Origin of the sequence: Marinobacterium iners DSM 11526 (assembly GCF_900107855.1) — a bacterium.
Classification (GTDB): Bacteria; Pseudomonadota; Gammaproteobacteria; order Pseudomonadales; family Balneatricaceae; genus Marinobacterium; species Marinobacterium iners.
The window spans coordinates 171,666-226,765 of sequence record NZ_FNRJ01000001.1; the positions used below are offsets into that span (position 1 = coordinate 171,666).

At 56.4% G+C, this 55,100-nt stretch carries 62 protein-coding genes (2 of these 62 cut by a window edge); 24 read left to right on the plus strand and 38 right to left on the minus strand.

What is annotated here, in order from left to right; translation table 11 throughout:
• The 15 genes from BLV48_RS00880 to BLV48_RS00950 form a co-directional block, all read right to left on the minus strand.
• A protein-coding gene (locus BLV48_RS00880; RefSeq protein ID WP_091821627.1) for a tetratricopeptide repeat protein crosses the window boundary here: on the minus strand, positions 1-553 show its 5' end (the start). The gene continues 665 nt to the left of window position 1, outside the view; the window shows 553 of its 1,218 coding nt (coding positions 1-553); it begins with the start codon at positions 551-553; the stop codon falls past the left edge of the window.
• Positions 554-557: 4 nt separating this feature from the next.
• The gene (locus BLV48_RS00885; protein WP_091821630.1) at positions 558-1,214 is read right to left on the minus strand and encodes an energy transducer TonB; all 657 of its coding nucleotides are present in this window, start codon (positions 1,212-1,214) and stop codon (positions 558-560) included.
• Positions 1,214-1,627, minus strand: a complete 414-nt coding sequence (locus BLV48_RS00890; protein WP_091821634.1) for an ExbD/TolR family protein — start codon at positions 1,625-1,627, stop codon at positions 1,214-1,216. Before BLV48_RS00890 ends, BLV48_RS00885 begins: the two co-directional genes overlap by 1 nt.
• Positions 1,624-2,121, minus strand: a complete 498-nt coding sequence (locus tag BLV48_RS00895) for a MotA/TolQ/ExbB proton channel family protein (protein ID WP_091821637.1) — start codon at positions 2,119-2,121, stop codon at positions 1,624-1,626. The genes BLV48_RS00890 and BLV48_RS00895 overlap by 4 nt, the downstream gene beginning before the upstream one ends.
• The gene (locus BLV48_RS00900; RefSeq protein WP_254774940.1) at positions 2,111-3,460 is read right to left on the minus strand and encodes a MotA/TolQ/ExbB proton channel family protein; all 1,350 of its coding nucleotides are present in this window, start codon (positions 3,458-3,460) and stop codon (positions 2,111-2,113) included. Before BLV48_RS00900 ends, BLV48_RS00895 begins: the two co-directional genes overlap by 11 nt.
• Entirely contained in the window at positions 3,457-4,224 is a 768-nt protein-coding gene (locus BLV48_RS00905) for a DUF3450 domain-containing protein (RefSeq protein WP_091821641.1), read from the minus strand. The genes BLV48_RS00900 and BLV48_RS00905 overlap by 4 nt, the downstream gene beginning before the upstream one ends.
• A 180-nt stretch (positions 4,225-4,404) precedes the next feature.
• Positions 4,405-5,913 carry a fumarate hydratase gene (locus tag BLV48_RS00910; protein WP_091821644.1) on the minus strand — a complete coding sequence of 503 codons (1,509 nt, stop codon included), beginning with the start codon at positions 5,911-5,913 and terminating at the stop codon, positions 4,405-4,407.
• A gap of 118 nt (positions 5,914-6,031) precedes the next feature.
• Entirely contained in the window at positions 6,032-6,904 is an 873-nt protein-coding gene (locus tag BLV48_RS00915; RefSeq protein ID WP_091821647.1) for a prenyltransferase, read from the minus strand.
• An 82-nt stretch (positions 6,905-6,986) separates the two neighbouring features.
• Positions 6,987-8,348, minus strand: coding sequence for a prephenate-dependent tRNA uridine(34) hydroxylase TrhP (trhP, locus tag BLV48_RS00920; RefSeq protein ID WP_091821649.1), 1,362 nt, complete (start codon positions 8,346-8,348; stop codon positions 6,987-6,989).
• A 22-nt stretch (positions 8,349-8,370) separates the two neighbouring features.
• Positions 8,371-8,940, minus strand: coding sequence for an RNA 2',3'-cyclic phosphodiesterase (gene thpR, locus BLV48_RS00925; protein WP_091822825.1), 570 nt, complete (start codon positions 8,938-8,940; stop codon positions 8,371-8,373).
• Positions 8,941-8,994: 54 nt separating this feature from the next.
• Positions 8,995-9,609 carry a glutathione S-transferase family protein gene (locus BLV48_RS00930; RefSeq protein WP_091821652.1) on the minus strand — a complete coding sequence of 205 codons (615 nt, stop codon included), beginning with the start codon at positions 9,607-9,609 and terminating at the stop codon, positions 8,995-8,997.
• 1 nt (position 9,610) lies between these two features.
• Positions 9,611-10,486, minus strand: a complete 876-nt coding sequence (locus BLV48_RS00935) for a hypothetical protein (RefSeq protein ID WP_091821655.1) — start codon at positions 10,484-10,486, stop codon at positions 9,611-9,613.
• 116 nt (positions 10,487-10,602) lie between these two features.
• On the minus strand, positions 10,603-12,249 hold the full coding sequence (groL, locus tag BLV48_RS00940; RefSeq protein ID WP_091821658.1) for a chaperonin GroEL: 1,647 nt from the start codon (positions 12,247-12,249) through the stop codon (positions 10,603-10,605).
• Between the two features lie 68 nt (positions 12,250-12,317).
• Positions 12,318-12,611 (minus strand): co-chaperone GroES, encoded by a 294-nt coding sequence (locus tag BLV48_RS00945; RefSeq protein WP_091821661.1) that lies wholly within the window; start codon positions 12,609-12,611, stop codon positions 12,318-12,320.
• Positions 12,612-12,825: 214 nt separating this feature from the next.
• Positions 12,826-13,299, minus strand: coding sequence for an FxsA family protein (locus BLV48_RS00950; protein WP_091821664.1), 474 nt, complete (start codon positions 13,297-13,299; stop codon positions 12,826-12,828).
• Positions 13,300-13,596: 297 nt separating this feature from the next.
• On the opposite strand from BLV48_RS00950, the gene BLV48_RS00955 reads away from it, so the two are divergent.
• From BLV48_RS00955 to BLV48_RS00965, 3 genes are all read left to right on the plus strand, one after another.
• Positions 13,597-14,358: an SDR family oxidoreductase gene (locus BLV48_RS00955; RefSeq protein WP_091821667.1), complete on the plus strand. Its 762-nt coding sequence runs from the start codon at positions 13,597-13,599 to the stop codon at positions 14,356-14,358.
• A 115-nt stretch (positions 14,359-14,473) separates the two neighbouring features.
• The gene (locus tag BLV48_RS00960; protein ID WP_091821670.1) at positions 14,474-15,811 is read left to right on the plus strand and encodes an AmpG family muropeptide MFS transporter; all 1,338 of its coding nucleotides are present in this window, start codon (positions 14,474-14,476) and stop codon (positions 15,809-15,811) included.
• 74 nt (positions 15,812-15,885) lie between these two features.
• A complete protein-coding gene (locus tag BLV48_RS00965) occupies positions 15,886-16,101 on the plus strand; it encodes a hypothetical protein (protein ID WP_091821675.1) in 216 nt (71 codons plus the stop codon).
• 36 nt (positions 16,102-16,137) lie between these two features.
• Here BLV48_RS00965 and BLV48_RS00970 read toward each other — a convergent pair whose 3' ends face one another.
• The gene (locus BLV48_RS00970) at positions 16,138-16,620 is read right to left on the minus strand and encodes a YajQ family cyclic di-GMP-binding protein (protein ID WP_091821678.1); all 483 of its coding nucleotides are present in this window, start codon (positions 16,618-16,620) and stop codon (positions 16,138-16,140) included.
• A gap of 80 nt (positions 16,621-16,700) precedes the next feature.
• Between BLV48_RS00970 and BLV48_RS00975 the strand changes: the two genes are divergently transcribed.
• From BLV48_RS00975 to BLV48_RS00985, 3 genes are read left to right on the plus strand one after another with little or no spacing between them, the layout of a single operon-like run.
• A complete protein-coding gene (locus BLV48_RS00975) occupies positions 16,701-17,618 on the plus strand; it encodes a ketopantoate reductase family protein (RefSeq protein WP_091821681.1) in 918 nt (305 codons plus the stop codon).
• Positions 17,611-18,420 carry a polyphosphate kinase 2 gene (ppk2, locus tag BLV48_RS00980; RefSeq protein WP_091821683.1) on the plus strand — a complete coding sequence of 270 codons (810 nt, stop codon included), beginning with the start codon at positions 17,611-17,613 and terminating at the stop codon, positions 18,418-18,420. Before BLV48_RS00975 ends, ppk2 begins: the two co-directional genes overlap by 8 nt.
• Before the next feature lie 9 nt (positions 18,421-18,429).
• The gene (locus BLV48_RS00985) at positions 18,430-18,990 is read left to right on the plus strand and encodes a cob(I)yrinic acid a,c-diamide adenosyltransferase (RefSeq protein WP_091821686.1); all 561 of its coding nucleotides are present in this window, start codon (positions 18,430-18,432) and stop codon (positions 18,988-18,990) included.
• Positions 18,991-18,999: 9 nt separating this feature from the next.
• Here BLV48_RS00985 and BLV48_RS00990 read toward each other — a convergent pair whose 3' ends face one another.
• Positions 19,000-20,544: an HDOD domain-containing protein gene (locus tag BLV48_RS00990; protein ID WP_091821689.1), complete on the minus strand. Its 1,545-nt coding sequence runs from the start codon at positions 20,542-20,544 to the stop codon at positions 19,000-19,002.
• Between the two features lie 296 nt (positions 20,545-20,840).
• Here BLV48_RS00990 and BLV48_RS00995 point away from each other — a divergent pair, with 296 nt between their 5' ends.
• The gene (locus BLV48_RS00995; protein WP_091821692.1) at positions 20,841-21,416 is read left to right on the plus strand and encodes a Z-ring associated ZapG family protein; all 576 of its coding nucleotides are present in this window, start codon (positions 20,841-20,843) and stop codon (positions 21,414-21,416) included.
• 34 nt (positions 21,417-21,450) lie between these two features.
• On the opposite strand, the gene BLV48_RS01000 is transcribed toward BLV48_RS00995, so the two are convergent.
• Entirely contained in the window at positions 21,451-22,212 is a 762-nt protein-coding gene (locus BLV48_RS01000) for a Nif3-like dinuclear metal center hexameric protein (RefSeq protein WP_091821695.1), read from the minus strand.
• An 85-nt stretch (positions 22,213-22,297) separates the two neighbouring features.
• Between BLV48_RS01000 and BLV48_RS01005 the strand changes: the two genes are divergently transcribed.
• A complete protein-coding gene (locus BLV48_RS01005; protein ID WP_091821698.1) occupies positions 22,298-23,446 on the plus strand; it encodes a Do family serine endopeptidase in 1,149 nt (382 codons plus the stop codon).
• 72 nt (positions 23,447-23,518) lie between these two features.
• Here BLV48_RS01005 and hisD read toward each other — a convergent pair whose 3' ends face one another.
• The 9 genes from hisD to BLV48_RS01050 all read right to left on the minus strand — a co-directional run bounded on the left by hisD (position 23,519) and on the right by BLV48_RS01050 (position 30,099).
• The gene (hisD, locus tag BLV48_RS01010; protein WP_091821701.1) at positions 23,519-24,823 is read right to left on the minus strand and encodes a histidinol dehydrogenase; all 1,305 of its coding nucleotides are present in this window, start codon (positions 24,821-24,823) and stop codon (positions 23,519-23,521) included.
• Positions 24,820-25,470 carry an ATP phosphoribosyltransferase gene (gene hisG, locus BLV48_RS01015; RefSeq protein ID WP_091821704.1) on the minus strand — a complete coding sequence of 217 codons (651 nt, stop codon included), beginning with the start codon at positions 25,468-25,470 and terminating at the stop codon, positions 24,820-24,822. The genes hisD and hisG overlap by 4 nt, the downstream gene beginning before the upstream one ends.
• Positions 25,471-25,486: 16 nt before the next feature.
• Positions 25,487-26,749, minus strand: a complete 1,263-nt coding sequence (murA, locus tag BLV48_RS01020) for a UDP-N-acetylglucosamine 1-carboxyvinyltransferase (RefSeq protein ID WP_091821708.1) — start codon at positions 26,747-26,749, stop codon at positions 25,487-25,489.
• A gap of 19 nt (positions 26,750-26,768) precedes the next feature.
• Positions 26,769-27,008 (minus strand): BolA family protein, encoded by a 240-nt coding sequence (locus tag BLV48_RS01025; protein WP_091821712.1) that lies wholly within the window; start codon positions 27,006-27,008, stop codon positions 26,769-26,771.
• Between the two features lie 85 nt (positions 27,009-27,093).
• Positions 27,094-27,396 (minus strand): STAS domain-containing protein, encoded by a 303-nt coding sequence (locus BLV48_RS01030; protein WP_091821715.1) that lies wholly within the window; start codon positions 27,394-27,396, stop codon positions 27,094-27,096.
• Entirely contained in the window at positions 27,371-28,045 is a 675-nt protein-coding gene (locus BLV48_RS01035) for an MlaC/ttg2D family ABC transporter substrate-binding protein (RefSeq protein ID WP_254774941.1), read from the minus strand. The genes BLV48_RS01030 and BLV48_RS01035 overlap by 26 nt, the downstream gene beginning before the upstream one ends.
• Positions 28,042-28,500 carry an outer membrane lipid asymmetry maintenance protein MlaD gene (gene mlaD / locus BLV48_RS01040; RefSeq protein WP_091821718.1) on the minus strand — a complete coding sequence of 153 codons (459 nt, stop codon included), beginning with the start codon at positions 28,498-28,500 and terminating at the stop codon, positions 28,042-28,044. Before mlaD ends, BLV48_RS01035 begins: the two co-directional genes overlap by 4 nt.
• 1 nt (position 28,501) lies before the next feature.
• The gene (mlaE, locus tag BLV48_RS01045; protein WP_091822830.1) at positions 28,502-29,284 is read right to left on the minus strand and encodes a lipid asymmetry maintenance ABC transporter permease subunit MlaE; all 783 of its coding nucleotides are present in this window, start codon (positions 29,282-29,284) and stop codon (positions 28,502-28,504) included.
• A 2-nt stretch (positions 29,285-29,286) separates the two neighbouring features.
• Positions 29,287-30,099, minus strand: coding sequence for an ATP-binding cassette domain-containing protein (locus BLV48_RS01050; RefSeq protein ID WP_091821722.1), 813 nt, complete (start codon positions 30,097-30,099; stop codon positions 29,287-29,289).
• Between the two features lie 203 nt (positions 30,100-30,302).
• Here BLV48_RS01050 and BLV48_RS01055 point away from each other — a divergent pair, with 203 nt between their 5' ends.
• The 12 genes from BLV48_RS01055 to yjgA are packed head-to-tail and all read left to right on the plus strand — an operon-like array spanning position 30,303 to position 39,067.
• On the plus strand, positions 30,303-31,274 hold the full coding sequence (locus tag BLV48_RS01055; protein WP_091822833.1) for a KpsF/GutQ family sugar-phosphate isomerase: 972 nt from the start codon (positions 30,303-30,305) through the stop codon (positions 31,272-31,274).
• Positions 31,274-31,813, plus strand: a complete 540-nt coding sequence (locus BLV48_RS01060; RefSeq protein ID WP_091821725.1) for a KdsC family phosphatase — start codon at positions 31,274-31,276, stop codon at positions 31,811-31,813. Before BLV48_RS01055 ends, BLV48_RS01060 begins: the two co-directional genes overlap by 1 nt.
• The gene (gene lptC / locus BLV48_RS01065) at positions 31,814-32,377 is read left to right on the plus strand and encodes an LPS export ABC transporter periplasmic protein LptC (RefSeq protein ID WP_091821728.1); all 564 of its coding nucleotides are present in this window, start codon (positions 31,814-31,816) and stop codon (positions 32,375-32,377) included. It begins immediately after the preceding gene.
• On the plus strand, positions 32,367-32,879 hold the full coding sequence (gene lptA / locus BLV48_RS01070; RefSeq protein ID WP_091821731.1) for a lipopolysaccharide transport periplasmic protein LptA: 513 nt from the start codon (positions 32,367-32,369) through the stop codon (positions 32,877-32,879). Before lptC ends, lptA begins: the two co-directional genes overlap by 11 nt.
• Positions 32,879-33,604: an LPS export ABC transporter ATP-binding protein gene (gene lptB / locus BLV48_RS01075; RefSeq protein WP_091821734.1), complete on the plus strand. Its 726-nt coding sequence runs from the start codon at positions 32,879-32,881 to the stop codon at positions 33,602-33,604. Before lptA ends, lptB begins: the two co-directional genes overlap by 1 nt.
• 51 nt (positions 33,605-33,655) lie before the next feature.
• Entirely contained in the window at positions 33,656-35,161 is a 1,506-nt protein-coding gene (locus BLV48_RS01080; protein WP_091821737.1) for an RNA polymerase factor sigma-54, read from the plus strand.
• A 51-nt stretch (positions 35,162-35,212) separates the two neighbouring features.
• On the plus strand, positions 35,213-35,503 hold the full coding sequence (gene hpf / locus BLV48_RS01085; protein ID WP_091821741.1) for a ribosome hibernation promoting factor: 291 nt from the start codon (positions 35,213-35,215) through the stop codon (positions 35,501-35,503).
• 21 nt (positions 35,504-35,524) lie between these two features.
• Positions 35,525-35,986 (plus strand): PTS sugar transporter subunit IIA, encoded by a 462-nt coding sequence (locus BLV48_RS01090; protein WP_091821745.1) that lies wholly within the window; start codon positions 35,525-35,527, stop codon positions 35,984-35,986.
• A gap of 1 nt (position 35,987) precedes the next feature.
• A complete protein-coding gene (gene rapZ / locus BLV48_RS01095; RefSeq protein ID WP_091821748.1) occupies positions 35,988-36,872 on the plus strand; it encodes an RNase adapter RapZ in 885 nt (294 codons plus the stop codon).
• Entirely contained in the window at positions 36,865-37,134 is a 270-nt protein-coding gene (locus tag BLV48_RS01100) for an HPr family phosphocarrier protein (RefSeq protein ID WP_091821750.1), read from the plus strand. The genes rapZ and BLV48_RS01100 overlap by 8 nt, the downstream gene beginning before the upstream one ends.
• Positions 37,135-37,187: 53 nt before the next feature.
• Positions 37,188-38,537 (plus strand): magnesium transporter, encoded by a 1,350-nt coding sequence (gene mgtE, locus BLV48_RS01105; protein ID WP_091821753.1) that lies wholly within the window; start codon positions 37,188-37,190, stop codon positions 38,535-38,537.
• An 11-nt stretch (positions 38,538-38,548) separates the two neighbouring features.
• Positions 38,549-39,067 carry a ribosome biogenesis factor YjgA gene (yjgA, locus tag BLV48_RS01110; protein WP_091821756.1) on the plus strand — a complete coding sequence of 173 codons (519 nt, stop codon included), beginning with the start codon at positions 38,549-38,551 and terminating at the stop codon, positions 39,065-39,067.
• 5 nt (positions 39,068-39,072) lie between these two features.
• On the opposite strand, the gene BLV48_RS01115 is transcribed toward yjgA, so the two are convergent.
• The 6 genes from BLV48_RS01115 to BLV48_RS01140 form a co-directional block, all read right to left on the minus strand.
• The gene (locus BLV48_RS01115; RefSeq protein ID WP_091821759.1) at positions 39,073-42,648 is read right to left on the minus strand and encodes a YhdP family phospholipid transporter; all 3,576 of its coding nucleotides are present in this window, start codon (positions 42,646-42,648) and stop codon (positions 39,073-39,075) included.
• Between the two features lie 12 nt (positions 42,649-42,660).
• Positions 42,661-44,133 carry a ribonuclease G gene (gene rng, locus BLV48_RS01120; protein WP_091821762.1) on the minus strand — a complete coding sequence of 491 codons (1,473 nt, stop codon included), beginning with the start codon at positions 44,131-44,133 and terminating at the stop codon, positions 42,661-42,663.
• Positions 44,134-44,167: 34 nt separating this feature from the next.
• On the minus strand, positions 44,168-44,749 hold the full coding sequence (locus BLV48_RS01125; RefSeq protein ID WP_091821765.1) for a Maf family protein: 582 nt from the start codon (positions 44,747-44,749) through the stop codon (positions 44,168-44,170).
• 7 nt (positions 44,750-44,756) lie between these two features.
• Entirely contained in the window at positions 44,757-45,242 is a 486-nt protein-coding gene (gene mreD, locus BLV48_RS01130) for a rod shape-determining protein MreD (protein WP_091821768.1), read from the minus strand.
• Positions 45,235-46,038 (minus strand): rod shape-determining protein MreC, encoded by an 804-nt coding sequence (mreC, locus tag BLV48_RS01135; protein WP_302847855.1) that lies wholly within the window; start codon positions 46,036-46,038, stop codon positions 45,235-45,237. Before mreC ends, mreD begins: the two co-directional genes overlap by 8 nt.
• Positions 46,039-46,156: 118 nt before the next feature.
• Positions 46,157-47,194, minus strand: coding sequence for a rod shape-determining protein (locus BLV48_RS01140; protein WP_091821774.1), 1,038 nt, complete (start codon positions 47,192-47,194; stop codon positions 46,157-46,159).
• A 213-nt stretch (positions 47,195-47,407) separates the two neighbouring features.
• Here BLV48_RS01140 and gatC point away from each other — a divergent pair, with 213 nt between their 5' ends.
• Genes gatC through gatB form a run of 3 tightly spaced genes read left to right on the plus strand, consistent with a single transcriptional unit; the run spans position 47,408 to position 50,637 of the window.
• On the plus strand, positions 47,408-47,695 hold the full coding sequence (gatC, locus tag BLV48_RS01145; RefSeq protein ID WP_091821777.1) for an Asp-tRNA(Asn)/Glu-tRNA(Gln) amidotransferase subunit GatC: 288 nt from the start codon (positions 47,408-47,410) through the stop codon (positions 47,693-47,695).
• Between the two features lie 27 nt (positions 47,696-47,722).
• The gene (gatA, locus tag BLV48_RS01150; protein ID WP_091821780.1) at positions 47,723-49,180 is read left to right on the plus strand and encodes an Asp-tRNA(Asn)/Glu-tRNA(Gln) amidotransferase subunit GatA; all 1,458 of its coding nucleotides are present in this window, start codon (positions 47,723-47,725) and stop codon (positions 49,178-49,180) included.
• A 2-nt stretch (positions 49,181-49,182) separates the two neighbouring features.
• Positions 49,183-50,637, plus strand: a complete 1,455-nt coding sequence (gatB, locus tag BLV48_RS01155; RefSeq protein ID WP_091821783.1) for an Asp-tRNA(Asn)/Glu-tRNA(Gln) amidotransferase subunit GatB — start codon at positions 49,183-49,185, stop codon at positions 50,635-50,637.
• A 90-nt stretch (positions 50,638-50,727) separates the two neighbouring features.
• On the opposite strand, the gene BLV48_RS01160 is transcribed toward gatB, so the two are convergent.
• The 3 genes from BLV48_RS01160 to rpe form a co-directional block, all read right to left on the minus strand.
• Entirely contained in the window at positions 50,728-51,315 is a 588-nt protein-coding gene (locus tag BLV48_RS01160; protein ID WP_091821786.1) for a hypothetical protein, read from the minus strand.
• 113 nt (positions 51,316-51,428) lie between these two features.
• Positions 51,429-52,109, minus strand: coding sequence for a phosphoglycolate phosphatase (locus tag BLV48_RS01165; RefSeq protein ID WP_091821789.1), 681 nt, complete (start codon positions 52,107-52,109; stop codon positions 51,429-51,431).
• The gene (gene rpe / locus BLV48_RS01170; RefSeq protein WP_091821792.1) at positions 52,109-52,783 is read right to left on the minus strand and encodes a ribulose-phosphate 3-epimerase; all 675 of its coding nucleotides are present in this window, start codon (positions 52,781-52,783) and stop codon (positions 52,109-52,111) included. Before rpe ends, BLV48_RS01165 begins: the two co-directional genes overlap by 1 nt.
• A gap of 113 nt (positions 52,784-52,896) precedes the next feature.
• Between rpe and BLV48_RS01175 the strand changes: the two genes are divergently transcribed.
• Positions 52,897-53,946: a DUF3530 family protein gene (locus BLV48_RS01175; RefSeq protein WP_175527529.1), complete on the plus strand. Its 1,050-nt coding sequence runs from the start codon at positions 52,897-52,899 to the stop codon at positions 53,944-53,946.
• 1 nt (position 53,947) lies between these two features.
• On the opposite strand, the gene djlA is transcribed toward BLV48_RS01175, so the two are convergent.
• Entirely contained in the window at positions 53,948-54,766 is an 819-nt protein-coding gene (djlA, locus tag BLV48_RS01180) for a co-chaperone DjlA (protein ID WP_091821798.1), read from the minus strand.
• Positions 54,767-54,777: 11 nt separating this feature from the next.
• Positions 54,778-55,100: the final stretch of an N-acetylmuramate alpha-1-phosphate uridylyltransferase MurU gene (gene murU, locus BLV48_RS01185; RefSeq protein WP_091821800.1), read on the minus strand. It continues 364 nt past the right edge of the window; the window shows 323 of its 687 coding nt (coding positions 365-687); its start codon lies beyond the right edge, outside the window; it ends in the stop codon at positions 54,778-54,780.

Here is a 55,100-nt window from a genome sequence, read left to right on the forward strand (position 1 = left end):
AGTCTTCGGGGGCACGGCCTTTAATTCTGATTGCAGTCTTGATGGGATCAACGACTTTTTGCCATTGCTCCTGTTGCGAATAGCCCTGTGCAAGCAATAGATAGTCATCGGCACGAATTTCACTGTCTGCCATCCCGGCCGCACGCACCAGTTGCATCCAGTGCTCCAGAGACGCGGTACCCTTCTTCCATTGATCCAGTGTTAACTGCAATTGAGCCACCGTGTGCAGCAACCGGCGCTGATCCTGTTCGGTCAGTGCCTTCAGCGCCCAGGCGGCCTTAAACTGCTTCAGCGCTTCGGCCTCACGTTTCTGCTGAAGTGCCAGGTTACCGCGAAACTGGTGCATATAGGCTTTGCCTGGTGGGCTTAGATCCTGCTGCGCAAGCTTGTCCAGCACCTCGGTCGCCTTGGCGAACTGCTCTTGTGCCATCGCCTGTTGCGCTGCATTCAGCTGCTGCAGCACAAAAGGAGATATATTCACCGTTTCGGCCCGGACAGCACCGGTCAAACTCAGCAATAACAGTAACGGCAACAGAATGATCGTGCGCTTCATGCGATTACTCCAACTTGAATTCCAGACGCTGACGGGTTCGGAACGGCACGGCCTGCCCCCCTTCAGTCAGCGGATTGAAGCGCCAACGCAATAGCGCGCGCTCAACGGCACTGTCAAACATGCCCGGCGGTGAAGACTCGACTATTTCAAACGAGTCAGCGACGACATGCCCGGAGCGGTCCACCGTAAATTCGGCGACAACGAACCCTTCTATGCGACGCGTCAAGGCACGCCGAGGGTATTGCGGATTCATTCGTGATACCGGCGTAGCATTGAGGTTCATGCTGATACTCGGCGAAGGCGCCGGTGCCGCAACAGCCTGGGCAGCCGACAGATTCGCTGCAGCATTGATGCGAATGTTCATATCAAGGTTGGGCGCTGGCATATCCAGCGCAACCGTTGGCATATTGATCGCCGCCGTCTGCTGTATGGCGGGCGGTTGTGGTGTGTCCGGCTGCTGTATCACGGGCTCAGGTGGCGGCAGCGATTCCCGCTGGCGCAGTTGTACCTCGGAATCCAGCTTTAGCCGGTGAAGGTTGATGTTTGTATGATCCGTCATTACCGGTGGTTCACTGCGACCGATACCGGCAAGATGCGCCATCAACATAAACAGCAGCAGGCTGACCAGCACAGCCCCTGGCAGGAACAACAGCGCTCGCATCAACCCTTACCCTCGCGGGTGGCGACTGCAACCTGCTCAATACCCGACAGTTTCACCTGATCCATGACCTGTACCAGCAAACCGGTTTTAGCGTCCTTGTCCGCCTGAATCATCACACCCAGATCGGGCTGCTCCACCTTGAGCCGCTCCAGTGTGGGTCGAATCATACGGATATCCACCGGCTGACGATCCAGCCAGACTTCATCCTGCGCCGTAATTGCCAGCATCACGCCCTGGCTTTCCTGCACTTCAGACGTATCCGACACCGGACGTTCAATCTCGACTCCGGCCTCTCGTACAAAACTGGTCGAAACAATAAAGAAAATCAGCATGATGAACACGATATCCAGCATCGGCGTCATGTCGATTTCGGCATCATTTTCCAGCATTTCCAGATTGAGTCGTTGCCTCATCCTCTGGCTCCTGTGATATCAAGACGGGTACGTTGCAGCTGGCTCCAGCGGGCAAGACGGTTCCACAGCAGCAGTCCACTGACGGCCATTACCATGCCTGCCAGCGTTGGCAGGGTCGCACGGGCCACACCAGCGGCCATAAGACGCGGATTACCGGTACCGTTCAAGGCCAGGGTGTCAAACAGGTGGATCATGCCGGTCACGGTACCGAGGAGCCCGATCAGCGGACACAGCGCTATCAAGGTTCGTATCAACGGCAATGCCCCCTGAAGATCCAGCAGCAGATCCGCTCGTTCAAGGCCTCGCAGTGCGCCGGGCTGTTGCTTACGGTAGGCACGGATGCGACGCGGAAAATCGATCCAGCGAAACCAGAGCCGCTCCAGTAAAAGCGTCCACAGCAGCAGGCTGACCAGCAGCAGCGCCCAAAGCACAGGACCACCCGCCTTGAAAAAGCCCTCCAGTGCCGCCTGATACTGGGACAGATCAGGCAGCATGGCGCGCCTCGTCCGCATCACTGAGATTTGCACGCTGCGTGGCCAGCAAGGCCAGCCCCTTCTGCTGCAGCAGCTGCAGCAGGCGACGGCTGCGTGAAGCCAGCAGGCTGTGGCAGAACAGCAGCGGTATCGCCACACACAGCCCCAGCACTGTGGTCATCAGCGCCTGGGAAATGCCGCCAGCCATCAGTTTGGGGTCACCGGTTCCGAACAAAGTGATGCTCTGGAAGGTGCCGATCATACCGGTTACGGTGCCCAGCAGGCCCAGCAGTGGTGCAACGGCCGCGACCAGTTTCAGCAGTGTCAGGCCACGCTCAAGAATGGGGGCTTCCTTGAGAAGCGCCTCATCAACTCTCAATTCGGTTTCATCAGTCGTACGGCCCGCTTCTCCCGCCTGCATCACTCGGCCCAATGGATTATTGCTATGCGCCTGCTGCGGCTGGCGCAGCTGCTTGCGTACACTCAACTCGACTGTGATCGTGGTCATCAGTTTCCAAAGCGCAACCAGCAGACCAATGCCACCCAGCGACAGAATGATGTAACCCACCAGCCCACCCTGTGCGATGCGCGCCTTCAGATCGGGGGTTTGTGCCAGCAACGCCAACAGATTGCCTCGACTGGGGTCGACTACCACCACATTGCCCTGCCCGGCCATAAAATCACGGGCCTGCGTGATCACGCCACTGTCTGGCTGCACCGGCAACTGCTGCAACACACCGTTTTCATAGTTCAGATAGCGGCCTTCAGATGTCAGGGCCGTGAACGGACCAATCCTCAACACATTTGTTTCGGAGCGACTGCCATCAGGCTGCACCACCGAAGCGGTAAAGGGGGCAACCTCTCCCGTAGCAGTCATTTCCTGCTGCAGCAGGAACCAGAGTCCCTCCAGCTCGGCCAGTGAAGGAATACGCTTGAGCTCGGCGAAGGCCAATAGCTCATCACGCTGGGGATATTCTGCCGTGATCAAGGAGTCAGACAGCTGTCCCTGAAGTTCCTGTGCCTGCTGCTTGACCACACCAAACACCTCACCCAGCTGTCCGCTGCGCATGCGCAGGGCTTCGCCCTGCTCAGTTAACGCATCCTCATTGGCCTGAAATTCGGCCTTCAATCTTTCCTGCTCGGCTTCGGCCGCCGCCAGTCGCTTCCTTGCATCATTCAGCAGGGCCAACTGGCGATTATGATCACCCTGAAATGCCTGCAAGCGCTCGGCATCCTGACTGCGATCCCGAGATACATCTGAACGAATCTGCTGCAGCAATTTCTGCAATTCATCGGCCTGAGCCGGCACACTTAATATGATGGCACATGCCACGAGCGCGATCTTCATGACCTGTTTCACAGTGAACCTCCTGTCAGCTCAAGCGGCAGTTCCAACAACTCAGGTACAGACTGCTGACGCGCAACGCTGATCGCCTTGCGAATCGACCAGTTGTGCGATGCATCCATGACTTCCCAGCCATCTTCGGCTTTGCTCCAGCGACCACTCTCTTCACCATTCAACGTCTGGTAGTACAGCCCCACACGCCCCAGTCGAAGGAAGGTTACCTCTCGCTCCGACCCATTCTGGCTCAGCGACCCGGTCCAGGCTTCCAGCGTACGGCCATACTCGGCTTCGATTTGATAGGCTTCAAGAATCTGGCGATATTTCTCCGCCAAACTGACATCGGCCCGATCCATCAAACGTGCCAGCCTCTCCGTCCGTTGCTGGCGCTCTTCAAGCAGGAACGGCAGGTCAGCCGCGACGAACTGTTCCAGCATGGCCTGCATGCGAACCAGAAGAGGCAGCGTAGCCTGCTCGGTTTCAGCCAGTGACACCAGCTGCTCTTCAATATCGACAAGTTCACGGGACTGATCGTCAATCATGCGTGACAACTGCCGGTTGTAGGCTTCCACCAGATCGGCCTGACGCAGGATCGCACTGTACTCTTCGTAGTTTTCCCGAGTCTGGCGATCCAGCTGATCGATGTTACGCTGTACCTGTGCGCCTTCACGATGACTCTGTTGCAGTGTCTGCTGCGCCTGATCGAGTGGTCCTGCCTGGACCAGCAGCGACACTGAGCAGCCTAGTGCAAGCAAAGCGGCCTTACTGTGTATGGACTGCATGATTAACCCAATATGTAATTTTAATGAAAACGATTCGCATTATTTAATCTATTGTTTTGAAATGCAACCCTGAATTGGTATTGAAGCTCAGATACCTTGGTGTCGAATCGTCAGACCCAACAACAAAAAACCCGCCGAAGCGGGTTTTTTGTTACAGCGTATTCTTGCTATACCACAGCATCACACCGCCTTGTGGGCGATGATGTCCTTCCACTTGGCCGGACCGGTGGTGTGTACGGATTCGCCTGAAGTATCCACGGCCACAGTGACCGGCATATCCTTCACTTCAAACTCGTAGATCGCTTCCATACCCAGTTCCGGGAAGGCAATCACATCGGCATGGGTAATCGCCTTGGATACCAGGTAAGCTGCACCACCAACTGCCATAAGGTAGACGGCCTGGTTGTCCTTGATCGCGTCGATGGCGATCGGGCCGCGCTCGGACTTGCCGATCATGCCCAACAGGCCTGTGCTTTCCAGGATCTGACGGGTGAACTTGTCCATACGGGTAGAGGTAGTCGGGCCAGCCGGGCCGACCACTTCATCACGCACCGGATCAACCGGGCCCACGTAGTAGATGAAGCGACCTTTCAGATCCACCGGCAGCTCTTCGCCGTTGTTCAACATTTCAACCATGCGTTTGTGCGCGGCGTCACGACCGGTCAGCATCTTGCCGTTCAGCAGGATGGTCTCACCGACTTTCCACTCTTTCACCGCTTCCGGGGTGATCTCGTCCAGATTGACACGACGGGTATTGGCGCCGACTTCGAAGGTCACTTCCGGCCAGTCATCCAGGCTAGGCGGCGTCAGTACGGCCGGGCCGTTGCCGTTCAGGGTGAAGTGGGTGTGGCGGGTAGCGGCACAGTTCGGGATCATGCACACTGGCAAAGACGCCGCGTGAGTCGGGTAATCCATGATCTTGACGTCGAGAATGGTGGTCAGACCGCCCAATCCCTGAGCGCCAATGCCCAGGGCGTTGACCGCGTCCATGATTTCCAGGCGCAGCTCTTCGATACGGTTCTGCGGGCCACGCTCGCGCAGTTCGTGAATATCGATCGGGTCCATCAGCGACTCTTTCGCCATCACAGCCGCCTTCTCGGCGGTACCGCCAATACCGATGCCCAGCATACCCGGCGGACACCAGCCGGCACCCATGGTCGGTACGGTCTTGACGATCCAGTCCACGATGCTGTCGGATGGGTTGAGCATCGCCATCTTGGACTTGTTCTCGGAACCACCGCCCTTGGCCGCCACGTGTACTTCCACTTCGTCGCCTTCAACGATTTCGTAGTGGATTACCGCCGGGGTGTTGTCCTTGGTGTTCTGACGCTTGCCAGCCGGATCAGCCAGGATAGAGGCGCGCAGCACGTTATCCGGGTGCATGTAGGCGCGACGTACGCCTTCGTTGACCATGTCGGTCACGGACATTTTGGCGTCCCACTGAACGTTCATGCCCACTTTCAGGAATACGGTAACGATACCTGTGTCCTGACACAGCGGACGGTGGCCCTCGGCACACATGCGTGAGTTGATCAGGATCTGCGCCATGGCGTCTTTTGCCGCCGGGTTTTCCTCTTTCAGATAGGCTTCGTGCACACCCTGCACAAAATCGATCGGGTGGTAGTAGGAAATGAACTGCAGCGCATCGGCGATGCTGCTGATGAAATCATCCTGGCGAATAACGCTCATTGACGACTCTCCAATCTGGCTGGTTTGGGTTCACTGAGGTCGGGCCAGTCCAAAGACCGGCAGAATCTGGGGCCGCATTATACACCAAATTGGCCCCTTAACTTCTCGGGTATTGGTATTAGAACAGGGGCGGCAGCGGGTTGATCAGCGCTACACAAAACAACAGACCAAAGCCCAACAACAGTCGTGCCGTGGCAGGCGTCAGCGGAGCCCGCCGTTCAGCGGGTGCATTGAGCAGGCAAACCGGCTTAAGTGTCAGAAGCAGACTCGGCAGCAGCCAGAAGGCACCGGGCAGCAGCCCCAGTGCCAACAGCAATGCCAGCAGCAGGTAGGCCAGCGCCAGCAGTACGCAGTAAAGCCGCACCGAGAAATGATAGCCGACTCTGACTGTCAACGTATTGTGACCATCGCGCTGATCGGTTTCGTAATCTCTCAGCTCATTACTCAACAACAGCAGAGAGACCAGCAAACTCACCGGCAGCGATTGCAACACCAGCCCAGCCGTCACTGATGCACCCAACGCAACGGCACTGCCGCTGATCATCAGCACACCCATCAACCAGAACACCAGCACCACACCAAGCCCTCGACTCTTGTAGTTGACCGGTTTCAGGGTATAGCCCAAAGCACCTGCCAGCCCCAGCACACAGAGCAACAGGAAGCTTAGACCTCTGAGACTGACAAAATAGAGCGCGATGACACTGGCCAGCAGGAAGCAGACCATGCCCAATCGAAAATGCCGCTGTACTGCCTGTTCCTGCCACTCACTGCCCGGCTTTCGTCGTAACAGCGGCAAATCACTGTAGTCATTGATCAGGTTTACGCCAGCCTGCAGCAGCACGCCACCGATCAGTACCAGCACTGCCTGCAGCGAGTTGAATTGCCCCTGCTGCCAGGCCAGCAGCAGGCCGATCGAACAGGTGACAAGCGCGACCGGGAAGCTGAACGGGCGCACCGCACCGATGAAGGTATATTTGTCAGGAGTTTTCATTCAGGCCAGCTGCCCAACAAGGGTTATTCAAAAAAATGGGGAGCAAGGGCTCCCCACTGGATTGCGTGCGAGTCAGTGTGTATCAGCCACGCGCTGGCGCGTTGGGCAGGTCACGCATTAGCAGCGCATAGGTCATATCGGTATCGAAATCAACCGGAATACGCATGCGATGGCCGGAACCCGGTGCCACCTCTGCCGCCTGACCTTTCTTGTCCAGCATCTCCTGCAACACAAAGCGCTTGTTGCCGGCCGGGGTCATCAGCTCCAGAGTGTCGCCCTTCTTGAAGTGGTTTTTTACATCCACTTCAATGAAGCCGGTTTGGGCATCATGGCCGATGATCTCGCCCACAAACTGCTGATGTACGCCAACGGAGTTGCCGGTTTCATAGTTCTGGTACTCGTCATGCACATGACGACGATAGAAGCCTTCGGTATAGCCACGGTTAGCCAGGTTTTCCAGCGTATCCATCAGGCTCATGTCGAACGGCTTGCCTGCTACAGCATCATCGATCGCCTTGCGGTAGGCTTGGGCCGTACGCGCCACATAGTAATGCGACTTGGTCCGACCTTCGATCTTGAGCGAGTCCACGCCCATCTCGGCCAGCTTGTGTACATGCTGGATGGCACGCAGATCCTTGGAGTTCATGATGTAGGTACCGTGCTCATCCTCGAACGCCGGCATGTATTCGCCGGGTCGGGTCTCTTCCTGCAGCAGGAAGATGCGATCGGTCGGTTTACCCTCACCCAGTGCTGGTTGTGTTTCGTCAGCCCGTGCGTTGGGATCAAAGGACTGTACCGGCACCACATCACCGGATTCGTCTTCCTTCGCTTCGTGCGCGTCGTACTTCCAACGACAGGTGTTGGTACAGGTACCCTGGTTGGGGTCACGGTGATTGATGTAGCCGGACAGCAGACAGCGACCGGAGTAGGCGATGCAGAGCGAGCCGTGCACGAACACTTCCAGCTCCATCTCGGGACACTGCTGACGGATCTCGGCAACCTCGTCCAGTGACAGCTCACGCGACAGAATGATGCGCTCGATGCCGGCCCGATGCCAGAACTTCACCGAAGCCCAGTTCATTGTATTGGACTGAACTGACAGATGGATCGGCAGATCCGGGTACTTGTCCTTCACCATCATGATCAGACCGGGGTCGGACATGATCAGGGCATCCGGCCCCATCGCAATGACCGGGTCCAGGTCCTTCATGTAGGTCTTGAGCTTGGAGTTGTGCGGCATGATGTTGCTGGCAACAAAGAATTTCTTGCCCATTTCATGCGCAATACGAATCCCTTCGGCCAGATTGTCGTGCGTAAAATCGTTGTTACGCACCCGCAGGCTGTAGCGGGGCTGGCCCGCATAAACCGCATCGGCCCCGTAGGCAAATGCATACTTCATGTTTTTCAGTGTCCCGGCTGGGGACAGCAGTTCAGGTGTTCGCATAGAGTCTGTGTAATCTGAGTAGTTATAGGGCCTGGTTGCAGGCAGACAGGTGAACCTCAAACAAGGGTGTGTAAATGGAGCCACGCTCACCCGGGCGGCTCTGAAACAGCACCACTGAATCCGCCGGCGTGGTCAGTCCCGGTTGTGGCCAGCAGTCGGGCACTTCGAACCGGTTACTGGCCGGCAAACGAGCCAGCGTAATATGAGGTTTGAAATCGCGTTCATCATACCGAATTCCAGCTTCCTTGGCGATCTCGACCATCTGCCGGTGCAGCGCCATCAATGGCTCGCTTTCGCTCGTCAACGCTGCCAGCACGGCCAGACGCGGATTGGCCTTGTAATAAGCCAGCCGATCCAATTGCACCATAAAGCTGCCCTGCTGCTTAAGCCGCTCACGGCACAGCTGCTCCAACTCGGTAACCTGATCCAGTGTCACTTCACCTGTGAAACAGAGTGTCAGATGATAGTTGGCCGAGTCGACCCAGTGGGCATCCAGGCCCCGATCATAGGCACAGAGCGTATCAGCACAGTCGGACAACGGCCGTGCAATTCGCTCGGGTACCGGCAACGCAAAAAATGTTCTCAGATTCATGTCGTATGGCTGCACACGCTGCCAACAACAGCGCGAGCAGCCCTCACCTTCCTGTTATTTGGCAGCTTTTGCCATCAGTGTCTTTTGCGCCGGATGCGACAGTATCGACTTGATCCAGCGATGCACCTCGGGATAGGCACTGTAGTCAAATCCGCCCAGTTTGGGCCAGCTCAGCACCGTCGCACCGTGAATATCCGCAATGGTAAGATGATCACCACTAATCCATTCACGTCCCTGTAACTGCTGCTCCAGCGTCGGCAAAAACCGATTCAGCTCTTCACTAGCGCGCTCAATCACAGCCTGATCGGGATTATCCTTGTTGAACTTGAACTGGATCAATATATCCAGTGCCGGCACTTCCATCTGGTTACTGACAAAAAGTGACCAACGCAGGATATCAGCTTCCTCTTCCGGAGTAGTACCCCAAAGACGACCGTTGCCGTACTTGCGCGCCAGATAGAACAGAATCGCCTGCGTTTCGAACAGCACCAGATCACCATCGACCAGCGTGGGAATTTTTCCGGTGGGGTTAAGCGCCCGATACTCGCTGGATTGAGTCTGCTCACTGCGCGGCAGCATATCCACCGCTTCGTACTCCAGCCCCAGCTCTTCAAGTGCCAGCATCACCATGCCGGCACGGGAAAACACACTGCCATATACTTTGATCATGCTACTGCTGCTCCACTTTGAGTTGCAGATTGTTCAACTGCTGCCGAATACGCAACAGGTCCTGATTGATTTGACGTCGGGTTCCATCAATGGCGCTGATCGCCTGCTCATTCTGGCGGATCCGCTGCGCCAGCTCGGCACTGCCACCCTGCCCGTCTTGCAGGCCGGTCAATTGCTGAGTCAGCTGCTGTTGTACCTTGAGCCGACCTTCACTTTCCACTTTCAGGCCCTGCTCCAGAGTGGCCAGCTGCTGTGCCAGCCCCTTAAGCCGAGCATCCAGCCGTTGCTGCGAGCTGCTGACAGCAGATTTGGCAGCACTGGCCTCTTCAAGCGCCTTGCCTGCCTGAGCTGCCTGCTGGCGAACCGATTTCAGACTGCTGCCCAAGTCAGCCAGAGAACCTTCAAGTGTTTTCAACTGTTCGGCATGCGCATCCAGCTGAGGCTTGTTACGCTGATAGGCAATGGTCCACAGCTTGGCAATTTCAGAATCAACATGGGTCACTCGCTCGTTCACACGCCCACTCAGGTCTTCCAGCCGCTGCTGCAGCGTCTGACCGGATTGAGCTGCGCTGTCAGACGTAACCTCCAGCATCTCCTCCAGCACCTCTACCCGCTGCTGTGCCTGAGTCAAATCCTGTTCCAGCTGCTGCAAACGCCCCTGCTGTTCCGTAAGTGTGAAACCCAGGTAACCAACCCCGGCCACCAACAGCAGCAGGATCAACGTTATCAGAAGGCTGCCGCCCCGCCCCGCTCCCGCAGGAGCTGGTGTAACCGCCGCTCGTTCAGTGGGGGCGCTGGAAGAAGTGCGGGACACCGGCTCGACGACGATTGATTCCAGCCCGGCCGTGTCCAGACCTGGCTCCTTGCGTTCACTCATGATGTTTCAATTTCTCTGTCGGCGTTAAGCGCTCAACCCTAGCAGGTTTGCCGGGAACGAAAAAGCCCCGCGTATGCGGGGCTTTCAGGGCCATTAAAGGCGAGAGGGAGGCTGAATCACATCATGCCGCCCATACCACCCATTCCGCCCATGCCGCCCATATCCGGCATGCCACCGGTATTCTCTTCCGGGTGGTCGGCAACCATTGCTTCAGTGGTGATCATCAGGCCAGCGATGGAGGCAGCCGCCTGCAGTGCAGAACGAGTCACCTTGGCCGGGTCGATAATACCCATTTCCATCATATCGCCGTACTCTTCGGTACCCGCGTTAAAGCCGAAGGCTCCTTCACCAGCACGAACCTTGTCGACTACGACAGAGCCTTCGCCACCTGCGTTGCCCACGATCTGACGCAGCGGTGCTTCCATGGCACGCAGTGCCAGCTGGATACCGATGGTCTGATCATGGTTGTCGCCTTGCAGGCCTTCCACCTTGCTCAGCGCACGGATCAGGGCAACACCACCACCCGGTACCACGCCTTCTTCAACGGCAGCACGGGTTGCGTGCAGAGCATCGTCAACGCGGGCTTTCTTCTCTTTCATTTCCACTTCGGTGGCAGCACCCACCTTGATTACGGCCACACCACCTGCCAGCTTGGCAACGCGCTCCTGCAGCTTTTCACGATCGTAGTCAGAAGTGGTTTCTTCGATCTGGGTACGGATCTGCTGTACACGTGTCTCAATATCAGCCTTGGTACCGGAGCCATCGACAATCACCGTGTTTTCCTTGGTGATGTTGATGCGCTTGGCAGTACCCAACTGTTCAAGAGTCACCGTTTCCAGGCTCAGGCCGATCTCTTCAGAGATTACCTGACCACCGCTGATCACGGCGATATCCTGCAGCATCGCCTTGCGACGATCACCAAATCCAGGCGCCTTGACGGCACATACCTTGACGATGCCACGCATAGTGTTAACTACCAGCGTCGCCAGTGCTTCACCCTCAACATCTTCAGCTACGATCAGCAGCGGACGGGAAGACTTTGCAACCTGCTCAAGTGTTGGCAGCAGTTCACGAATATTAGAGATTTTCTTGTCTACCAGCAGGATGAACGGGTCTTCCAGCTCAGCTGACATGTTCTCTTGGTTGTTGATGAAATACGGAGACAGGTAGCCACGATCGAACTGCATACCTTCAACCACATCCAGTTCGTTATCGAAGCCGGATCCTTCTTCAACAGTGATGACACCGTCCTTGCCTACACGCTCCATCGCTTCAGCGATAATGCGACCGATTTCCGGATCAGAGTTGGCGGAGATGGTGCCCACCTGCGCAATCGCCTTGGAGTCTTCGCAAGGTACAGACATGGCTGCCAGCTGTTCTACAACCGCCTTAGCTGCCTTGTCGATACCGCGCTTCAGGTCCATCGGGTTCATGCCAGCGGCAACGGACTTCAGGCCTTCGTTCACGATCGCCTGAGCCAGAACGGTTGCAGTGGTAGTACCGTCACCGGCCACGTCGTTGGCCTTGGAAGCGACTTCCTTGACCATCTGTGCACCCATGTTCTCGAACTTGTCTTTCAGTTCGATCTCTTTGGCAACGGATACGCCATCCTTGGTCACGGTCGGTGCACCGAAGGACTTGTCCAGTACCACGTTACGGCCTTTCGGGCCCAGAGTTGCCTTTACTGCATCAGCCAGGATGTTCACGCCCTTGAGCATGCGCTGACGGGCATCATCACCAAAACGTACGTCTTTAGCAGCCATTGTTCACTAGTCCTGTATTCAGTATCGAGTTAATAAGTTGACGATTTGAGCGACGCGAAGCTGAGCTTTCAGTCTTCCAGGACGCCGTAGATCTCACCTTCCTGCATGATCAGCAGTTCATCACCATCGACTTTGACGGTGTTGGAGCCGGCATACTGACCGAAGAGGATCTTGTCACCCACTTTTACGGAAGGCGCCTGAATCTCACCGTTATTGAGAGTCCGGCCCGGACCTACTGCCACGACTTCGCCACGGTTGGGCTTCTCGGCTGCAGAGCCCGGCAGCACAATACCGCCAGCCGTAGTGGTCTCTTCTTCGCTGCGGCGAACTACAACACGGTCGTGAAGTGGACGAATTTTCATCTGGTTGTTCTCCTGGTATCTAGGATCCAATGCGATGTTGTTGTTAATGCGGACGCGATGCGCGATCCGAATTCAGGTTGCAACGTTAATGGGGGGAGCCTTCCGGCTTTTCAATGCCTGAACTGCAACTTTTTTTTGCAGCTGCAGAGCTCTCCATCCTGCAGCAGGAAATGGGGGGGACAGGGGGTGTTTTCAAGGGGCCGAACAGGATTTTTTATCGATCTCGATGGGTGATTTCACCTTCAATCGGGTCACGCTCTTCTACCGTTCTGTAGTCATCCGGATCTGCCGTGTACACGTGCATTTCTTCGGTCTGATTCCGGTGAGTGGCTGCCACTACGGTAAAGCGCCCGATCAGGGGTTTGATCAAGGCACGTCGTGCCGCCGGGATCAGGCAGCTGAAACCGATCACATCCGTCACAAAGCCCGGAGTGACCAGCAACGCACCACCCACCGCAAGCAGGATCCCCTCGGCCATCTCCTGCCCCGGCACCTCACCCTGATCCATGCGCTGCTGAGCGCGCGCCAGCGTCGACAGGCCCTGATGGCGCAGCATGTTGACACCGATAAAGGCGGACAACAGTACCAGTCCAACGGTGTACCAAGCGCCTATTGCCTGTCCCACCTGAATCAGGACGGTGATTTCAATGATTGGAATGATGATGAACAACAGAAAGAGAACGCGCATGTGACTCCTGCAAGGCAAGCTGGATATAACAATCGGACAGTCACATGATCGCTCAGTTCCGACCCAAAGTCATGCTGCCGTAACCAATCCAAGCATATAAGAGAAAACCCTTATTTTACAAAAAGTTAAGCTTTCACCCCTCTTATCTCTTAGACACCAAAACCCTCCATTATTAGTACATTTCATGACTTTTTTGCGACAGATATAGACTTTTTGGACGATGCAAATTAAATTGTTGCACTGCAACATGTTGCGGCGCACAATAAGAAACTACCATTTGATTAGAGGGGATTCCCGATGGAACTCAAAGATAAAGTGATCGTTGTAACCGGTGGAGGCCGCGGTCTGGGCCGCGCCATGGCGCTTGAATTGGCTGGCAAGGGTGCCAAGCTGGCACTGGTAGACCTGAATCAGGATGACCTGGACCAGACCGCTGGCCTGTGCATGGAAATGGGCGTCGAAGCACGCACCTACACTGCCAACGTGGCCGAAGAAGCCGATGTTGAAAAACTGTTTACCGATATCGTGCGTGATTTCAGCAGCATCAACGGCCTGGTCAACAATGCCGGCATCACCCGTGATGGCCTGTTCATCAAAGCCAAGGATGGTCAGGTGGTCGGCAAAATGTCGATGGAGCAGTGGAATCAGGTTATCGCCGTCAATCTGACCGGTACTTTCCTCTGCGCGCGTGAAGCCGCCGCCAAGATGATTGAGCTGGGCTGTGAAGGCTGCATTATCAACATCTCTTCCGTTTCACGCTCCGGCAACATGGGCCAGACCAACTACACCGCCACCAAGGCTGGCGTCGAGGCCATGGCTGTCACTTGGGCCAAGGAACTGGCACGCTACGGCATCCGTGCAGCCTCCATTGCACCGGGCTATATCGGTACCGAAATGGTAATGAGCATGAAGCCGGAAGCACTGGAAAAGATCGCATCCGGCATCCCGGCCAAGCGCTTGGGCAAACCGGAAGAGATCGCCAAAACCGTCACTTTCATTCTTGAGAACGACTATGTGAATGGTCGCTGTCTGGAAATTGACGGTGCACTGCGCATCTAGTTCCCCTGATGCAGCGCCGGCGTTCGCGCCGGCCTGCAGCACCCGCCTTTCGCTGTTGCACCAACCACTTTCCGCTATACTCGGGCCTTTCTGAATTAGCCGGACCCGCATCTATATGCCGCACTCATGGAAAGAAACCTTCTCCCGATACCGTGATATCCGCCTGCTGTGGATCTTTCTGATGGGATGCTCCAGCGGTTTTCCCTTTGTGCTGATTGGCAGCAGCCTCAGTGGCTGGCTTGCCGATGCTGGCACCAGCCGTGCTGACATTGGCCTGCTGGGAACCGTAGCCACCGTGTATGCGATCAATTTTCTCTGGGCACCACTCGTAGACCGAGTAAAGCTGCCACTGGTCGGCCGCCTGGGACAAAGGCGCAGCTGGATTTTCACTACCCAGATACTGATGTTGCTGTTCGTTTTGCTGATTTCCACCGTGGACCCAGCCTCCAATCTGGTTCTGGCAGGGGCTTTGGCATTGGGTATTGCCGCCAGCTCCGCCACACAGGATGTAGCCATCGATGCCTTTCGAATAGACCAATTTGCTCGTCATGAGAAAGAAAAGCTGCCCCCAGCCGCCGCAATGGCCATTATTGGCTGGTGGACCGGTTACTCATGGCCGGGCTACCTGGCCTTTGTTCAGGCTGATCGCATCGGATGGAACGGGGTCTACTTGCTGATGGCCGGCATCATTCTTCTATTAATGCTGTTTACCCTGATCGTACGGGAGCCGGTCACCTCACGAGACCTGTTGCAGGAGCAGGCTGATCGACGCTACCAGCAAGAGCTGCACAGCTCGAAAATCGTTGCCTGGCTGATGGTCACCGTGGTGGAACCGTTCGCCGAGTTCTTCCGCAAGAATGGTATCAAGGTCGCACTCATGCTGATGCTGTTCATATTCCTGTTCAAGGTGGGTGAGGCTTTTCTTGGTCGGATGTCGATTGTGTTCTACAAGGAAGTGGGGTTCAGTAATGAGCAGATCGGCGAATATACCAAGATGTTCGGCTGGTTTGTAACCGTGAGCTTTACCCTGCTCGGCAGTGCCTTTAACACCCGTTTTGGTGTTGTGCGTGGCTTGTTGCTGGGCGGTGTTGCGATGGCGTCCAGCAATCTGATGTTTGCGGTGATCGCTGCCGTCGGCCCGGTCGAGTGGCTGCTGGTCCTGACCCTGATTGTGGATAACTTCACCACAGCATTTTCGACCGTGGCGTTTGTCTCATTTCTTACGCTGCTGACCGGTCGCGCCTTCAGTGCAACCCAGTATGCACTGCTGGCCTCGTTGGGCAACCTCAGCCGGACCACGCTGGCCGGCCTCAGTGGCTACAGCGTTGACTGGCTGGGGAGCTGGGAGCGGTTCTTTATCGTCACGGCACTGATGGTGCTGCCATCACTGCTGATGCTCTGGACCCTGCGACATCGGTTTGATGCAATAGCCGTTGATGCCGATAACAAATGATATCAATTATCATTTACAATAAATTCTACGACAGATAGAGTAACTGCTGAACCGAATGACAGCAGGAGTCTGACATGACATTTCAAATTAACGCTTGGCTGGAGCATCCCCAACCCAGCCTCAGTATCAGCGATAAACTCAGCGGCGCAACTTTGATGGAGTGGAAAGGCCCACAGCTGCACCGGCTGTTCACTAAAGGAGGGCTGGTAGCAGAGGACTTCAGCCACTGTGGAGAGCAGGAACAGCAGGCGCTGGCACGCGAACTGTTTCTGCTCTGTTGCCAAGACTAGACTCAGTAAGCCGAGTACACACTCGGCTTTGCCCAATCAGTCACGGAAGTTGTTGAACTGCAGCGGCAATTCGACATCAGACTCACGCAGCAGCGCGATCGCCTCCTGCAGGTCATCGCGCTTTTTGCCGGTCACGCGCACCTTGTCACCCTGAATCTGGGTCTGCACTTTCAGTTTGGCATCCTTGATCACCTTGCTGATCTTCTTGCACAGCGGCTGGTCGAGTCCCTGACGCAGGACCACCTCCTGCTTCGCCTTCACACCGCCCAGATCCGGATCCTTGATCTCCATACACTTGATATCGATCTTGCGCCCGGTCAGCTTGGCCTTCAGCATTTCCAGCATCTGCTGCAGTTGAAAGTCCACTTCCGCTTCCAGTGTCACCACCTCTCCGCTGAGTTCATATGCCGCCTTGACACCCTTAAAGTCATACCGGCTCTGTAGCTCACGGTTGGCCTGATCGACAGCATTGGTTACTTCATGCATATCCAGCTCAGACACTACATCGAATGAAGGCATTTCAACTCTCCTGTTAATATCGGTTTCATCCCCGCCCGAAACGGGGCTAAGATCATGCTTTTTGGACCTGCGGAGTACCCATGCACTGGTACATTCTTGGCGCTGGCGCGATTGGACGCCTCTGGGCCTGCCTCTTCGAACACGGCTCTGTACCAACGACCCTTATGCTGCGCGACAAGGCTGCACTGAAAAGCTGGCAGCATGGCAACAGCATAGAGCTGCATGAGTCAGGTCAGGTACAGCGCTGCTCACCCAAAGCGGAAACCATCAACAACCCCAACCCGATCCGGCACCTGCTGGTCACAACCAAGGCCTATGATACCCTGACTGCGCTGCGTGCCATACAGCATCGGCTGCAACCCGACTGTCAAATTGTGCTATTGCAGAACGGTATGGGACAGCAACAGGCCGTGCTTGATCTGCTACCCGACTGCCAGCTCTGGGCAGCCACCACTACAGCAGGCGCCTGGCGCGAGCCACCCAACAGGCTGCACTCCATCAGCCGAGGCGAAACCCTGATCGGCCCACTGACCCCAGCTTCATCTGTTCTACCTGATGGTTGGGACCGGTTGCCTCTGACACTGACAGGCTGCAACGAAATTCTGCCGGTACTGTGGCGCAAGCTGGCAATCAATTGTGCCATTAATCCGCTGAGCGCCCTGGAAAACTGCCGTAACGGCGAACTGCTGCATAATCAGCATCGCCTGCAACTGCTGCGACAGGTTTGCACCGAAGTCGAGCAGGTAGCCGCAGCAGCCGGTATCACACTGTTTACTGAACCGCTGCATCAACAGGCAGAAGCCGTGGCACATGCGACAGGCGACAACCTGTCTTCTATGCTGCAGGATATACGCCATAAGCGACAGACGGAAATCGAACAGATTACCGGTTACCTCTGCCATCGAGCATCTGAATATGGCATTGCCACCCCACTTAATACGGCCCTGCTTCATCAGATCAGAACATTGACAATGGAAAGAGAACATCGGAATGACTGAACCGCACACACCGGATTACCCCTACAAAAAAAAGCTCAAGCGCGACATCTACGAAGCGGAAAAGCGCGAGCTGCAAATTGAGTTGCTCAAGGTACAGCGCTGGGTACGAGAAACGGGGCAGAAGATTCTGATCATATTCGAGGGGCGCGATGCCGCAGGCAAGGGAGGTACCATCAAACGCTTCATGGAGCACCTCAATCCGCGTGGCGCCCATGTCATTGCACTTGAGAAGCCAACCGAGCGTGAGAGGTCGGAATGGTATTTCCAGCGCTATATAAAACACCTTCCCGCTGCTGGTGAGATCATCCTGCTCGACCGTTCATGGTACAACCGCGCAGGCGTCGAGCGTGTAATGGATTTCTGCACCCCGTCGGAATACCTGGAATTCATGCGCGAAGCACCGGAGCTGGAACGCATGTTCGTGCGCAGTGGCATTCGACTGTTCAAGCTGTGGTTTGAAGTCAGCCGCGAGGAACAGTTCAATCGTTTCCAGTCACGCCGTACCGACCCGCTCAAGCACTGGAAACTTTCTCCGGTTGATCTGGCATCACTGGACAAGTGGGATGCCTATACCGAAGCCAAGGAATCGATGTTCTTTCATACCGACACGGCAGACGCCCCCTGGACCATTATCCGCTCTGATGACAAGAAACGGGCACGCCTGAACGCAATGCGCCATATTCTCAGTCATTTGCCTTATCCGGATCCGAATCCGGACATTCAGATCGAACCCGACCCTCTGATCGTACAAGCGGCACACATCAGCCTGCAGCAGCGAAGCCCATCAACGGAGCAGAACTAAGGAACCCACATGAGTAATCGTCTCACTCGAATCTATACTCGCAGCGGCGACAGCGGTACTACCGCTTTGGCCAACGGCCAACGCATCCCAAAATATCACCCGCGCATCGAGGCACTTGGTGATGTGGATGAACTCAACAGCCTGCTGGGGCTGCTGCTGGCTGAGATTGACATGCCGGACAGCCTGTCACCGCTGTTGCAGCGCATTCAGAATGACCTGTTTGATATCGGCGGCGAGCTGGCCGTAGCGGACCCGGATTACACTGTAATCACACAGGAAGTGGTTCTATGGCTTGAGCAGCAACTGGATAGCCTCAACACCGAATTGCCGCCACTGGAGGAGTTTATTCTGCCCGGCGGCAACCGTGCAGCCGCTCAGGCTCACCTCTGTCGCTGTGTGTGTCGGCGCGCCGAACGCCGAGTTGTTGAACTGGCCGGTACCGACAGTGTCAACCCGCAAAGTGCAGCTTACCTCAACCGACTCTCAGACCTGCTGTTCGTGTGTGCCCGTACACTGAGCCGCCTCAATAGTGGTACTGAAGTACTTTGGCAGCCACGCCGGCCAAAGTAGGCGCAGGTATTAACGCCTATGACGCAGGACCTCCAACCCAAGGCGGGCCTGCACCAAAAACTGGTTGAATACCCGAAATTCCTGATCCTCGACAATACTCCCCGGTGTGATTTTATCGGCATAGATTAAGCCGATCACCCTGTCATTAACGGCCAGAGGCGCCATGATGAAACCACGTGGATCCACCTGTTGCATGAACTCGGCTGGCAGTCGGTCACGCCAGCCCGGCTCATCGGTATCAGGCACCAGCAAGGTCATACGCTTATCCATCAGACGAAAGAACAGCGTAGCCCACTCATCATCGCGCCTTAGCTGAAAAAAATGACGCAGCGGTCGTCCATCGAGTCCCGACACCAGTTTTGCCCTGAGTTCCTTGCCTTCAGAACCGAGCATACAGAACGCCGAACGCTCCAAAGCACAGCTTTTTACAATCGCATCGACAGCCACTTCCAGCAGACTGGTGGCACCGGCCTGCTCACTGATGAGTTCGTTCAGCCGCTGCAGATAGATAAGCTGTTGTTCCATCCAGTGAGCTTTTTCATCCAACTGAGCCGATTCAAGCGGGGCCGGCACAACGTCAGGGTCGCGTCGACGGGCCTCTCGGGAGTGGACATAATAGGCCAACTTGCGGGTAGCTTCGTCCAGTGGCGCATCTTCAGACGCCTCGACACGAGGGCTGATGGTACTGTTCCTGAGACCGTACTCATCAGCCAAATCACACACCTGACGAAACGCTTCGCTGACATGCTGATCCAGGCTGTCCACCGGTTGCCGAGTAGCTGATGCCAAATCCAACATCAGCTCGGTGTAGTCCAGGTCACCGGAAGTATCACGTCGATAGATCAACTCCAACAGATCATGACAGCCGGCGGCCAAGCGATGATTCAGCTTGTCCTTCCCGTGCAGTTGATCGGCTGACAGCGGGTCCATCGCCTGTACTACGGTTTTTGGAAAGCCCCAGCTTTGCGCCAAATCCTGGCCTATGTCACTGAAGTGCCCACCCAGCGCCTGTAGCTGGATACGTGGCCACCCCTCTCGCTTGAGGGCACGCTGGCGCAGCATGTCGCGATAGGTATCCGGCAAGGTGAAGGCAACGATAATCTCCCCCAGTCCGTAGAGCAAACCACAGATATAGGTTTCCTCTATATCAACAGCCCCGGCCGCAGCGGCCATTTCCCGGGCGATGGACGCATTGAGAAAGGCACTGATCAGCAGCTGCTCGATCCCTGTATCCGGTTGCTCATCCCGAAAGCTTTCGATCAGCTTGAGGGTCATGCAGAGATTGTGAATCCGCTCAAAGCCAATCAGTACAACCGCTCTGGAGACGGCGCTTATTTTGCCCTGGCCTCGATTGTAGGTGTGGGTATTGGCTATCTTGAGCAGTTTGGCTGACAGGTTGGCATCTTTCATCACTGCCATGGCCAGTGCCATGGCATCACTTTGTCGGGAGCTGCTGACCTGACGAATACGATTCACCGTAGCACTGAATACAGGCAGGTCACCCAGACGATCCAGGCGGGCATAAATAGCGTTAAGTGTTTCCTGGTATTTCAATCTAGGCTGTCCTCACCGCAATATACTGTCGCAATTGGACGGCATTATATCAGAGTTACCCGCCGATCACGCCTTGATCCAGCGGGTACAGAAGAGTCTCTTCTAAGCTGCACAACGGATACTCGCTGTGACTGACATCAAGCCAAGACGCACTTGCACAGTATAGCTGAGGGCTACTCGACCAACCGCCTATGGACACGACTCTTGCGACAAGAATAATGGTTGATGCATGGGTTTCGGGATCGCTTTACTTTAATATGAAGGCGTTAACAGATTTTGTGAATGAGGACTGAGGCGTGGAACAAAGCAACATATGGATTATCACACTGATTGCCCTGGCGATCGGCGCCCTCATCGGTTATCTGCTGGGTCGTGCCGGTGGCTCTTCGAATCGCGAGCAAGAGCTTGTGGATGAATTGGACAGCGCCCGCAGCGAGCTTGAGCAGTACAGGACCAAAGTTGGTCACCATTTCGAGGAAACGGCCGAGCTGGTTAATGGTCTGAGCGAACAGTACCGCAAGGTGCACCAGCACCTCGCCAACAGCGCAGAGTCGCTTTGCCCAGGGCTACCGGCCTCAATGGCACTGCAGCATGAGGCACCGCCCAAACTGGGCCAGGACATTCCAACCGTGACAGATGCGCTTGATAACAGCGAACAGGAAGAGCTCCCGGAGCCACCGCGTGATTACGCTCCGAAGAAGTCCGACGAAGCGGGCACCCTGTCTGAAAGTTACGGCTTGAGCCGTAAAGAGCAGGCAGAAGCGGAAGAGCACACGAAAGCGCCTGCCGCCCATGATCCGACTGCTTACGGTGATGATGCACCGGAGGATGATACCCATAAGCGTTCTTCAGAGCAGAAGCCAAAAAACTGACCCTTCCGCCCGCTTTATTAGGGTACTTCAGGGCTTACACCGGGTTGTCGATATCGACAAACCGGTGTTCCAGCCCGAACTGCTCAGCCAGATGTTCCCCAAGGGCCTGCACACCATAACGTTCGGTTGCATGATGGCCCGCACCGATGTAGTGAATTCCCGCTTCGCGCGCAATGTGCACCACCGGCTCTGAAATCTCGCCGCTGATGTAGGCATCCACACCCTGTGCCAGCGCATGCTCAATCATCCGCTCTGCAGCCCCGGTACACCAGGCGACCGTTCGAATATCATGACTCCCGCCACTTATAACCTGCGGACTGCGACCCAATACATGGCTGATGCGCTGCTCCAGTCCCTGCAGTGACAAACCTTGCTCAAGTCGTCCCATATTACCAATCGCCGGCACGGCCCCGGGCTCAAGTGGCCCTTCCACCTTGAACCCCAGCAGCTCAGCGAGCCTGGCGTTGTTGCCCAACGTCGGATGCGCATCCAGCGGCAAATGATAAGCCATCAAATTGATATCATGCTGCAGCAAGGTTTTCAGCCGCCGCTGCTTGATCCCCGTCACCACCTGTGACTCGCCTTTCCAGAAGTAGCCATGGTGTACCAGTACCAGATCAGCCTGCCACTCAACAGCGACATCCAGCAGCGCCTGACTGGCCGTCACCCCTGTGAGAATACGGCTAATCCGGGAACGCCCTTCCACCTGCAGGCCGTTGGGACAATAATCACGGAAACTGCCGACCTGAAGCAGCTGGTCACAATATTTCACCAGCTCATTGATATTCATCGACATCAATTCCTCCATCAATTTTCAAAACAGCTCGCGCAGCCGTATAATCAGTCCAGTCTGAAATGATGTACAGGTGCAATCAAGCAAGATGCGCAGAGTATCCTATCTCATCTGGCCAGTAGTAACCGGTATTCTTGCCGCTCTGCTGATACTGCAATTTTATCCACAGCTGATCTCACCGCCTGTTACCACTGTCGAGATCCGCGAGGCCGCCTCCTCTGAACTGACACTCCCAGCACGAGAAGGCGTGGTGTCCTATGCTGACGCGGTCGACAAAGCAGCTCCTGCCGTGGTGAACATCTATACACGCACACTGGTTCGCCAGCCAGTCAACCCTCTTTTGAATGATCCTTTCTTCCGCAATTTTTTCAATGCCGAGCAACTGCCACAACGCGACCGAATAGAGTCCAGCCTTGGCTCTGGCGTTATTCTTAACGAACAAGGATATGTCGTCACCAATAATCACGTTATCAGCGGGGCTGACAGTATCGTGGTGGCACTGCGTGATGGCCGAGAGGCACAGGCCAGCGTTATCGGCCTTGACCCGGAAACGGATCTCGCCGTCCTCAAGATAGAGCTTACAGACCTGCCCAGCATCACACTGGCGGCCAATGACGAGCTACGCATCGGGGATGTCGCACTGGCGATAGGCAACCCCTTCGGCGTTGGCCAGACCGTCACCATGGGGATCATCAGTGCCACCGGTCGTAACCGCCTTGGCTTGAGCACCTATGAAGACTTCATCCAGACCGACGCCGCGATCAACCCCGGAAATTCTGGCGGGGCGCTGGTGGATGCACACGGCAACCTGGTTGGCATCAATACCGCCATTTTTTCCAAATCCGGAGGCTCGCAGGGAATCGGTTTTGCCATCCCCTCATCGCTGGCAAGACAGGTGATGCAGGATTTGATCAGCCATGGCCGCGTAATCCGTGGCTGGCTCGGCGTAGAGATTCAGGAACTGACCCCTCGGCTCGCCGAGTCATTCGGTGTTGGTGAGCGGCCTGGCCTGATTGTGGCGGGAATCTTCCGTAACGGCCCAGCCCACCAAGCAGGACTCCAGCCCGGCGATATTCTGCTGCAGGTTGAAGGTGAACCAGTCACCACCAGTCGCGCTACCATGAATCGTATCGCTCGCTTCAAGCCTGGGCAGAAAATTGCACTGGGTGTCCTTAGGGATGGTCATGAGATGATGGTTACAGCCAGCATCGGTGAGCGCCCACCCAGCCGTAATTGACACATCCGCCACTGAAACAGATAAAGGCTCCCTCAGGAGCCTTTATTGTGCACGCTGCATGCTGTTTTCGGATCAGTTCTTGATCCTGTACTCTGCCGAGCGCGCATGAGCGGTCAGGCTCTCGCCACGGGCCAGCACCGACGCCACCTTACCCATCTCCGATGCCCCATCGGCTGAGAACATGATCAGCGATGAGCGTTTCTGGAAGTCATAGACCCCCAGAGGAGATGAGAACCGCGCCGTACCGGAGGTCGGTAGTACGTGATTGGGACCGGCACAGTAGTCGCCCAATGCCTCCGCTGTGTAGCGTCCCATGAAGATGGCCCCGGCATGACGAATCTGAGGCAGCAGTGCAACCGGGTCTTCCACAGACAGCTCCAGGTGTTCCGGCGCAATACGATTGCTCAGCTCTGCCGCCTGATCCATATCGGCAACCTTGATCAGCGCAGCACGGTTCTGCAGCGAAATTTCAATGATTTCACGTCGCTCCATAGTTGGCAGCAGCTTGTTGATACTGGCCTCAACCTGATCCAGGTAGTTTGCATCCGGGCAGATCAGAATCGACTGGGCATCCTCGTCATGTTCAGCCTGCGAAAACAGGTCCATCGCAACCCAGTCCGGGTCTGTCTTGCCGTCGCATACCACCAGGATTTCGGAGGGGCCGGCAATCATGTCGATACCCACAGCACCAAAAACGGCACGCTTGGCTGTCGCGACAAAAATGTTGCCCGGGCCCACGATTTTGTCTACCCGCGGCACCGTTTCAGTGCCGTAGGCCAGTGCAGCAACCGCTTGAGCACCACCAAGGGTAAACACACGATCGACACCTGCCAGCGCTGCCGCTGCCAGTACCAGCTCGTTGAGCACGCCTTCAGGGGTGGGTACAACCATAATGATTTCACGCACACCTGCCACATGGGCCGGCAGTGCATTCATCAGAACCGAAGAGGGGTAAGCCGCCTTGCCACCGGGAACATAGATGCCAACACGGTCCATAGGCGTAATTTGCTGACCCAGCATGGTGCCATCGGCTTCCGTGTACTGCCAGGACTCACCTTTCTGCCGTTCATGGTAGCCACGTACACGCTCGGCTGCCTTTTCCAGTGCAGCGCGCTGTTCAGCCGGCAGGCCATCCAGTGCCTGCTGCAAACGCGCCTGCCCCAGTTCAAGATCCTGCATCGAACGGGCATTGGTGCGGTCAAAGCGGTTGGTGTACTCGACCAGTGCAGCATCGCCTTCGGTACGTACACGGCCAATCACTTCATTGACGATCGTGTTGACCTTGTCATCTGACACACTTTCCCACGCCAGCAAGCGGCTCAACTGCTGATCAAAATCGGACTGCGCCGCATCCAGACGTTGAACGGAGATACTCATGCTGCTCCCTCCCGACGTGCATCGATCGCCTGCTGCAACTGATCCAGAATCGGCTGAATCAGTGCGTGCTTCATTTTCATTGACGGCTGGCCAACCACCAGGCGAGAGCTGATATCCGCAATGTGCTGCATCGGTTCCAGGCCGTTGGCGCGCAGGGTGTTGCCGGTATCCACGATATCCACGATTCGGTCGGCTAGCCCCATAATCGGCGCCAGTTCCATCGCACCGTAGAGCTTGATGATGTCGACCTGCTGCCCCTGACGGGCAAAGTACTCTCGGGTCAGGTTGACGAACTTTGTCGCCACCTTCATACGCCCCTCAACCGCGGCCGCATTCTTCATCCCGGCTACCATCAGCTGACATTTGGCAATTTCGAGGTCCAGTGGCTCATACAGTCCCTCACCACCATGCTCCATCAGCACATCCTTGCCTGCCACCCCCATATCGGCACCGCCGTATTCAACATAGGTGGGCACATCGGTCGCCCGAATGACCACCAGCTTGATATGCGAATGATTGGTATCGAAAATCAGCTTGCGACTGCTGAATATGTCCTCAGCCGGTACGATATCGGCCGCTGCCAGCAGCGGCAGGGTCTCTTTCAGGATGCGCCCCTTTGACAGGGCGATGGTCAGCTGTTGTTTCATTGGCCTCTTCGCTCACTCAGCCCGGGACGCGGCGAATACGCGCGCCCAGCAGCTGCAATTTCTCTTCGATACATTCATAACCGCGGTCAATGTGATAGATGCGGTCAATTTCGGTTTCGCCTTCCGCCACCAGGGCTGCAATCACAAGGCTGGCCGATGCGCGCAGATCGGTCGCCATGACAGGTGCACCTTGCAGCTTTTTGACACCTTCAATAATGGCTGTATTACCTTCTATGGAGATGTCCGCGCCCATGCGGATCATCTCCTGCATGTGCATGAAGCGGTTTTCAAATACGGTCTCGCGGATCTTGCCCACACCGATCGCAACCGCATCCAGTGCTGCAAACTGTGCCTGCATATCGGTCGGGAATGCAGGATAGGGAGCGGTTGTAACACTGACCGCTTTCGGCCGCTGTCCATGCATGTCCAGGCTGATCCAGTCTGCACCGGTTTCAATCTCGGCACCGGCCTCTCTCAGTTTTTGCAACACGGCATCGAGTGTATCCGGCCGCGTATTCTTGCACTTGACCCTGCCCCCGGTCGCGGCCGCAGCCACCAGGAAGGTGCCGGTTTCAATTCGGTCCGGCAATACCGAGTAACGACAACCCTTGAGTGATTCCACACCATGTACGGTAATAGTGTCGGTACCGGCACCGCGCACATCCGCCCCCATCGCATTGAGGCAGTTGGCAAGATCGACCACCTCAGGCTCACGAGCAGCATTTTCGATGATGGTTTCACCTTCTGCCAGTGCTGCTGCCATCAGGATATTTTCTGTCCCGGTTACGGTTACCACATCAAAAAACACACGCGCGCCCTTTAGACGACCGTTGCTGCTGGCACGGATGTATCCGTTTTCAACGACGATATCGGCCCCCATGGCCTCAAGGCCGCGGATATGCAGATCAACCGGGCGGCTGCCGATGGCACAGCCCCCTGGCAGGGATACTTCTGCTCGACCGAAGTGTGCCAGCAAAGGCCCAAGTACCAGAATCGAGGCGCGCATGGTTTTTACCAGCTCGTAGGGCGCACACAGGTCGGTAATGGTACTCGCGTTGAGCTCAACGCTCAGCTTTTCATCAACAGTCAGATCCACTCCCATGCGGCGCAAAAGCTCCAGCATAGTGGTAATATCATGCAGATGGGGCAAATTGCATATAGTGACCGGCTCGTCCGCCAGCAAGGTCGCGGCCAGGATCGGCAGTGCCGAGTTTTTGGCGCCGGAGATACGGACCTCTCCATTGAGGCAGGCACCGCCTTCGATAATCAGTTTGTCCATCGGTATTCCTGCTGGAAACTCAGTTCAGTGCGGCCCATTGTTCCGGGGTATAGGTCTTGATGGTTACGGCATGAATGGCGCCGCTGGCGATCTGTTCGGTGAGGCAGCCGTATACCAATTGCTGCTTCTTGACCGGTGTAAGGCCAGCAAATACATCACCGACTACGGTCACCTGAAAATCACAGCCTTCCCCAGCCGTGTAAGCGGTGCAACCGTCAAGCTGCTGTTCCAGAATCTGTTTTACTTCATCGGCCTGCATTCGCTACTCCCGTGCTGCAACGTGGTCTGTACTCTTAAAACTGGCGCTGATGATAACGAAAAGGGGGACAAAAGGCGATTGACCCTCAGCGCCGCACACCCTCAAGCCCGACCAACTCGGCAATCGAACAAAGATCTTGCGGCGGACTTTCCAATATCAGATTGACCCCTCTGCGTTTCGCTTCACGCTGACACACCAGCCAAAGAGACAGCGCCGAGCTGTCGACGCGCCCCACGGCCTCCAGATTCAGTCGACGTTCCCCCTCGCGGGCAAAGAGTTCCTGCAGCAACGGCTCGCGCAGCGCCGGAACGGTCTGGAACGTCAAGTCACCGGAGACCCGGATAACGCCGTCGTTGCTGGTATCAAGCTTCGCTACTGTCAGTTTCATCCTGCCCGCCCGGCTGCTCCTTCAGGTTGACATCCTGCATCTGGTCAGCCCATGCCTCGATTGTGGCTGACATGGACCGGTTACGCTCATACAGATCAGCAAACTGATTACGGAAGGTGATACGCAGATTGATACCATCCACCATCACGTTCACCAGCGTCCAACGATCCTGCTGACGCAACATGTAGTAGACCAGTGTGTAGGTCTGACCATTAGCGGCCTGCATATTGACGCTCACGACCTGTTTGTCAGGCTCTGGGCTTTCCGAGCCCGGAACCTGCATGTCGTAGTTACGCAACTCAAAGCCGGAAATCGATTTGGCATAGGTGCGCAGCAGGGTTGTCTTGAACACATCCGCAAAGCGATCACGCTCCTCATCAGATGCACGACGGAAATACTTGCCCATGACTTGACGCGCGATGTAGGGGAAATCAACCACCGGCGCAATGATGGTTTCGATTTCGCCCATCATCTTTTCGATGTTCTCTTCTCCGGTCAGGGCATCATTGTCCATCAACGCCAGCATGTCTCGGGTAGCGCTGTCGATTACAGCACTGGCCTCATTCCAGCTGCCCTCTGCCACCGCCGGCTGAATCACCAGCACCAGCAATGCGACCAGGGCATTCCTGCAGACTTTAACCATCATCATTCACCCACCTTGTTGAACAGGAACTTGCCGATCAGCTCTTCAAGCACTAAAGCCGATTGTGTATCTTCAATGTAATCACCGTCGCCAAGCACTTCCACATCCGCGCCCGGCACAACACCGATATATTGTTCACCCAGAAGTCCAGCTGTCAGAATACTGGCCGAACTGTCAGTAGTGAGGTAATCAACTTCGTTGAAAATCTCCATCTCGACTTCAGCCATCAACATGCGTGTATCAATACGGATCGCGGTCACCTTGCCGATCTGAACACCAGACATCGATACTTTGGCCCTTGGGGTCAGGCCACCTATGTTTTCAAAACGAGCATATACCTTGTACCCCTTACCTTGTTCAGACAGGTTCAGACCACTGACGTTCAACGCCAGCACAAGCAGGGCGGCGATACCCGCCAGCATGAACGCTCCCACACCGATTTCTACGGTTCTCATGCGCATTTCAGAGTTCTCCAAACATCAAAGCTGTCAGTACAAAATCGAGCCCCAGCACCGCCAGCGACGAGTACACAACCGTACGGGTCGTTGCCTGACTGATTCCTTCCGAGGTAGGGATACAGTCGTATCCCTGGAATACCGCTATCCAGGTCACCACCAGACCAAAACAAACGGCCTTGATAATGCCGTTGACAACATCATCATAAAAACTGACCGACTGCTGCATGTTGGCCCAGAAAGAGCCTTCATAAATCCCCAACCAATCCACTGCGACCAGAGAGCCACCCCAGATGCCCACAACGGCAAAGATCATGGCCAACAATGGCATGCAGATGAACCCAGCCCACAGGCGTGGTGCGACAATACTGCGCAACGGGTCGACCCCGATCATTTCAAGACTGGCAAGCTGTTCAGTGGCCTTCATCAGACCGATTTCCGCTGTCAGTGCCGAACCTGCCCGACCGGCAAACAGCAGAGCGGCCACTACCGGTGCCAGTTCGCGTACCAGGCTCAGCGCAACCATCTGACCAACCGCCTGTTCTGATCCGTAATCGACCAGGATGGTATAGCCCTGCAACCCCAGCACCATGCCGATAAAGCCGCCGGATACTACGATAATCACCAGTGACAGCACCCCGACAAACCAGATCTGCTTGAGCACCAGTGGCAACATCATCAACGGCTGCGGCCTGGCCACCAGGGACTGGAACAGAATTTGGCTCGCCCGCCCAAGCGCCGCAAGTCTCGACAGGGACCGATGGCCCAGCCGCTGCAACATATTCAGCATCATTACCGTGTTTCTCCCAGCAGGTCCTGCATGTAGTCCGGCGCCTTGTAATGGAACGGCACGGGTCCATCAGGCAACCCCTGCATGAACTGGCGCACTTTGTCGGAATCTACATCGGCCAGCTCCTTCGGGGTGCCGCGGGCAATAACCTTGGCATCCGAAAGTATGTATATATAGTCCGCAATTCCGAGGGTCTCCTTGATATCGTGCGACACAATGATACTGGTATGCCCCAACGCCTGATTAAGCCTTCGAATCAGGTTTACCAACACACCCATCGCAATAGGATCCTGCCCGGTAAAGGGTTCGTCATACATCACGATATCCGGATCCAGTGAGATGGCGCGCGCCAGGGCAACACGACGCGCCATGCCACCTGACAACTCACTTGGCATCAGTTCACGCGCTCCCCGCAGCCCTACCGCCTGCAGTTTCATAAGCACAATATCTCGGATCATTTCTTCGGGAAGATCGGTATGCACTCGCAGCGGAAAAGCCACGTTTTCAAATACATCCATGTCGGTAAAAAGCGCTCCGCTCTGGAACAGCATCCCCATGCGTTCGCGCACCTCGAACAGCTCACGCCGGCCCAGAGTCGGAATATTAAGATCATCCAGCAGAATATCGCCACGATCAGGGCGCAGCTGGCCACCGATCAACTTGAGCAAAGTTGTTTTGCCGGTACCGGACGGCCCCATGATAGCCGTCACTTTGCCGCGTGGTATTTTGATATCCACGCCATCAAAAATTGGCCGATCGCCACGGGAGAAACTCAATCCGCGGATATCAATAATGGCATCGCTTTCAGGCTTCATAGCGTCAGCATGGCTCCAGCTTCCGTTCAGATTCAGGCCTCTGTGACGGGCCCGCAATCCATACACAAAGGTGGGCAATATACCACTGCGACGGTTAAACTTGAACGTCTTCCTCAGGCTTGTCAGACATGCGTTAGGCGCCCCGGCCACTCTGGGGTAGAATGCCGTTTTTGGCAGACACAACTGATCAGGTGATACCGACCATGACTCAAAGCGACTACCTCCGATCCGGCCAGCAGACCATCCGCCTGGAACTGGAGGCGGTACAGGAGTTGCTGAACCACCTTGACGAGCATTTCAGCCAAGCCTGTAATCTGATGTTCAATTGCAAGGGTCGTGTCATTGTGACAGGTATGGGCAAGTCTGGGCACATCGGCAACAAGATAGCCGCCACCCTCGCCAGTACCGGCACTCCGTCGTTTTTCGTTCACCCTGGCGAAGCCAGTCACGGTGATCTCGGCATGTTTACCGGCAACGATGTCGTGCTGGCCCTGTCCAACTCAGGCGAAACCGCTGAACTCATTACCATTCTGCCGCTGATCAAACGAATGGGAGCCCCCATGATCAGCATTACGGCGAATGCCGATTCCACCCTCGCGCACAGCGCGGATGTCAATCTGCACATCCCCGTCGATCGTGAAGCCTGTCCACTGGGGCTTGCTCCAACTTCCAGTACAACGGCACAGCTGGTATTGGGTGATGCATTGGCCATTGCGCTGCTCGAAGCCCGCGGCTTCAGCAGCGAAGACTTTGCCTTCTCACACCCAGGTGGCAGTCTTGGCCGACGGTTACTGCTGAAAGTCGACGACATCATGCACACCGGTGAGGACATTCCTCAGGTCCAGGCCAGCACCTCGGTGCGTGAAGCACTGCTGGAAGTCACACGTAAACGCTTGGGCATGACGGCCGTGACCGATCCACAGGGTAAATTGCTGGGTGTCTTTACTGACGGTGACTTGCGCCGCACACTGGATCAGGAGATCAACCTCGCCAGCACACCCATTGCTGACGTGATGACAACCGAATGCACACGTGTATCTCCCGGCATTCTGGCCGCCGAAGCCCTCAGCCTGATGCAGCAGCGCAAAATCAACGCATTGTTGGTAGTTGACGAGCATGATCGGCCGGTCGGCGCCCTCAACATGCATGACATGCTGAAAGCGGGAGTCATCTGATGCATCTGGACAATTTTCCCACCTCATTGCGTGAGGCACTGAGTAATATCCGTCTGGCAGTGTTCGATGTCGACGGCATTCTGACAGATGGCCGCCTCAACTTTCTGGCTGATGGCCGCGAAGTCAAAAGCTTTCACACCCTCGACGGCCTCGGTATCAAGCTGCTGCATCGCTGTGGCATCGAAACGGCCATCATCACGGGGCGCCGTTCGCCCCAGGTGGAGCAGCGAGCTGAAGCGTTGGGCATCACCTATCTGCGCCAGGGGCGAGAAGACAAACTGGTCGCACTGGATGAACTGTGGCAAACCAGTCGACACAGCGCCGCCGATACCGCCTATATCGGAGACGACCTGCCCGACCTTGCCGCCATTCGCGCCTGCGCCTTTGGCGCCTGTGTACCCAACGGTCATCCACTGGTGCGCAAAGAGGCGGATTGGTGCAGCAGTGCCGCTGGAGGCAAGGGGGCCGCAAGGGAGTTTTGCGAGTTGATTCTGGCCGCACAGGGCAAACTCAGCGCCATCTACGACGAGTACCGCTGAATGCTGCAAAGTCGACTGAGACTCTCCATCGCCTTGATCCTGCTGCTGGTGCCCCTGCTCTGGTGGGGGTTTGCCTCTACCCGGCTGAACGACGAGCCTTTACTGGACAATGGTGCCGCTCGGATCGACTTTTTCGTCCGCGAGGCCCGGATCACGCGCTGGAACCAGAGCGGCGAAATGGCACAGGAACTGAGCTCTCCTCTGATGCGCCACTACCCTGAACCAGGTGAGATGCTGCTGGACAACCCAACCACCCTGATACCCCGCGAGCAGAGTGGTGAGTTCCGTATTTTGGCACAGGAAGGCCGCATGCCCGACTCACAGGAACGCATAGTACTTGCAGGTGATGTACAGCTTCATGATAATCCGCCTTCAGGCAGTGCCAGCGAGATGCTGACCGAGCGACTGACACTCTACCCTCCACGCGACTATGCCCACACAGACCTGCCAGTCAGGGTAATACGCGGCCTGGACCATATGGAAAGCCAAGGCATGGAGGTCTTTTTTGACGAACAGCGGGTTGAACTGCTGTCCGAGGTAAAAGGTACATACCATGCGAATTAACCGCCCTGTGTTGCTGACCACCCTGCTGCTGAGCCTGTCCGCCAGCGTGCAGGCACTGCCCGAGGATCGCAATCAGCCAATCAACGTCTCGGCTGATCGCGCCAGCATGAACGAGCGTACCGGTATCACCGTATACACAGGCGATGTGGAAATAATTCAGGGCAGCATGGAAATTCGTGGTGAGCGCGTTGAACTGCACCGTGCAGCTGACGGCAGCATTGACCGCATTATCTCCACCGGCAAGCCGGCCAGATTTCAGCAGCAGCCATCTGCCGATCAGCCCCTGACCAAGGCCTACGGTGAAAGGATGGAGTACCGGGTCAAGCAACAAGAGGTTACCATCACCGAAAATGCACGCGTCGATCAGTCCAAGGATACCTTCACCGGAGAGCGGATCGTTTACAATATGGCGCGTGCGGTGGTGAACGCTTTCGGCAGCGACCGCGAGGGCGGCGAACGGGTCAAAATGGTGATTCAGCCCAAGCCGACGGGGACCAACTGATGGCGACACTGGAAGCCTTACACCTTGCCAAAAGCTACAAGGGGCGCCAGGTGGTACAGGATGTATCCCTTCAGATGGAAACGGGCCAGATCGTTGGTCTGCTGGGACCCAACGGTGCCGGCAAGACCACCTGCTTTTATATGATCGTGGGGCTTATCCACGCCGACCGGGGACAAATCCGACTGCACCAGGACGACGTTACCCGCCTGCCCATGCATGAGCGCGCTCGCCGTGGTATCGGCTATCTGCCTCAGGAAGCTTCGGTGTTTCGGAAGCTGAGCGTACATGACAACCTGATGGCCATTCTGGAAACTCGCAAGGAGCTGAATACCTCGGATCGTAAGGCATTACTGGAGCAGCTGCTGGAAGAGTTTCACATTACTCACCTGCGCAATAGCCTGGGTATGGCCCTGTCTGGCGGAGAGCGTCGACGTGTTGAAATCGCACGGGCCTTGGCAACCGAGCCTGACTTTATCCTGCTGGACGAACCCTTTGCCGGCGTTGATCCAATCTCGGTCAGCGATATCAAACAAACCATTCGCCACCTGCAGTCTCGCGGCATTGGCATTCTGATCACCGATCATAACGTGCGCGAGACACTCGACATCTGCGAACGAGCATATATCGTAAGTGAAGGGGGAATACTCGCACAGGGCACACCGGCCGAGATCCTGGCTAACGAACAGGTTCGCCGTGCCTATCTGGGCGAGCAGTTTTCCCTTTGATCCTGAGTCGTCAATCATGTACATCCACTCCGTCCACCTGGCAGCTCTGATATGAAGCAATCGTTACAACTCAAGATCGGCCAGCATCTGACGATGACACCCCAGTTGCAACAAGCAATACGTCTGCTGCAACTGTCAACGCTGGACCTGCAGCAGGAGATCCAGGAAGCCCTGGAGAGTAACCCACTGCTGGAAGTCGAGGAGGAACTGGACAGCGCCGAAGAAGCCCAGACTGAAGCCCGTGATGATCGTCACGACGCCTCTGCCGACAGCCTCTCTAACGACACCGCTGACGAGGACAGCTGGGACGAAAGCGCACTGGAAGAGCGCTGGAATGATGAAATCCCTCGTGAGCTGTCCACCGACAGCAACTGGGATGATACCTTCCAGCACCAGAGTACACCCGGTCCTGCCCGTGATGATGACTGGGAACCCGGTGATAACGACTCGGCCGAAGACAGCCTTCAGGATCACCTGCTGTGGCAGCTCAACCTTACCCCCATGAGTGACCCTGACCGTATGGTCGCCATGGCCCTTATCGATGCTGTCGATCCGGATGGCTATCTACGCACGGACGTAGATGAAGTTCTGGAACACTTCACCCGGAGCGAACCCCAGCTGTTTGCAGATGCCGAGCTTGAAGAGATTGAAACGGTACTGCACCGCCTGCAACAGTTTGACCCGCCCGGTGTCTGCGCACGAGACCTGAGCGAATGTCTGCAGATACAGCTGCGCCAGCTGCCTGAAAACACTCCGATGCTGAAAGAGGCATTACGCCTGGTACGCGATCACCTGGGTCTGCTCGGCAACCATGACTATCGTACCTTGATGCGCCGCATGCGCCTGAAGGAAGAGGCCCTGCAACAGATCATCAGTCTGATCCAGTCGCTTAATCCAAAACCGGGCACCAGCATCAGCAGTGAACAGTCAGAGTACGTTATACCCGATGTGGTGGTGCGCAAGGTGCAGGGGCAGTGGAATGTAAGCCTGAACTCAGAGGCATCCCCCAAGCTGCGTATCAATACCGACTATGCTGATCTTATAAGACGGGCCGACAACAGCGCTGACAACACCTATCTGAAAAACCATCTACAGGAAGCGCGCTGGTTTCTGAAGAGCCTGCTGAGTCGCAACGAAACCCTGCTCAAGGTCGCCACCGAGATCGTGGCCCGCCAGATCGATTTTTTCGAGGAAGGTGAAGAGGGTATGAAGCCGATGGTTCTGCATGACATCGCTGAAGCCGTAGAGATGCACGAATCAACCATTTCCCGTGTCACTACCCAGAAATACATGCATACACCCCGAGGCATCTTCGAGCTGAAGTATTTTTTCTCCAGCCATGTGAGCACGTCAGACGGAGGTGCTGCCTCCTCTACCGCCATTCGTGCCTTGATCAAGAAGCTGATCAGCGCGGAGAATACCGCAAAACCTCTCAGTGATAACAAGATAGCCGACCTGCTGAAAGAGCAAGGATTTAACGTAGCCAGACGCACAGTGGCAAAATATCGTGAAGCGATGAACATTCCGCCTTCTAATGAGCGCAAGCGTCTGGTTTAATGAAACTACAGGCACGCCGGAAGAACGTGCTTTATGACGAGGAGAAAACCTATGCAGATCAACATCACTGGCCATCACGTCGAACTGACTGACGCCCTGAACGAATATGTACGTACCAAGTTCGACCGACTGGAACGCCACTTCGATAACATCACCAATGTACAGGTCACCCTCAGTGTCGAGAAGCTGCGCCAGAAGGCCGAAGCCGATATCCACCTGGCCGGCGGTGAAGTATTCGCAGCGCATGAGCATGACGACATGTATGCTGCAATTGATGGCATGGTGGACAAGCTTGACCGCCAGATCATCAAGCACAAAGAAAAACTCAAATCCCACAAATAACCGGTAGCAGCACGTCACGACATGCAACTATCAGAACTGCTGACCTCATCCCGTACACTCTGCCACGTCGATGTGGTCAGCAAAAAGCGAGCGCTTGAGCTCGCCAGCCAGACTATCGCCGAGCAGCTGGACGGCATGGCCGCTGAAGATATCTTCAGCGGCCTGATCAACCGAGAACGCCTTGGCAGCACCGGTATCGGTGAAGGCGTTGCCATTCCTCATTGCAGAATTCCAGGTGTTACAACAGCCATCGGATTACTGATGACGCTGTCCAGCCCGATTGACTTCGATGCCATCGACAACCGTCCAGTCGACCTGATCTGCTTCCTACTGGTTCCCGAAGACGGCGCTGAAGAGCACCTGCAGACACTGGCAGGGTTGGCAGAGCTGTTCAACGACTCCAGCACCCGTGAATCACTGCGCAGCTGCGAAGATTCCTCAAGCCTGCTGGATCGCGTTCAAACTCTCTGCAGAGGCGCCTGACATGCGACTGGTCGTCATCAGCGGCCGCTCCGGCTCAGGCAAAAGCACCGCCCTGCAGGCACTGGAAGATGTCGGTTTCTACTGCATCGACAACCTGCCGGCCCTGCTTCTGCCCGAGCTGATCCGACTGATGCTGGCTGAGGAAAACCCTAATCGAGAAATTGCCGTCAGCATTGATGCTCGCAACCTTCTGAGCAACCTGAAACAGTTCCCCAGTGTGATGCGCACTCTGCGTGAACAGTCCAAGCTGAGCACCGAAACCCTGTTTCTTGATGCTGGTGAAGCTACTCTGCTGCGACGCTATAACGCAACCCGGCGGCGTCACCCGCTCACCGATAAACAACAGAGCCTACAGCAAGCAATTCGAACCGAACGCAGCCTGCTTGAGCCCATCGCCAATCTCGCTGATCTGCGCATCGATACTACGCGGCTATCACTTTATGAGCTGCGTGACGAAGTCAAACTGCGTGTTGCCGGGCGCAGTGAACAGGTTCTGTCACTGCAATTTGAGTCATTTGGCTTCAAGCATGGTGTACCGCTCGATGCCGATTTCACCTTCGATGTACGGGCCTTGCCCAATCCATACTGGGTCCCTGAATTGCGCCGTCATACCGGCCTCGACACCGAGGTGATCGAGTTTCTGCGCCAGTCGCCCGAGGTCACCGAGATGGTGAACGACATACAGGCCTTCGTAAGCAAGTGGCTGCCTCAGTTCCAGGCCAATAATCGCAGCTACATCACAATCGGAATTGGCTGCACCGGAGGCCAACACCGCTCGGTCTATATTGCCGAGCAACTGGCTGGTTATTTCCGCGGGCATATGGATAATGTGCAGGTGCTACACCGAGAACTGAGTCAGCCTGCCGCAGGACCACACCATGATTGAAACGCGACTGACCATTATCAACAAGCTGGGCCTGCACGCCCGCGCCGCTGCCAAGCTGGTCACGCTGGCCAATCAGTTCAATGCCAACATCCGCATCAACAAGGATGGCCGCGAAGTGGATGGCAAGAGCATCATGTCCGTGATGATGCTGGCCGCCAGCAAAGGTACTGAAATCGCGCTTGTCGCTGAAGGGGATGATGCCCCTGAGGCGCTTAATGCCATCACCGCATTGATCAACAATCGCTTTGACGAGCCCGAATAAGATCGCGCTCCCCTTTTCCCCGGACAAGCGCCCACCTCCGATCGAGATCCGCCATGAGTCAGCAGGAAACCAAATCCAACCTGGAAGCATTGAGCGCCGCGCTTGAGGTCGGTGAACTGCAGCAATTGAGGTTCATGCTCAACAAGGGGCTAAAGCCGGTTGAAGTGGCGCACCTGCTGGAAAAGACACCTCCTCGCGAGCGCCAGATTCTGTGGAACCTGCTCAACCAGGAGCTGGAAGGTGAGGTATTGCAGTACCTGGGGGACGATGCCCAGACCGAAATCCTGAGCCGCATGGAGGCTTCAGAAGTACTCGCCATTACCGAGTCGCTGGAAACGGACGACATGGCTGACATCCTGCAGCAGCTGCCCGAACGGGTCATGAAGGAGCTGCTGCAGATCATGGACCAGCAGAATCGTGAGCGGGTTGAGGAAGTACTGGCGTACCCGGAGGATACCGCCGGCGGTCTGATGAACACGGATACAGTGACTATCAGACCCGACATCAATGTGGAAACGGTACTGCGCTATTTGCGCCGCCACAAAGATATCCCGGAAATGACTGACACCCTGTTCGTTGTGAGCCGCAAGGACTCCTACATTGGTGTACTGCCACTGACCCGCTTGCTCACGGCAGATCCCGGCGTACTGGTGCGTGAAATCATGCAAACCGATGTAGAGCCGATTCCGGCCGACATGCCGGATGAAAGCGTCGCCCGCCTGTTCGAACAACTGGACCTGATCTCGGCCCCGGTAGTCAATGAAGAGGGCCGCCTGCTGGGCCGTATCACCATTGATGACGTAGTCGATGTCATCCGCGAAGATGCTGATCACTCACTGATGAGCATGGCCGGCCTTGATGACGACGAAGATACCTTTGCGCCGATCATGAAAACCACCCGCCGGCGTGCAGTCTGGCTTGGTATCAACCTGATAACCGCCTTTGCGGCATCCGCGGTCATCGGTCTTTTTGAGGCCACGATTGATAAAGTGGTCGCGCTGGCCGTACTGATGCCGATTGTTGCCTCTATGGGGGGCATCGCCGGCAGCCAGACACTGACACTGGTGATCCGCGGTCAGGCCCTGGGGCATATCGAGCGCTCCAATATCGGCTGGCTGTTCAACCGAGAGCTGGTGGTAGGGCTGTTGAACGGGATGCTTTGGGCATTGGTCGTTGCCGTAGTGGCTGTACTCTGGTTTCAGGACATGACGGTTGGTATCGTGATCGCCATGGCATTGGTAATCAACTTGATTGCCGGCGCCATGGCCGGCACCCTGCTGCCAACGATATTGAAATCAATGGGTATAGACCCTGCACTGGCCGGAGGCGTCCTGCTGACAACCATCACTGACGTGGTGGGCTTTTTCGCCTTTCTGGGACTGGCGACCCTGTTTTTTGCCTGATGGAAACTGTTATGAGCGATTTTGACCACCTGCAGCATGATGACGAAGAACAGCTGCCGCCAAGCAAGTCCCAGCTCAAGCGTGATGCAGATGAGCTGCAGAATTTGGGTCAGCGGATGACTGAACTGCGCCCGGACCAGCGAGAGAAACTGCCGATTGATGACCGCCTGCGTGCCGCACTGGATGAATACAGTCGCATAAAGGCCAATGGAGCCAAGCGACGCCACCTGCAATTCATTGGCAAACTGATGCGTACAGCGGATGCGGACGCAATTCGCGAAGTGGTTGACCGCTTCGACTCCGCTACGGCAGCCCACAACCAGCTGTTTCATGAGCTGGAGCGCTGGCGTGAACGCTTGATCAGCGAAGACAACGAAACGCTGCAAAGTTTTATCGCTGCCCACCCGGGAGCGGATATTCAACACTTGCGCCAGCTGGTACGCAATGCCAAGCGCGAACGCCAGCTGGAGAAGCCTCCCGTGAATGCGCGCAAACTGTTCAAGTATATTCGCGAGCTAAACGAAGTCTGACAGACTCAGTCACCGGAGCCAGTCAATAGCTCGAGCTCCGGATTTTCCCAGCTGCCACTGAGTCGATAGCGCAGTGTCGAGAAGTGCTCCAGCCGATCGCCAATCAATTTGTCGATCACGAATACAGCACCGGCTACCTGGGGCGCTCCAAGCAACACTGCTGCCAACGGCACATTACTGCTGATTGGCAAGGCCACCTCGACCTCCTTGTCCAGAGTACCTTCAGCCAGATTCACCTGCCCCTGAATACTCATATTGGCAGACGGACCCACCATGACCAGAGGCTCAACGGTGGCAGCAACCCCCTGCTGTAGCCGGTAATGTCCATCCAGACGGTCAAAGCTGACCCCTTTCTTCAACAGATCGCTGAAATCGAGTCGAAGTCGACGCGCCAGTGAGTTGAAGTTCAGTATCCCGAAAACCCGCAGCAGATTGGTGCTTTCAGCCGTTTCTATCAGACGCCCCTCTCGGGTCGAGAACTGCAGCTCGCCATTCAGGCGATCCAGTTTTACGTCCCAGGGTGCACCTTTCCAGTTGAGCTGCAACAATGATTCCACCTGGCTTGTTTCAAGTACACGACCATAGTGCCAGCGCTCAAGCAGCGCGCCGATATCATCCCCCACCAGCCTTAGCGTCAGCTCAGTTTGCTGCTCAGCCTGCTGGCTCCAATGTGCCTCACCTCGCAATATAAGTTGATCCAGGTAGGCCTCCAGTGAAGATATGCGGGTACCTCGCTCATCCGGACGCAGACTGAAACGCCAGTCACCCAGTACCTTTTCACCCAACCAGAGTGAATCTACCCTGACATCGGCTGCAGGCAGGCGCGTACGCCCCAACAACTGTGGATAAAAATCGTCCCTTTCCACCGCGGCTTCGGTCTCGGGTACTTCATCCTGCATCAGTGCATTCAGCTGCAACCGCTCAAGATGGATCTTCAGTGGCTCATCCGCATGCGGCAGTAACACCTTACCCTGCAGGTCAGCACCTCTGATTTCAACCGCAAGCCCGGAAGCCTCGTTTGCGCCGCGGAGTTTAATGGTTTCGGCCGTTGTACCGACGCGCGCAAGTTCCAACTCAACTTCCTGTATCTGAACCGGCGTACTCAAATTCAGTTTCAGGTTCAGAGGTGCTGCGACCTCTGCCGGCTTGAACAAGACACCGGGCAACGGCAACTCCACTCCAATCAGATTACTGCTCAGTTCAAGGCTCGGACACGTGGTATCAGCACAGAGCAGCAGTTCACCCTGCCAGTGGGTCGCACCCGTCACCATATCCAGAAGTGGCTGTTCCAGCCAGCGGTTCAGGGCCTTCAGGTCAGTCTGCCCCTGCAGACTGACGCTCACTCTATCACGCTCGGTAGTCACGCTGGCGCTGACCGGGCCTCCCCATGCCTGCGCTTGGATATCTCGGGCACTGAAGCCACGAGCATTGGTATACGTGAAGTGTCCTTCGACATTATCCAGCTCAAGCCCGAGAGCCTGTGAACCAAAACGCCCCTTGTGGAGATCCACGGCAACACGTACATCGGGTGGTTGCTCTTCAACAAGCGGAATGCTCAGTCCCAGACGGGTGTCTGCTTGCCCTTCCAGCTGCCATCGCTGCAGCTCTTGCCCCACCAGATTGGCCAGTGGAGTGGTTTTGAGTACCTTATCGATATCACTGGCCGGACCATCCAGCAGAGTCTCAATCTCCAACTGTCGACTGCCCGGTGGCAGGTAAGCCCAGCCAGAGGAGATATCGCTGTCGAGAAGTGTAGCCCGGTTGATATTGATCGCCAGCCCCTGATCCTTTACAAGTACAAACAGATCACCCTGCTCAATGGCTGGCCAGCCCGGCTGATAATCCAGCCGTGCATCCTCGATATCAAAAAATAGCTGGACCACAGGGGTCGAGCTCTTGCCAAGAGATCGAGTACCGGTTCTGAGTAACATGCCTGCTTGACGCAACCGCCCTGCCTTGACCGCACGTTCAAGCCAGCTGTACAGGCCGGTGCCTACCTCTTTTTCAGGGGTATAGAGTGGTGCCTGACTGCCGTCACTGTCTGTCATCCCGATCATCAGGATCAGGTCAGCCTGCTGTTCAGGATCAAAGGGCAGATCAATACTGAAACGCCCCGCTGCATTGGTCTGCTGATTATGCAGCTGCAGTTGTTCGCCGCTGACCCTGATGCCAGCCTCATCTCGCTGCCAGCGGATTTCACCACTGGCTTGCTCATAGCTCCAGCCCTGTGGATAAAGCTCAGGGAAGTGCATATCAAAGGTCTGGCTATTAAGCCGGATCAAGCCAGCATCGAGGTTGGCAAGCAGCTCCCCACTGACACCCTCCAGTGCCGGAGCACCGTGCCAGCCATTGACCCCAACTTCGTCAAGCTCTGCGCTCAGGGTCAGATCACTCCAGTTACCATTAACGGGCTTCTTGAGCCTCAACTGTCGCAACACACCACGGGGCTTCAACTGCTGCAGCAGCTTGACAAAATTTGGGGCAATATCCTCTGCAACACCAAGCCAGGCTTCGGTTGCTGTAAGGTCCAGCTCCGATATGAAGGCGTGCCTGAGATCAAGTTGCCGCTCTTGCCAGCCAAAATCAGCTACCAGCAGGGGCAAGGTCAACTGCGCCTGTTCATGCACCAGGGTAATCGGCTGTAACTGAAGCTGATATCCCTGATCATTCTGTAGCAACGCCGCTGTAAAGCGCCCCGCCTGAGGTTGAGATAGAGCAGGATCAGTTAACTGCAGCTGTTCAAAGCCAACTTCAGCCTGCAGACTTTGCAATTGCTGATTACGAACATCGGCCCAAAGCTCCAGATCCAGATCAAGCGCCGCCAGCTCAGGCTCAAGCTCCAGCATTTGAAACAGCTCCGGCCCCAGATCCTCAACCTGCAGATAAAAACGGTAGCGGGCCTTGAGTGGGTCCGAAGTTGCCAGATCGGTTTCAATCGCAAAATGCACGCCCGCATCGGCGCCCAGTTCCGGCATACGGAACAGGCCACTCAGGCGGTGTTCCTGAGGGGCGTTCTCCAGCTCCAGATCAGCCGGAGTAATAACAAGCGGCACCCCCTGCTCCGGTATCAGAGTAATGTGGACATCCCGAATGACTGCATAGGGCTGACGGACCAGCAAACCAACCAGCTGTTCCCAGGCGGATGGCGACACCCCCTGATCTTGCCTGCCGGGCGCAGCACCCGGACGATGCAGCCAATGCCCTTCGCGCTGGTGCCAGCGCAGATCTACACCCTCAACTTCAAAGCGTTGAAAGATCGGCATTCCCTCCAGCAAGGAAGCAAGCAGATCCAGCTCAACTTCAAGCCTGTCAATCTGCAGCCTACCGCCAGCACCGGGATCATCGGCAGAAGTGCTTGCCGAAATACCCTGAACCTCCATTACCGGATAGGCATAGCGCCAACTGCCCTGCATACTGCCAAGCTGTACCGGAAGCGCCAGTACTTCACTGAGCCAGCGCTCAGCCTGCGGACGAAAGCGATCCGCAGACTCCAGCGCCAGCCTCGCAGCCGTCAGCAGCAATGCCAACAACAGCAACAGCAGCAAAAAAAACCACCAGGCACGACTCAAATGACGACGCATCGACGCTCCGTATCAGCGCAGTACAACATCAAACTGTTCCGGGGTATACATCGGCTCAACCTGGAACCGTACCGTCTTGCCGATAAAGGCCTCCAGCTCTGCCACATGGTCAGACACCTCATCCAGCAGGTGATCCACCACCGACTGTGCTGCCAGTACCAAATAGGTCTCGGTGTCATACGCCCGATGCTGGCGCAGGATTTCACGGAAAATTTCGTAGCACACCGTCTCTGGCGTTTTCAGTGAACCCCGCCCCTGACAGTGACTGCAGGGCTCACACAGCACTTGCTCCAGGCTCTCACGCGTGCGCTTGCGGGTCATCTCAACCAGACCCAGCTCTGACACACCGGTCACCTTGCATTTGGCGTGATCCTTCTCCAACACACGCTCAAGGGTGCGCAATACCTGGCGTTGGTGGTCGGGATCTTCCATATCGATAAAGTCGATGATGATAATGCCGCCCAGGTTACGCAGGCGTAACTGACGACCGATGGCTGTGGCCGCTTCAAGATTGGTTTTGAAGATGGTTTCTTCGAGGTTGCGATGGCCCACAAATGCGCCAGTGTTCACATCTACCGTTGTCATTGCCTCGGTCTGATCAAAAATCAGATAACCACCGGACTTGAGTTCGACCTTGCGCCCCAGCGCCTTCTGCATCTCTTCTTCGACATTGAACATATCGAAAATGGGACGCTCGCCAGGGTAATACTCCAGCTTTTCCTCGATTTCGGGTACGAGTGCCTGAACGAATTCCTGTGCACGCTGAAAGGTTTCGCGTGAGTCGATTCGGATCCGTTCAACACCGGCATGTGCCATGTCTCGCAAGGCACGCATATTCAGCGGCAGATCCTCATACACGATGGCAGGCGGCTTGACCTGCTTGATTTTGTATCGAATGGATTCCCACAGGCGTCGCAGGAACTGCAGATCACTCTCCAGTTCAACCTCAGTCACACCTTCTGCCACAGTGCGCAGGATCACACCCCATTCCGGGGTAGCGGTTGCCTCTGTCTGCATCAACCCTTGCATCTGGTTGCGCAGACGCTCTCGCTCCTGCGGATCTTCTATGCGTTGCGAGATTCCGATGTGAGTACTGCCAGGCATTAAGACCAGATAGCGCGACGGAATCGAGATATGAGTGGTCAGACGCGCACCCTTGGTCCCGATTGGGTCCTTGGTCACCTGTACCAGCAACCCCTGCCCTTCACGCAGCACCTGCGAGATAGAGGTCGAATTACGCTGCTCAGCCGGCAGGCTCTGATCCACCACTTCATCTACATGAATAAACGCGGCACGCTCAAGACCGATATCGATAAATGCCGCCTGCATGCCGGGCAACACGCGGGCAACCTTGCCCATATAGATATTACCGACGATACCACGCCGCTTGGCACGCTCCACGTAGATCTCCTGGGGCATACCGTTTTCGATCACTGCCACACGCGTTTCCATTGGCGTGAAGTTAATCAGGATCTCCTCACCCATCCTCTGTGTCCTCGATCAGCTGATTCTTTATAGTTCAGTTTGGCTGCCATAACGGGATATCAAACTTCTGCAGCATTGCAGCCGTCTCCATCAACGGCAAGCCCACAACAGCCGAATAACTGCCATTAATGCTTTTGACAAACACCGCTCCCAACCCTTGTATGCCATAGGCACCGGCTTTGTCGCAAGACTCACCGGTACGCCAGTACTGGCGACAACGCGCATCATCCAGCTCAATGAACTCCACATCCGTTTCTACACAGCAGACTTCGACTTTCCCCTCTGCGGCCAACGCGACAGCGGTCAACACCTGATGGCGCCTGCTAGACAACTGCATCAACATTGCCACAGCCTCATCCTCATTGGCAGGTTTGGCCAGAATATGATCATCTATGGCTACGGTAGTATCAGAACCCAACACCACCGAATCGCCACCCGCCTGTTCCAGTCCAGCCAATGCCTTCTCTTGTGCCAGGCGAGTCACATATTCACGAGCGGACTCCTGCTGCAGAGGATCTTCACAGATATCAACGGGACGACAGTCGAAATGGACGCCGATCTGCTCAAGCAGTTCACGTCGGCGCGGGGAGGCTGAAGCCAGAATCAGATGTGGCATAACAGTTTCACTGTATGTAGAAGGTGTGACGAACGGCCCGCAGCAGCAGGTACAGCCAGGGCCAGACCAGCGCGCTGACCAGCGATGGCAGCAGAAACAGTAATGACTCGCCCGTGGTGCCGGTAACACTTTGCATCCAGTGAAACAGCAGCTGATTGATACCCACCAGCACCAGTACCATCAGCGACTGCTGCCAGAGCGGGAACATGCGCAGGCGCTTGTACAATACCAGCACCAGAAAGGCGATCAATGTCAGTGACAGGGCGCTGAGGCCAAGCACGCTGCCACGCACCACATCCAGCAGAATGCCGAGCATAAAGGCACTGCCGAGACCCACCCGGTGTGGCAAGGCCATAACCCAGTAGATCAGCATCAGCACGACCCATTCAGGCCTAGCCCATACCAGCAGGTCCGGCAGCGGCATCTGGCTCAGCACCAGCCCTACCAAAAAAGTGGCAAAGATGATTAAACCTCCGCCACGCACCTCACTCATCCGCAACCTCTTCCTGCGGGGCGGGCAGCACCGGATGATACTCGACCAGTAACAGGTGGCGGCTGCGGTCCAGTCGCGCCGAAGGCTCCGCTTTCACCAGCGTGAAGGGGCGTCCCGGATCGCGGATCACTTCCGTCACTCGGGCAACAGGATAGCCGCGCGGAAAACGTCCACCCAAACCTGAGGTCAGCAGCAGATCATCCACACGAATGTCAGCCGTATCGGGCACATGCTCCAGCTCCAGCTCATTTAAGACGCCCTTGCCAAGCGCAATGCCACGGTAGCCATTTCGATTGACTTCAACAGGCACCGCAGAGCGGGCATCCGTCACCAGCATAACCCGGCTGGTATAGTGCGCCAGCGACACCACTTGCCCCATGACACCACCGGCATCCAGTACCGGCTCGCCAATAAAGACCCCGTCTTCCGAGCCGCGATTGAGGATTACTTCATGCTGAAAGGGGTCAGGGTTTACGCCTATGAGCTCCGCCAGACGAGTGGGTGCCTCTACGCGCTCACCGGCACTGAGCAGCTCACGCAGGCGAATATTCTCGGCTGTCAGTGCTGCCATTTGCTGCACTTTGCGCTCCAGTACCAGCGCCTCCGCTTTCATGCTCTGGTTTTCACGCACAAGACTGGCACGCTCCACCACCACATCCGAGAGGCTGTCAGCTAGCCGGGATGGTATATCCACCACCCACTGCAATGGTGTTACAACGAGGGAAAGCCAGGCACGACCTTCCTTCATTTTGGGCCAGTTGAGGTCGGCCACCATCAGCAGCACAGCCAGAAACACCAGCAACAGAAACAGTCGACGCGGTGAACCGCCACGGAAGATCGGTTTAATAACCCACCTCCCGTAAAACCGGGCGCAGGCGGCCGGGGTTACTCAACAGTTGCCACTGCACCCGCTGTCACTCGTAGGTCAGCAGTTCAAAGGAGTGCTTATCCAGCATTTCGAGGGCTTTGCCGCCGCCACGGGCAACACAGGTCAGCGGATCTTCCGCCACAATTACCGGCAGACCGGTTTCTTCGCTGACCAGACGGTCGATATTGCGCAGCAATGCACCACCGCCGGTGAGCACAATACCGTGTTCGGCAATATCAGCGGCCAGCTCAGGCGGGCATTGTTCCAGAGCACTCTTGACCGACTGCACGATGGCAGACAGTGGCTCCTGAAGCGCTTCCAGAATTTCGTTGCTGTTGAGCGTAAAGCTGCGGGGAATACCCTCTGCCAGATTACGACCACGCACATCAATTTCGAGAATTTCGCTGGAAGGGTAAGCCGTGCCCACCTCCTGCTTGATGCGCTCGGCGGTGGCGTCACCGATCAGGCTGCCGTAGTTGCGACGCACATAGGTCACAATTGCTTCGTCAAAACGGTCACCACCGACGCGCACAGACTCCGCGTACACAATACCGTTAAGGGAGATCACGGCAATCTCAGTAGTACCACCACCGATATCAACCACCATGGAGCCGCTGGCTTCTTCAACCGGCAGACCCGCGCCGATCGCCGCTGCCATTGGCTCTTCAATCAGATAAACTTCACGAGCACCGGCACCGATAGCGGATTCCTTGATGGCGCGACGTTCAACCTGAGTCGACTTGCAGGGCACACACACCAGCACTCGTGGGCTGGGGGTCATGAAGCTGTTGTCATGTACCTTACTGATAAAGTACTGCAGCATTTTTTCAGTGACATGGAAGTCGGCGATCACGCCGTCTTTCATAGGCCGGATGGCGGTAATGTTGCCCGGAGTACGACCCAGCATGCGCTTGGCATCAGACCCCACCGCTGCCACGGATTTCTGGTTGCCGTTGACACGAATGGCGACCACCGAAGGCTCGTTCAGCACAATGTCCTTGTCACGGACGTAAATCAACGTATTGGCGGTGCCCAGATCGATGGACAGATCGCTGGAGAACAGGCCTCGAATTTTCTTAAACATGATGACGTGGTTACCCTGAAATTGCCTGACAGGCCTTACCGAACTGGCCGCATTTCTGAAAGCACACAACTCTAACAACGGCAGGGATTTTGGGCAAGGTTCAAACATGCTATCTTATGCGCCTTTCACCCTTTCCAAACCCAACTGTTGCGGGGGCCTGTCCTATTCAGGCGCCCTTAAGCCAACAGACTGATCAGAGCGAGAAGCGGACCTATGTCACTGGACCGATCCGATGTGGAACAGATTGCACATCTGGCACGGCTGCAGATCGATGCGGCCGATATCGACGGCTACAGCCAATCCCTCAACAGTATTCTGGGCCTGGTTGACCAGATGCAGGCCACCTGCACTGAAGGCGTCGAGCCGCTGGCGCATCCACTGGATGCCGTTCAGCGCCTGCGTCGTGACGAAGTCACCGAGCCCAACCAGCGCGAAGCCCTGCAGGCCATCGCACCGGCCACAGAAGCCGGACTGTTTCTGGTTCCCAGAGTGATTGAGTAATGCCTACGGCAGCAAGGATTACCGATAATGTTTGAATTGACACTGGCTGAACTGGCCCGCGGGCTGGATAACGGCGACTTCAGCAGTACAGAACTGACACAGGCCTACCTGCAGCGCATCAAGTCGCTGGATGGCCAATACAACGCATTCATCACCGTTACCGAAGAGCAGGCACTTACGCAAGCCAAGGCCGCCGATGAGGCACGTGCCGCTGGCAAGGCCGGTGCGCTCTGCGGTCTGCCGATCGCGCACAAGGACCTGTTCTGCACCCAGGGCGTGCGCACCTCCAGCGCATCCAAAATGCTGGACAACTTTATCTCTCCTTACGACGCCACCATCGTCAGCCGCCTGAAAAACGCCGGCAGCGTGATGCTGGGCAAGCTGAACATGGATGAGTTCGCCATGGGCTCCTCCAACGAGAGCAGCTTCTACGGCGCCGTGCGCAACCCCTGGGATACCGACCGTGTACCCGGCGGCTCTTCCGGTGGCTCGGCAGCAGCCGTGGCGGCGCGCCTGACCCCGACTGCGACCGGTTCCGATACCGGTGGCTCCATCCGCCAACCGGCAGCACTGTGCGGCGTGACCGGCATCAAGCCAACCTATGGCCGCGTCTCGCGCTACGGCATGATCGCCTTTGCCTCCTCACTGGATCAGGCAGGCCCCATGGCGCAGACCGCCGAAGACTGTGCCATGACCCTCAACGCCATGGCCGGTTTCGACCCTCTGGATTCCACCAGCGCCGAGCGTGACACCGAGGATTACACCGCCGCGCTGAATCAGCCGCTGGCAGGGCTGAAGATCGGTCTGCCCAAGGAGTATTTCTCCGCCGCACTGGATTCAGGCGTCGCTGAACAGGTGCGCAATGCCGTCGCCGAGTTCGAGAAGCTGGGCGCGACCGTGAAAGAGGTCAGCCTGCCCAACACCGAGCTGTGCATTCCGGCCTATTACATTCTGGCCCCGGCCGAAGCCTCCTCCAACTTGTCCCGCTTTGATGGCGTACGCTATGGCTACCGCTGCGACAACCCGGTGGATCTGGAAGACCTGTACAAGCGCAGCCGTGGCGAAGGTTTCGGCACCGAGGTCAAGCGCCGCATTATGGTGGGTGCTTACGCGCTTTCTGCCGGTTACTACGATGCCTACTACCGCAAGGCACAGCAGATCCGTCGCATGATCCAGCAGGATTTCGTCAATGTGCTCAACGACGTCGATGTCATCATGGGTCCGACCACACCGCATCCGGCCTTCAAACTGGGAGAAAAGAACAGCGACCCAGTTTCCATGTACATGGAAGATATCTTCACCCTGTCACTGAACCTGGCCGGCCTGCCGGGCATCTCCATCCCTTGCGGTCAAACCCAGGGCCTGCCGGTGGGCCTGCAGATCATCGGTAACTACTTTGCCGAGTCCAAGCTGCTCAACGTGGCGCACCAGTTCCAGCAGGCAACTGACTGGCATAAACAGATTCCGGCCGGAGTGGAGGTGTAAGCATGGAATGGGAAGTTGTTATCGGACTGGAAATCCACGTCCAGCTGTCGACCAAAACCAAGATTTTCTCCGGCGCCAGCACCGCCTTTGGTGCCGAGCCCAACACTCAGGCCTGCGCCGTTGACCTGGCGCTGCCAGGCACCCTACCGGTGTTCAACGAAAACGCCCTGCGCATGGCGGTGATGTTTGGCCTTGCAGTCAACGCCGAGATCGGCAAGCGCTCGGTGTTCGAGCGCAAGAACTACTTCTACCCGGACCTGCCCAAGGGTTACCAGACCACCCAGCTGGCCGAGCCGATCGTTGGCCCGGGCTTCATCGACATCGAGACCGATGACGGCGTGCAGCGCCGCGTGCGTATCCACCACGCCCACCTGGAAGAGGATGCAGGCAAGTCCCTGCACGAAGACTTTCACGGCATGTCCGGCATCGACCTGAACCGCGCTGGCACCCCGCTGGTGGAGATTGTCTCCGAACCGGACATGCGCACCTCCAAGGAAGCGGCGGCCTATGCGCGCAAGATCCACGCCATCGTCACCACTCTCGGCATCTGCGACGGCAACATGGCCGAAGGCTCCATGCGCTGCGACTGCAACGTTTCCATCCGCCCGAAGGGCCAGGAAGAGCTTGGCACTCGCACCGAGCTGAAAAACATCAACTCCTTCCGCTTCATCGAGCGCGCCATCGACACCGAAGTGGCGCGCCAGATCGATCTGATCGAAGACGGCGGCCGCGTGGTACAGGAAACCCGCCTGTACGATCCGGACAAGAACGAAACCCGCAGCATGCGCTCCAAGGAAGAAGCCAACGACTACCGTTACTTCCCCTGCCCTGACCTGCTGCCGGTCATTATCGATGACAGCTATATCGATGCGATCCGCGAAACCCTGCCGGAACTGCCGGATGCCCGTCGCGAGCGCTTCATCAGCGATTACAACCTGTCCGAGTACGATGCAGGTGTGCTGTCCGCCTACCGTCCGCAGGCCGACTACTACGAGCAGGTAGTCAAACTGTCCGGCGATACCAAGCTGGCCGCTAACTGGGTGATGGGTGAACTGGCCAAGTTCCTCAACCAGAACGACACCGACATCAAGGACAGCCCGGTTTCCGCCGAGCAGCTCGGCGGCCTGCTGGTACGCATCAAGGACAACACCATCTCCGGCAACATCGCCAAGAAAGTGTTCGAACTGATGTGGAGCAAGGGCGGCAGCGCTGACGAGATCATCGAAGCCGAAGGCCTGAAGCAGGTCACCGATACTGGCGCCATCGAGAAGATCGTTGACGAAGTGATCGCCAATGCCGACAAGCAGGTGGAGCAGTACAAGGCCGCCGAACCGGACAAGCGCGGCAAGATGATTGGCTTCTTTATGGGACAGGTGATGAAGGCTACGGGCGGCAAGGCCAACCCGGGCGCCGTCACCGGCATCCTGAAGCAGAAGCTGGACGCGCTCTGCGATTGAACCCGCTAAACGGGTCAGGTAGTGAAGGCCGGCCTCCATTGCGGAAGACCGGCCTTTTTGCTTACGCGCTTTACAAACGCCCTTGATGCATCAAGGGCGCTCGCGTCCAACGAAGCTGCAATCCAGCTGCCCCTGAAGAAAGCCTTTTGAATCGATCTGGCGCCGCATACCGCGTTGATAGTCCCGATAATGGCCAACGGCAATGATGCAGGCCTCTGATCGATACCGGGCCGCGTACTCGCCGGGGCAGATTTGGACGCGTTGGCCATCAAACCAGGCAACAGCTTCACGGACTTGGGACGCACGACCCGGCTCGTAGAACTCAACCTCCACCTGCACACCCAATACCAGATCCAGTGCAGCCGGTTCGAGCTTCCTCCAATCTCCTGAACGATGATGACTGATCGGTTCAAGCACACACTGGACACGTTCACCGTATCTTGCCTGCTGCCGCAACAGCATCAGCCTGTTAGCTGCCTCACGGGCGGCCTCAGCACGGGCTTCGGCCTCTCGCGCCAACCTGAGATCACGTGCCTGATCAAGATCCGCCTGCTTTTGGCTTGCCTCAAGCTTTTGCTGAGGCGACAGCTCGTGCCAGCTGTCCTTATCAAGACCCAGCGGATAGCTTGTACAGCCCAGAACAGTCATGGTCAGTAAAATCGTGACTAACAGGCGCATTGGACCCTCTCCTTTTGTACTGAGGTTTAGATCAAAGGCCTTTTGATGCCCACCGGGCTCCGCCACAGGCACTCGGCGATACTCAGTGTTAGTCTACCGGCCAGCCATACCCTTTAAAGCAGCTCGGCAAAACTGTCCACAACCCGATCCGGCGAGCAGTTCTCCACCGGCTCGCCGTGGTTGTAACCGTAGCTGACGCAGATCACCGGGCAGCCGGCGGCGCGGGCGGCCAGCACATCGTTGCGTGAATCCCCCAGCATCAGTGCCTGTTCAGGCTGACAACCCAGGGTTTCCATCACCACCCGCAGCGGCAGCGGATCAGGCTTCTTCACCGGCAGACTGTCACCGCCTAATACCTGATCAAAGTAATGATCAATCTTCAGCGCCTGCAGCAGCGGCGTGGTAAATGCCATCGGCTTGTTGGTCACCACCGCCATGAGCACACCGGCGTGCTGCAGATGCAACAGCACTTCTTCAACACCCGGATAGAGTTTGCTGTAGCGCCCATTACTCTGGGTATAGGCCGACAGGAACACCTCGAACGCCGCCTGAAACAGTTCCGGCTCGATGGCATCATCCGCCGGATACATCTCGCCCGTGAGTGCACGCATCACCAAAACCGGTGCGCCGTTGCCGACCCACTGGCGCACCTTGTCCTCACCAGCCGTCTTCCGCCCCAGCGCCTGCAGCATGTTATCCACAGCGGCCGTCAGGTCCAGCGCACTGTCCACCAGCGTGCCATCCAGGTCGAACATCACACAGGCGGGCAACTCGCCATTGAACAGACTGCGCATCAGCCCGCGACCTTCGCCAGTTCGTCGCGCATCTGCGCAATCGTCGCTGCGTAGTCATCGGTATTGAAAATGGCGGAACCGGCGACAAAGGTGTCAGCACCGGCAGCCGCAATCTCGGCAATATTGCCGATACCCACGCCACCGTCCACTTCCAGACGGATATCAAAGCCACTCTCATCGATGCGCTGGCGCACCTGACGCAGCTTGTCCAATGTAGCCGGAATAAATTTCTGGCCGCCAAAACCGGGGTTAACCGACATCAGCAGGATCATGTCCACCTTATCCATCACATGATCCAGATAGTGCAGCGGCGTGGCCGGGTTGAACACCAGGCCGGACTGACAGCCGCCGTCGCGGATCATCTGCAGCGAACGGTCGATATGCTCGGAGGCTTCCGGGTGGAAAGTGATATAGCTTGCCCCCGCCTTCAGAAACTCACTGATCATGTGGTCTACCGGCTTCACCATCAGATGGGCATCGATGGGTGCGGTGATACCATAGTCACGCAGCGCCTTGCACACCATCGGGCCGATGGTCAGGTTGGGCACGTAGTGGTTGTCCATGACATCAAAGTGGACAATGTCCGCACCGGCTGCCAGTACGTGTTCAACCTCTTCCCCCAGACGGGCAAAATCGGCGGAGAGAATGGAAGGAGCAATCTTGAAATCGGCCATGGGAACTCGTTCGCTGGTTAACAATGCGGCTATTGTACCCAAGCTGCCGACGCTATTCAGCACCCGCACCAGTAATCCTTGCGGCCATGCAAGTCAGCCTCGATAATCAGACCATGCCTATTTATTTGAAGCTCATCACATTCATGCTCGGCACTCTAATCCCTTTCGCCTTTGCGCAAGCGCAAACAGAGCCCCCGGGCGATGATACTGCCCCTGCACGCCATTCGGCGGGTAGTCTTGATGGTGCTGAGCTACTGCTTCTGCAACTCGAAGCGAATGCAGAGCTGATTTCCCTGGAGCTGGAAGAAACTGCCTTTTTTTTGATTTTCCGTCCGGGTGTTGCCCCTGTTCCAGTTGGCAATTTGGTGATCATGCCGGATACAGGTGTTGGCGCAGGTTGGGCCGAGCAAGGTACGGCCATCAGCCGTTATCTTTCGGTGCATGGCTGGAACACGCTGATATTACAGCCCCCAAGCCCTCCAAACCCTGCTCTGCCCAAGCGCACGCTGCCAAGCATGCGAGCGATTAGGGCCGGCACAACGCCAGACACACCACCCACTCCCCAGACTGAAACTGAACCAACGCAACCCGGATCAGAAGACACGGCCGAAGCAACACCCGAGATGCCTTTCGCTGATCAAGTACGCCAACGACTGTCCCTGGCACGCACTGAGTTGCAGCAGAGAAGCCATGAGGATACCGAAATCAACGTAATGCTGGGCATAGGCAGCAGTGCCCCCTGGGCGGCAGCCCTTGCAGCCGAGCTGGGAGATGAATGGGATCTGGTGATGATCAATCCGCGTCCGAGCGAAGCCTCCGAAGCCAACCTGATTGAACTGTTGCCACGGATTAAAGGCAGAATTATTGATCTATATTACCTGCCACTGCCCGGCTACCCGGAAGCCGCACCTGACGCGCAACTGCGTCGCCAACTGGCCATTCGCACGGAGATGCTCGACTATCATCAAAGCCGACTGCCCGGTGTATTCATAGGCTGGCAGCACGAAATGCCTCAACTTGTTCGCCAGCTGCGCGGGATTATGGAGCGGATATTACTGGCCGAGCCAAAAGTGCCAGAGTCAAAACAGTTACCAGCACCCGAAACCCAGACCGCGCCGGGCATGCGCAACCCACGCCCGGCGAGCGGCCCCGGAGCGGTATGAGTCACCTCATGCCACGCGCCGCCTTGATACGGTCATAGGCAGCCTGTATTTCCTGGGTTTTCTCTTTGGCAAGCTGAACCATGTCTTCCGGCAGCCCTTTGGCAATGAGTTTGTCTGGATGATGCTGACTCATAAGCTTGCGCCAGGCCTTTTTGACATCGGCATCACTGGCTTCGGGGCTAACCCCTATTACACCATACGCATCCGCCAAAAGGCCTGCCTCGTTATAGCCAGGCTGCTGATGCGATTCCCAAGAGTGGCGTCTGAAAGCATCTTCTGCCCGCATGCGCGACATCAGCAGCTCAATTTCCTGCTGCGTGAAACGCAGTTCCGAAAACACCTGCTGCAGCACAGCTTGCTCTGCCTGGCTAATTTCGCCATCTGCCATCGCTGCCTGCAGCTGAATCTCGACGAACATCAATTTCACGGTCGGCCGCTGGCGCAGCACAATGGCAAGTGGCCTCAATACGGCGGCGATATCAAAATCGTCCTGCTTACCTTCCGTGAAATGCTCAATCGCTTCACGTCGACGCGCCTCGCTCAGGCTCATTCGGGTCATGACTTCACGGGCAAAAGCGATCTCGTTTTCGGTTACACGCCCATCCGCCTTGGCCACCTTGCCCATGACACTGAAGGTACCGCGAAAAAACAATTGCTGCGGATTATACGCCTGCAGTTTGCCGCTCAGGCTACGCTGAATCAGAAAGCCGACCGTACCGCCGATCAGCAAACCCAGAGGGCCGCCACTGAGCAGCCCAATCAAACCGCCAGTGATTGCCCCGGCCCGGTAACGCCGCAACTGTTGCAACAGGTTTTCCATAATTCCCTCCCCTAAATCCTGCCGTTACGCAGGCGTTGATCCAGTTGCGCCAGACGCTCTGGCGTACCAACATCTTCCCACCAGCCCTGATGACGCTCACCGTTGACCCGTCCACGCGCCATTGCTGCACGTAACAAGGGGGCCAGTGCAAAAGCGGTCTCGGTCACCCCCTCGAACAGCTGGGGAGTAAGCACACTCATGCCGCTGAAGGTCAGTCGTGGCTCACCCTGCTCACTGATTTGACCAGACGCCTGAAGTACAAAATCCCCTGCAGGATGCCAGGGTGGGTTGTCAGTCAACACCAGATGTGCCCCACCCTGAGCAGGCGCGACTT

What these genes read in the sequence shown, in the direction of transcription:
- BLV48_RS00885 (WP_091821630.1), bottom strand. Translation starts at nt 1,214, where the DNA reads ATGCGAGCGCTGTTGTTCCTGCCAGGGGCTGTGCTGGTCAGCCTGCTG.
- BLV48_RS00890 (WP_091821634.1), bottom strand. Translation starts at nt 1,627, where the DNA reads ATGAGGCAACGACTCAATCTGGAAATGCTGGAAAATGATGCCGAAATC.
- BLV48_RS00895 (WP_091821637.1), bottom strand. Translation starts at nt 2,121, where the DNA reads ATGCTGCCTGATCTGTCCCAGTATCAGGCGGCACTGGAGGGCTTTTTC.
- BLV48_RS00905 (WP_091821641.1), bottom strand. Translation starts at nt 4,224, where the DNA reads ATGCAGTCCATACACAGTAAGGCCGCTTTGCTTGCACTAGGCTGCTCA.
- BLV48_RS00910 (WP_091821644.1), bottom strand. Translation starts at nt 5,913, where the DNA reads ATGAGCGTTATTCGCCAGGATGATTTCATCAGCAGCATCGCCGATGCG.
- BLV48_RS00915 (WP_091821647.1), bottom strand. Translation starts at nt 6,904, where the DNA reads ATGAAAACTCCTGACAAATATACCTTCATCGGTGCGGTGCGCCCGTTC.
- trhP (WP_091821649.1), bottom strand. Translation starts at nt 8,348, where the DNA reads ATGCGAACACCTGAACTGCTGTCCCCAGCCGGGACACTGAAAAACATG.
- thpR (WP_091822825.1), bottom strand. Translation starts at nt 8,940, where the DNA reads ATGAATCTGAGAACATTTTTTGCGTTGCCGGTACCCGAGCGAATTGCA.
- BLV48_RS00930 (WP_091821652.1), bottom strand. Translation starts at nt 9,609, where the DNA reads ATGATCAAAGTATATGGCAGTGTGTTTTCCCGTGCCGGCATGGTGATG.
- BLV48_RS00935 (WP_091821655.1), bottom strand. Translation starts at nt 10,486, where the DNA reads ATGAGTGAACGCAAGGAGCCAGGTCTGGACACGGCCGGGCTGGAATCA.
- groL (WP_091821658.1), bottom strand. Translation starts at nt 12,249, where the DNA reads ATGGCTGCTAAAGACGTACGTTTTGGTGATGATGCCCGTCAGCGCATG.
- BLV48_RS00945 (WP_091821661.1), bottom strand. Translation starts at nt 12,611, where the DNA reads ATGAAAATTCGTCCACTTCACGACCGTGTTGTAGTTCGCCGCAGCGAA.
- BLV48_RS00950 (WP_091821664.1), bottom strand. Translation starts at nt 13,299, where the DNA reads ATGCGCGTTCTCTTTCTGTTGTTCATCATCATTCCAATCATTGAAATC.
- BLV48_RS00955 (WP_091821667.1), top strand. Translation starts at nt 13,597, where the DNA reads ATGGAACTCAAAGATAAAGTGATCGTTGTAACCGGTGGAGGCCGCGGT.
- BLV48_RS00960 (WP_091821670.1), top strand. Translation starts at nt 14,474, where the DNA reads ATGCCGCACTCATGGAAAGAAACCTTCTCCCGATACCGTGATATCCGC.
- BLV48_RS00965 (WP_091821675.1), top strand. Translation starts at nt 15,886, where the DNA reads ATGACATTTCAAATTAACGCTTGGCTGGAGCATCCCCAACCCAGCCTC.
- BLV48_RS00970 (WP_091821678.1), bottom strand. Translation starts at nt 16,620, where the DNA reads ATGCCTTCATTCGATGTAGTGTCTGAGCTGGATATGCATGAAGTAACC.
- BLV48_RS00975 (WP_091821681.1), top strand. Translation starts at nt 16,701, where the DNA reads ATGCACTGGTACATTCTTGGCGCTGGCGCGATTGGACGCCTCTGGGCC.
- ppk2 (WP_091821683.1), top strand. Translation starts at nt 17,611, where the DNA reads ATGACTGAACCGCACACACCGGATTACCCCTACAAAAAAAAGCTCAAG.
- BLV48_RS00985 (WP_091821686.1), top strand. Translation starts at nt 18,430, where the DNA reads ATGAGTAATCGTCTCACTCGAATCTATACTCGCAGCGGCGACAGCGGT.
- BLV48_RS01000 (WP_091821695.1), bottom strand. Translation starts at nt 22,212, where the DNA reads ATGTCGATGAATATCAATGAGCTGGTGAAATATTGTGACCAGCTGCTT.
- BLV48_RS01005 (WP_091821698.1), top strand. Translation starts at nt 22,298, where the DNA reads ATGCGCAGAGTATCCTATCTCATCTGGCCAGTAGTAACCGGTATTCTT.
- hisD (WP_091821701.1), bottom strand. Translation starts at nt 24,823, where the DNA reads ATGAGTATCTCCGTTCAACGTCTGGATGCGGCGCAGTCCGATTTTGAT.
- hisG (WP_091821704.1), bottom strand. Translation starts at nt 25,470, where the DNA reads ATGAAACAACAGCTGACCATCGCCCTGTCAAAGGGGCGCATCCTGAAA.
- murA (WP_091821708.1), bottom strand. Translation starts at nt 26,749, where the DNA reads ATGGACAAACTGATTATCGAAGGCGGTGCCTGCCTCAATGGAGAGGTC.
- BLV48_RS01025 (WP_091821712.1), bottom strand. Translation starts at nt 27,008, where the DNA reads ATGCAGGCCGATGAAGTAAAACAGATTCTGGAACAGCAGCTTGACGGT.
- BLV48_RS01030 (WP_091821715.1), bottom strand. Translation starts at nt 27,396, where the DNA reads ATGAAACTGACAGTAGCGAAGCTTGATACCAGCAACGACGGCGTTATC.
- BLV48_RS01035 (WP_254774941.1), bottom strand. Translation starts at nt 28,045, where the DNA reads ATGATGATGGTTAAAGTCTGCAGGAATGCCCTGGTCGCATTGCTGGTG.
- mlaD (WP_091821718.1), bottom strand. Translation starts at nt 28,500, where the DNA reads ATGCGCATGAGAACCGTAGAAATCGGTGTGGGAGCGTTCATGCTGGCG.
- mlaE (WP_091822830.1), bottom strand. Translation starts at nt 29,284, where the DNA reads ATGCTGAATATGTTGCAGCGGCTGGGCCATCGGTCCCTGTCGAGACTT.
- BLV48_RS01050 (WP_091821722.1), bottom strand. Translation starts at nt 30,099, where the DNA reads ATGAAGCCTGAAAGCGATGCCATTATTGATATCCGCGGATTGAGTTTC.
- BLV48_RS01055 (WP_091822833.1), top strand. Translation starts at nt 30,303, where the DNA reads ATGACTCAAAGCGACTACCTCCGATCCGGCCAGCAGACCATCCGCCTG.
- BLV48_RS01060 (WP_091821725.1), top strand. Translation starts at nt 31,274, where the DNA reads ATGCATCTGGACAATTTTCCCACCTCATTGCGTGAGGCACTGAGTAAT.
- lptC (WP_091821728.1), top strand. Translation starts at nt 31,814, where the DNA reads ATGCTGCAAAGTCGACTGAGACTCTCCATCGCCTTGATCCTGCTGCTG.
- lptA (WP_091821731.1), top strand. Translation starts at nt 32,367, where the DNA reads ATGCGAATTAACCGCCCTGTGTTGCTGACCACCCTGCTGCTGAGCCTG.
- lptB (WP_091821734.1), top strand. Translation starts at nt 32,879, where the DNA reads ATGGCGACACTGGAAGCCTTACACCTTGCCAAAAGCTACAAGGGGCGC.
- BLV48_RS01080 (WP_091821737.1), top strand. Translation starts at nt 33,656, where the DNA reads ATGAAGCAATCGTTACAACTCAAGATCGGCCAGCATCTGACGATGACA.
- hpf (WP_091821741.1), top strand. Translation starts at nt 35,213, where the DNA reads ATGCAGATCAACATCACTGGCCATCACGTCGAACTGACTGACGCCCTG.
- BLV48_RS01090 (WP_091821745.1), top strand. Translation starts at nt 35,525, where the DNA reads ATGCAACTATCAGAACTGCTGACCTCATCCCGTACACTCTGCCACGTC.
- rapZ (WP_091821748.1), top strand. Translation starts at nt 35,988, where the DNA reads ATGCGACTGGTCGTCATCAGCGGCCGCTCCGGCTCAGGCAAAAGCACC.
- BLV48_RS01100 (WP_091821750.1), top strand. Translation starts at nt 36,865, where the DNA reads ATGATTGAAACGCGACTGACCATTATCAACAAGCTGGGCCTGCACGCC.
- mgtE (WP_091821753.1), top strand. Translation starts at nt 37,188, where the DNA reads ATGAGTCAGCAGGAAACCAAATCCAACCTGGAAGCATTGAGCGCCGCG.
- yjgA (WP_091821756.1), top strand. Translation starts at nt 38,549, where the DNA reads ATGAGCGATTTTGACCACCTGCAGCATGATGACGAAGAACAGCTGCCG.
- BLV48_RS01115 (WP_091821759.1), bottom strand. Translation starts at nt 42,648, where the DNA reads ATGCGTCGTCATTTGAGTCGTGCCTGGTGGTTTTTTTTGCTGCTGTTG.
- rng (WP_091821762.1), bottom strand. Translation starts at nt 44,133, where the DNA reads ATGGGTGAGGAGATCCTGATTAACTTCACGCCAATGGAAACGCGTGTG.
- BLV48_RS01125 (WP_091821765.1), bottom strand. Translation starts at nt 44,749, where the DNA reads ATGCCACATCTGATTCTGGCTTCAGCCTCCCCGCGCCGACGTGAACTG.
- mreD (WP_091821768.1), bottom strand. Translation starts at nt 45,242, where the DNA reads ATGAGTGAGGTGCGTGGCGGAGGTTTAATCATCTTTGCCACTTTTTTG.
- BLV48_RS01140 (WP_091821774.1), bottom strand. Translation starts at nt 47,194, where the DNA reads ATGTTTAAGAAAATTCGAGGCCTGTTCTCCAGCGATCTGTCCATCGAT.
- gatC (WP_091821777.1), top strand. Translation starts at nt 47,408, where the DNA reads ATGTCACTGGACCGATCCGATGTGGAACAGATTGCACATCTGGCACGG.
- gatA (WP_091821780.1), top strand. Translation starts at nt 47,723, where the DNA reads ATGTTTGAATTGACACTGGCTGAACTGGCCCGCGGGCTGGATAACGGC.
- gatB (WP_091821783.1), top strand. Translation starts at nt 49,183, where the DNA reads ATGGAATGGGAAGTTGTTATCGGACTGGAAATCCACGTCCAGCTGTCG.
- BLV48_RS01160 (WP_091821786.1), bottom strand. Translation starts at nt 51,315, where the DNA reads ATGCGCCTGTTAGTCACGATTTTACTGACCATGACTGTTCTGGGCTGT.
- BLV48_RS01165 (WP_091821789.1), bottom strand. Translation starts at nt 52,109, where the DNA reads ATGCGCAGTCTGTTCAATGGCGAGTTGCCCGCCTGTGTGATGTTCGAC.
- rpe (WP_091821792.1), bottom strand. Translation starts at nt 52,783, where the DNA reads ATGGCCGATTTCAAGATTGCTCCTTCCATTCTCTCCGCCGATTTTGCC.
- BLV48_RS01175 (WP_175527529.1), top strand. Translation starts at nt 52,897, where the DNA reads ATGCCTATTTATTTGAAGCTCATCACATTCATGCTCGGCACTCTAATC.
- djlA (WP_091821798.1), bottom strand. Translation starts at nt 54,766, where the DNA reads ATGGAAAACCTGTTGCAACAGTTGCGGCGTTACCGGGCCGGGGCAATC.